The organism is Thermogemmatispora tikiterensis (assembly GCF_003268475.1).
Lineage (GTDB): Bacteria > Chloroflexota > Ktedonobacteria > Ktedonobacterales > Ktedonobacteraceae > Thermogemmatispora > Thermogemmatispora tikiterensis.
Genome location: NZ_MCIF01000002.1, coordinates 4,402,683 through 4,460,353, shown reverse-complemented (window position 1 = coordinate 4,460,353; position 57,671 = coordinate 4,402,683). Strand labels below are relative to the sequence as shown.

General features: G+C 61.6%; 47 protein-coding genes, 3 tRNA genes and 1 pseudogene (2 of these 51 cut by a window edge). 16 read left to right on the top strand and 35 right to left on the bottom strand.

The window, feature by feature from the left end:
* The 5 genes from A4R35_RS17910 to A4R35_RS17885 all read left to right on the top strand — a co-directional run.
* Positions 1–89 carry the end of a translation initiation factor gene (locus A4R35_RS17910; RefSeq protein ID WP_112431727.1) on the top strand. The gene continues 286 nt to the left of window position 1, outside the view, so 89 of the gene's 375 nt are visible here — the last part of the coding sequence; the start codon falls outside the window, past its left edge; it ends in the stop codon at positions 87–89.
* Positions 90–460: 371 nt separating this feature from the next.
* Positions 461–910, top strand: a complete 450-nt coding sequence (locus A4R35_RS17900; protein WP_112431723.1) for a hypothetical protein — start codon at positions 461–463, stop codon at positions 908–910.
* Between the two features lie 228 nt (positions 911–1,138).
* On the top strand, positions 1,139–1,792 hold the full coding sequence (locus tag A4R35_RS17895) for a translin family protein (protein ID WP_112431721.1): 654 nt from the start codon (positions 1,139–1,141) through the stop codon (positions 1,790–1,792).
* A gap of 224 nt (positions 1,793–2,016) precedes the next feature.
* Positions 2,017–3,276 carry a 1,4-dihydroxy-2-naphthoate octaprenyltransferase gene (gene menA, locus A4R35_RS17890; protein ID WP_112431719.1) on the top strand — a complete coding sequence of 420 codons (1,260 nt, stop codon included), beginning with the start codon at positions 2,017–2,019 and terminating at the stop codon, positions 3,274–3,276.
* A 355-nt stretch (positions 3,277–3,631) separates the two neighbouring features.
* Positions 3,632–4,090 carry a hypothetical protein gene (locus A4R35_RS17885; RefSeq protein WP_112431717.1) on the top strand — a complete coding sequence of 153 codons (459 nt, stop codon included), beginning with the start codon at positions 3,632–3,634 and terminating at the stop codon, positions 4,088–4,090.
* A 588-nt stretch (positions 4,091–4,678) separates the two neighbouring features.
* On the opposite strand, the gene A4R35_RS17880 is transcribed toward A4R35_RS17885, so the two are convergent.
* Positions 4,679–5,290, bottom strand: a complete 612-nt coding sequence (locus tag A4R35_RS17880; RefSeq protein ID WP_146747256.1) for a hypothetical protein — start codon at positions 5,288–5,290, stop codon at positions 4,679–4,681.
* A gap of 1,302 nt (positions 5,291–6,592) precedes the next feature.
* Between A4R35_RS17880 and A4R35_RS17870 the strand changes: the two genes are divergently transcribed.
* Both A4R35_RS17870 and lon read left to right on the top strand, forming a co-directional pair.
* The gene (locus A4R35_RS17870) at positions 6,593–7,075 is read left to right on the top strand and encodes an Hsp20/alpha crystallin family protein (RefSeq protein ID WP_112431713.1); all 483 of its coding nucleotides are present in this window, start codon (positions 6,593–6,595) and stop codon (positions 7,073–7,075) included.
* A gap of 74 nt (positions 7,076–7,149) precedes the next feature.
* Positions 7,150–9,963, top strand: a complete 2,814-nt coding sequence (lon, locus tag A4R35_RS17865; protein ID WP_223258387.1) for an endopeptidase La — start codon at positions 7,150–7,152, stop codon at positions 9,961–9,963.
* 265 nt (positions 9,964–10,228) lie between these two features.
* Here lon and radC read toward each other — a convergent pair whose 3' ends face one another.
* Positions 10,229–10,957 carry a RadC family protein gene (radC, locus tag A4R35_RS17860; protein ID WP_112431711.1) on the bottom strand — a complete coding sequence of 243 codons (729 nt, stop codon included), beginning with the start codon at positions 10,955–10,957 and terminating at the stop codon, positions 10,229–10,231.
* 73 nt (positions 10,958–11,030) lie between these two features.
* Here radC and A4R35_RS17855 point away from each other — a divergent pair, with 73 nt between their 5' ends.
* Positions 11,031–11,369 carry a hypothetical protein gene (locus A4R35_RS17855; RefSeq protein ID WP_146747255.1) on the top strand — a complete coding sequence of 113 codons (339 nt, stop codon included), beginning with the start codon at positions 11,031–11,033 and terminating at the stop codon, positions 11,367–11,369.
* A gap of 62 nt (positions 11,370–11,431) precedes the next feature.
* Here A4R35_RS17855 and A4R35_RS17850 read toward each other — a convergent pair whose 3' ends face one another.
* Complete coding sequence (locus tag A4R35_RS17850; RefSeq protein ID WP_189361991.1) at positions 11,432–13,795, bottom strand: ATP-dependent helicase; 2,364 nt, start codon at positions 13,793–13,795, stop codon at positions 11,432–11,434.
* Positions 13,796–14,253: 458 nt separating this feature from the next.
* The gene (locus A4R35_RS17845; RefSeq protein WP_112431707.1) at positions 14,254–14,745 is read right to left on the bottom strand and encodes a hypothetical protein; all 492 of its coding nucleotides are present in this window, start codon (positions 14,743–14,745) and stop codon (positions 14,254–14,256) included.
* A 378-nt stretch (positions 14,746–15,123) separates the two neighbouring features.
* On the opposite strand from A4R35_RS17845, the gene A4R35_RS17840 reads away from it, so the two are divergent.
* The 4 genes from A4R35_RS17840 to groES all read left to right on the top strand — a co-directional run bounded on the left by A4R35_RS17840 (position 15,124) and on the right by groES (position 17,820).
* Positions 15,124–15,702 (top strand): MarR family winged helix-turn-helix transcriptional regulator, encoded by a 579-nt coding sequence (locus A4R35_RS17840; protein ID WP_112431705.1) that lies wholly within the window; start codon positions 15,124–15,126, stop codon positions 15,700–15,702.
* Positions 15,699–16,499 (top strand): ABC transporter ATP-binding protein, encoded by an 801-nt coding sequence (locus tag A4R35_RS17835; RefSeq protein ID WP_112431702.1) that lies wholly within the window; start codon positions 15,699–15,701, stop codon positions 16,497–16,499. Before A4R35_RS17840 ends, A4R35_RS17835 begins: the two co-directional genes overlap by 4 nt.
* 58 nt (positions 16,500–16,557) lie before the next feature.
* On the top strand, positions 16,558–17,325 hold the full coding sequence (locus tag A4R35_RS17830) for an ABC transporter permease (protein ID WP_112434302.1): 768 nt from the start codon (positions 16,558–16,560) through the stop codon (positions 17,323–17,325).
* Between the two features lie 189 nt (positions 17,326–17,514).
* Entirely contained in the window at positions 17,515–17,820 is a 306-nt protein-coding gene (gene groES / locus A4R35_RS17825) for a co-chaperone GroES (RefSeq protein WP_112431700.1), read from the top strand.
* Positions 17,821–18,245: 425 nt separating this feature from the next.
* On the opposite strand, the gene A4R35_RS17815 is transcribed toward groES, so the two are convergent.
* The 16 genes and pseudogenes from A4R35_RS17815 to A4R35_RS17740 form a co-directional block, all read right to left on the bottom strand.
* Positions 18,246–20,009 (bottom strand): NADH-quinone oxidoreductase subunit N, encoded by a 1,764-nt coding sequence (locus A4R35_RS17815; RefSeq protein ID WP_112431696.1) that lies wholly within the window; start codon positions 20,007–20,009, stop codon positions 18,246–18,248.
* Positions 20,010–20,086: 77 nt separating this feature from the next.
* Complete coding sequence (locus tag A4R35_RS17810; protein WP_112431694.1) at positions 20,087–21,637, bottom strand: complex I subunit 4 family protein; 1,551 nt, start codon at positions 21,635–21,637, stop codon at positions 20,087–20,089.
* A 6-nt stretch (positions 21,638–21,643) separates the two neighbouring features.
* Positions 21,644–23,692, bottom strand: a complete 2,049-nt coding sequence (gene nuoL / locus A4R35_RS17805) for an NADH-quinone oxidoreductase subunit L (protein ID WP_112431692.1) — start codon at positions 23,690–23,692, stop codon at positions 21,644–21,646.
* Between the two features lie 4 nt (positions 23,693–23,696).
* Positions 23,697–24,005, bottom strand: coding sequence for an NADH-quinone oxidoreductase subunit NuoK (gene nuoK / locus A4R35_RS17800; RefSeq protein WP_262982341.1), 309 nt, complete (start codon positions 24,003–24,005; stop codon positions 23,697–23,699).
* 43 nt (positions 24,006–24,048) lie between these two features.
* Positions 24,049–24,585: an NADH-quinone oxidoreductase subunit J family protein gene (locus A4R35_RS17795; RefSeq protein ID WP_112431690.1), complete on the bottom strand. Its 537-nt coding sequence runs from the start codon at positions 24,583–24,585 to the stop codon at positions 24,049–24,051.
* A pseudogene (gene nuoI, locus A4R35_RS17790) lies at positions 24,582–25,232 on the bottom strand (NADH-quinone oxidoreductase subunit NuoI); the annotation flags it as partial. The pseudogene nuoI and the gene A4R35_RS17795, both read right to left, overlap by 4 nt.
* Positions 25,233–25,437: 205 nt before the next feature.
* Positions 25,438–26,709, bottom strand: coding sequence for an NADH-quinone oxidoreductase subunit NuoH (nuoH, locus tag A4R35_RS17785; protein ID WP_112431687.1), 1,272 nt, complete (start codon positions 26,707–26,709; stop codon positions 25,438–25,440).
* On the bottom strand, positions 26,702–28,870 hold the full coding sequence (gene nuoG, locus A4R35_RS17780; protein WP_112431685.1) for an NADH-quinone oxidoreductase subunit NuoG: 2,169 nt from the start codon (positions 28,868–28,870) through the stop codon (positions 26,702–26,704). Before nuoG ends, nuoH begins: the two co-directional genes overlap by 8 nt.
* A gap of 59 nt (positions 28,871–28,929) precedes the next feature.
* The gene (nuoF, locus tag A4R35_RS17775; RefSeq protein WP_112431683.1) at positions 28,930–30,228 is read right to left on the bottom strand and encodes an NADH-quinone oxidoreductase subunit NuoF; all 1,299 of its coding nucleotides are present in this window, start codon (positions 30,226–30,228) and stop codon (positions 28,930–28,932) included.
* Between the two features lie 44 nt (positions 30,229–30,272).
* A complete protein-coding gene (gene nuoE, locus A4R35_RS17770; protein ID WP_112431681.1) occupies positions 30,273–30,797 on the bottom strand; it encodes an NADH-quinone oxidoreductase subunit NuoE in 525 nt (174 codons plus the stop codon).
* Positions 30,794–31,954: an NADH dehydrogenase (quinone) subunit D gene (gene nuoD, locus A4R35_RS17765; RefSeq protein WP_399358749.1), complete on the bottom strand. Its 1,161-nt coding sequence runs from the start codon at positions 31,952–31,954 to the stop codon at positions 30,794–30,796. Before nuoD ends, nuoE begins: the two co-directional genes overlap by 4 nt.
* Positions 31,955–32,623: 669 nt before the next feature.
* On the bottom strand, positions 32,624–33,241 hold the full coding sequence (locus A4R35_RS17760; protein WP_112431679.1) for an NADH-quinone oxidoreductase subunit C: 618 nt from the start codon (positions 33,239–33,241) through the stop codon (positions 32,624–32,626).
* Positions 33,242–33,411: 170 nt separating this feature from the next.
* Positions 33,412–33,936: an NADH-quinone oxidoreductase subunit B gene (locus A4R35_RS17755; RefSeq protein ID WP_174844084.1), complete on the bottom strand. Its 525-nt coding sequence runs from the start codon at positions 33,934–33,936 to the stop codon at positions 33,412–33,414.
* A 68-nt stretch (positions 33,937–34,004) separates the two neighbouring features.
* Entirely contained in the window at positions 34,005–34,361 is a 357-nt protein-coding gene (locus A4R35_RS17750; protein WP_112431675.1) for an NADH-quinone oxidoreductase subunit A, read from the bottom strand.
* A 384-nt stretch (positions 34,362–34,745) separates the two neighbouring features.
* Entirely contained in the window at positions 34,746–35,597 is an 852-nt protein-coding gene (locus A4R35_RS17745; protein WP_112431673.1) for a sulfurtransferase, read from the bottom strand.
* Positions 35,598–35,892: 295 nt separating this feature from the next.
* On the bottom strand, positions 35,893–37,134 hold the full coding sequence (locus A4R35_RS17740) for a Gmad2 immunoglobulin-like domain-containing protein (protein WP_189361989.1): 1,242 nt from the start codon (positions 37,132–37,134) through the stop codon (positions 35,893–35,895).
* Positions 37,135–37,747: 613 nt separating this feature from the next.
* Here A4R35_RS17740 and A4R35_RS17735 point away from each other — a divergent pair.
* The 3 genes from A4R35_RS17735 (at position 37,748) to A4R35_RS17725 (ending at position 40,712) form a co-directional block, all read left to right on the top strand.
* Positions 37,748–38,023: a helix-turn-helix domain-containing protein gene (locus A4R35_RS17735; RefSeq protein ID WP_189361988.1), complete on the top strand. Its 276-nt coding sequence runs from the start codon at positions 37,748–37,750 to the stop codon at positions 38,021–38,023.
* Between the two features lie 419 nt (positions 38,024–38,442).
* Positions 38,443–39,612 (top strand): ABC transporter ATP-binding protein, encoded by a 1,170-nt coding sequence (locus A4R35_RS17730; protein WP_112431667.1) that lies wholly within the window; start codon positions 38,443–38,445, stop codon positions 39,610–39,612.
* 449 nt (positions 39,613–40,061) lie between these two features.
* Complete coding sequence (locus A4R35_RS17725; protein WP_112431665.1) at positions 40,062–40,712, top strand: LysM peptidoglycan-binding domain-containing protein; 651 nt, start codon at positions 40,062–40,064, stop codon at positions 40,710–40,712.
* A 557-nt stretch (positions 40,713–41,269) separates the two neighbouring features.
* On the opposite strand, the gene A4R35_RS17720 is transcribed toward A4R35_RS17725, so the two are convergent.
* From A4R35_RS17720 to A4R35_RS17665, 12 genes are all read right to left on the bottom strand, one after another.
* Complete coding sequence (locus tag A4R35_RS17720; protein ID WP_112431663.1) at positions 41,270–42,919, bottom strand: acetolactate synthase; 1,650 nt, start codon at positions 42,917–42,919, stop codon at positions 41,270–41,272.
* A gap of 550 nt (positions 42,920–43,469) precedes the next feature.
* Positions 43,470–43,543: transfer RNA gene (locus A4R35_RS17715), tRNA-Val, on the bottom strand.
* 89 nt (positions 43,544–43,632) lie between these two features.
* Positions 43,633–43,714, bottom strand: a tRNA-Leu gene (locus tag A4R35_RS17710).
* Between the two features lie 140 nt (positions 43,715–43,854).
* Positions 43,855–43,936, bottom strand: a tRNA-Leu gene (locus tag A4R35_RS17705).
* Between the two features lie 55 nt (positions 43,937–43,991).
* Positions 43,992–44,411 (bottom strand): FAS1-like dehydratase domain-containing protein, encoded by a 420-nt coding sequence (locus A4R35_RS17700; RefSeq protein ID WP_112431661.1) that lies wholly within the window; start codon positions 44,409–44,411, stop codon positions 43,992–43,994.
* A gap of 237 nt (positions 44,412–44,648) precedes the next feature.
* Complete coding sequence (locus tag A4R35_RS17695; protein WP_112431659.1) at positions 44,649–46,256, bottom strand: sensor histidine kinase; 1,608 nt, start codon at positions 46,254–46,256, stop codon at positions 44,649–44,651.
* Positions 46,253–47,008: a response regulator transcription factor gene (locus A4R35_RS17690; protein ID WP_112431657.1), complete on the bottom strand. Its 756-nt coding sequence runs from the start codon at positions 47,006–47,008 to the stop codon at positions 46,253–46,255. Before A4R35_RS17690 ends, A4R35_RS17695 begins: the two co-directional genes overlap by 4 nt.
* Before the next feature lie 222 nt (positions 47,009–47,230).
* A complete protein-coding gene (locus A4R35_RS17685) occupies positions 47,231–47,857 on the bottom strand; it encodes an NUDIX hydrolase (RefSeq protein ID WP_112431655.1) in 627 nt (208 codons plus the stop codon).
* A 6-nt stretch (positions 47,858–47,863) separates the two neighbouring features.
* Positions 47,864–48,700: a Clp protease/crotonase-like domain-containing protein gene (locus A4R35_RS17680; RefSeq protein ID WP_112431653.1), complete on the bottom strand. Its 837-nt coding sequence runs from the start codon at positions 48,698–48,700 to the stop codon at positions 47,864–47,866.
* Positions 48,701–48,834: 134 nt separating this feature from the next.
* Positions 48,835–50,451: a benzoate-CoA ligase family protein gene (locus tag A4R35_RS17675; RefSeq protein WP_112431651.1), complete on the bottom strand. Its 1,617-nt coding sequence runs from the start codon at positions 50,449–50,451 to the stop codon at positions 48,835–48,837.
* A 548-nt stretch (positions 50,452–50,999) separates the two neighbouring features.
* Positions 51,000–51,749: a TlyA family RNA methyltransferase gene (locus A4R35_RS17670; RefSeq protein ID WP_112431649.1), complete on the bottom strand. Its 750-nt coding sequence runs from the start codon at positions 51,747–51,749 to the stop codon at positions 51,000–51,002.
* Positions 51,750–51,834: 85 nt separating this feature from the next.
* Entirely contained in the window at positions 51,835–52,905 is a 1,071-nt protein-coding gene (locus tag A4R35_RS17665; protein ID WP_112431647.1) for an ROK family protein, read from the bottom strand.
* Positions 52,906–53,443: 538 nt separating this feature from the next.
* Here A4R35_RS17665 and A4R35_RS17660 point away from each other — a divergent pair.
* Positions 53,444–55,033, top strand: a complete 1,590-nt coding sequence (locus A4R35_RS17660; RefSeq protein ID WP_189361986.1) for a molybdopterin-dependent oxidoreductase — start codon at positions 53,444–53,446, stop codon at positions 55,031–55,033.
* A 2-nt stretch (positions 55,034–55,035) separates the two neighbouring features.
* On the opposite strand, the gene A4R35_RS17655 is transcribed toward A4R35_RS17660, so the two are convergent.
* The 3 genes from A4R35_RS17655 to sdhA all read right to left on the bottom strand — a co-directional run.
* Positions 55,036–55,953, bottom strand: a complete 918-nt coding sequence (locus A4R35_RS17655; RefSeq protein ID WP_223258384.1) for an alpha/beta fold hydrolase — start codon at positions 55,951–55,953, stop codon at positions 55,036–55,038.
* A gap of 292 nt (positions 55,954–56,245) precedes the next feature.
* Positions 56,246–56,953, bottom strand: coding sequence for a succinate dehydrogenase iron-sulfur subunit (locus A4R35_RS17650; protein WP_112431643.1), 708 nt, complete (start codon positions 56,951–56,953; stop codon positions 56,246–56,248).
* A 45-nt stretch (positions 56,954–56,998) separates the two neighbouring features.
* A protein-coding gene (gene sdhA / locus A4R35_RS17645) for a succinate dehydrogenase flavoprotein subunit (RefSeq protein ID WP_112431641.1) crosses the window boundary here: on the bottom strand, positions 56,999–57,671 show its final stretch. 1,064 nt of this gene lie beyond the right edge of the window; 673 of the gene's 1,737 nt are visible here — the last part of the coding sequence; its start codon lies beyond the right edge, outside the window — the gene reads right to left on this strand; it ends in the stop codon at positions 56,999–57,001.

Below are 57,671 nucleotides of genomic sequence, written 5' to 3'. Positions count from 1 at the left end.
GTACCATCGAAATTCAGGGCGACCACTGCGATAAGATCCTGGCACACCTGCAGCAGCTCGGCTACCGCGCCAAACGGGCCGGCGGCTAAGCTCCCCCTGCCCCGCACGGGGAGAGCCTCCCCATCTCACGGCCTCTCGCTCCCCCGCCCGTGTCGCCAGCCAGTCAGTCAGCCAGTCAGCCAGCCAGTCAGCCAGTCAGAACCTGCGTCAAAAGACCAGGCAAGCAGACAAGCAGGCAGACAGGCAGCGCTTCACCCTTCCAGAGAGCAGCGTCTCTCTCTGAGCGAGTTCCGTTTTTGGGTACCCCTGAGAGAAAAAGAGAGTAAGCAAGGCGGCCTGCGCCAGGAGAGAGAGCCAGAGAGAACAGCAGAGAGCAGACAGTCAGGCCGCTGCGCCCAAGGACGCCAGAGCGCGCCATTGGCGAACGAGTATGCTGCAAAGAGGAAGGGGAAGCGCAACCATGAACATTCACGAACAGCTGGAGAGTTTGCTGGCTAACCTAGGAGTGACTATGGAACAGCAGCAACCGGAGCCTTACGAAGAGCCCGAAGGGGCGGAGAACGAGGTGCCCGAAGTCTCCATCTTCCAGGCATCGCGCGAGCACTATGGCGTCTTCTATCGCCTGGACATCATCGAGCACGAGCCGCAGCTGCGCATCACCATCCCCGTCGAATACGGGGCCTTGAAGATGGAAGTCTACCTGGTGCGCCTGAGCGAGCGAACGGGCATCAACACCTGGTTCCGCAGCCTCGCCAGCTACCGTGGCAGCGCTCCCTTTGAGCGCAATCGCGAGGCCAGCCTGCAGCACCTCCTCTATGCCGTAGCCGAGATCATGAAGCAACTCTTCTGGGCCGGCGACCTGGACCAGATGCGATTTCCACCGGAGATCGAGGTAATGCGCCTGGTCTAGCCTGCCTGGCCGCTCCCTGAAGGCGGGCAGTTCGCGCCCTGGTCAGAGCAGCGTAGCGCAGCGAGAGAGCGAGAGCCGTAGCCTGAGAGAGCAAAAAATCCCACTCGCCTGGCAACAAAGGCGGGATGAGTGGGATTTTTTGCTGTCTGCAACCATAAGAAGATGCCAGGCATATTGATCTATGGTACACTGGCAATATTCGAAAAGAGGTCAGCAAAGGTACACGCCATGATCGAGAACCTTGAGAGCCTTGGTCAGGAAGCGCTCGACTATCTCAACCAGAAAAACACCGCGCGTGAGCAAGCGCTGCCGCGTGCACGCACCTTGATCCGCTACTGTGCCAACAGCATTCGTGCGGCCCACCGGCGGGACTTCGCCGCTGCCGAGGAGCTACTTGCCAGGGCGGCGGAGCTGCTTGCCCAGATCGGGGCAGACTTGCGTGAGCAGCCAGATGTCTTCTACGCCGGCTTCGTGCAGGACGCCCAGAAAGAATATGCTGAGGCAGCGGCCTTTCTGGCCCTGGTCCAGGGGAGAGCCTTGCCCCACCCCCAGAGCCTTCATATCGATTGGGCGCCCTATCTCAATGGCCTGGGGGAGGCCGTCGGCGAGCTGCGGCGCTACGTCCTCGACCGCCTGCGCCACGGCTGGCTCGCCGAATGCGAGCAGCTCCTGCAGCACATGGACGACATCTACGCCCTGCTCATCACCATTGACTTCCCCGATGCCATCACCGGTGGCCTGCGCCGTACCACCGACACAGCACGGGCAATCCTGGAGAAGACGCGCGGCGACCTCACCGTCGCAGTGCGACAGGCGCAGCTTGAGGGAAAGATCAGCGAGCTGCTGACCGCGCTCAACGAGAAAGGCGCGGCGCCTTCGTGATGTGCCGATTGGCCGGCAGGTTGTATACTAACAGTGACGAAGGCGTTACCAGCTCAGTTTACAGGCTGCGTTCCAGCCTGTAGCAAGCAAGCAGAGATACCAGGAGCAGTCATCTTCTATAGCATCTTTGATCGTCTACTGTCTCTCTATCTTCTCAACATTATGAAGGGACCCAATGGTGCGCCGCCGGAGCCAGCGGCAAGTGCGCAGCGAAAGGGGGGCATATGTCGCAGCAAGAGCTTACGAACAAAGAGCAGCCTGCCAAAGAGTTAGAGATTGCAGAGCATAGCGATACTATCAGCAATGGCAAAGGGAAGAAACAAGGCGAGAGCGAAATCAAAGCCAGTTCGCAGATCGTGACTGCCGAGTCGGTGCAGGCGGAGGAAGTTCCAACCATTCCCCTGGGGTCGCTCCAGACCCTCAGCACCCTGCAGCCCGAGGTCTCGGTGCACTCGGTCGAAGCCAGTGAAGCGGTTAGCACGCCGACCCCGCTGGTGGCCCAGCCGGCGGAGTATCGGCGCAGCGTGAGCGAGTGGTCGCGCATCTGGTGGGAAGGCATGCGGCCACGCTATCTCATCCTAAGCGCCATGCCGTTCCTGCTGGGGAGCGTTCTTGCTCTGGTGCATATCCTCAGCCTACGCGGGCCTCTGGGGCTGGGGCAGTGGCACCCTCAGCGTTTTCTGGTGGGGCTGCTGGCCGTCGTGCTCCTGCAGCTTGGGGCCAATCTCATCAATGACTACTACGACTACCTGCGCGGGATTGACACCAGCAACACCCTGGGGCCGGGCAAGCTCATTCAGCAGGGCCTGATCAAGCCCACGCATGTCCTGGCCTTTGGCCTGGTCCTGCTGGCCGGCGGCTCGCTGCTGGGCCTGCTGCTCGCCCTTGCTGCCGGCTGGCCGCTGCTCCTCTTTGGACTGCTGGGGCTGCTGGCTGCCTACTTCTACAGCGCCACGCGGCGAGCGCTCTCCTCACTCATGCTCGGCTTGCCGGTTGCTTTCTGCGTCTACGGGCCGCTCATCACTGTGGGGGCCTACTACCTGCAGCAGGCCCAGCTGAGCGGGCAGGTACTGCTCTACAGCCTCATGCCGGGCCTGCTGGCTACCGCTTTCGTGCACGTCAATGACATGCGCGACGTTGAGGACGATGCCCAGGCCGGCAAGCGCACGCTGGCCAACACCCTGGGGCTGGGCCTCAACCGGGTCCTTTTTCTGGCCCTGCTGGGAGGCGCCTACCTTGTCCTGCTCATCATCGGTCTACCGCACAATGCGCCTCATCTCGCGCTCATCGCCCTCTGGACCCTGCCCACGCTGGTCGTCGTCGTGAGCGGCATCGTTCGCACCGATCTCGCCTCCGGCCTCCATCTTGTGCTGCGCGAGACGCTCAAGTTAGAGGCCTGGTTTATCGCCCTGCTCGTCGTGGGCCTGCTGCTCTCGGCGATCCTCCCCATTCTCCCCCAGGTGCCTTCCCTGGCCTTGCCCTGAGCCGACCCGCGGCGCCGGGTTCTACCCCGGGGGAACCCGGCGCCGACCCGCTCCCCTCTCCTTCTGTAGAGAAGAGCAGGCAGCCGTCGTCTTCACCAGCCCAGCCGTCCCATCGGCAATTGCCCTGTTCTACCGTCCCAGCCAGCGCGTCGTCATAACAATGGCCGGGCAGGAGGAGGAGCATCCTGCCAGCCGGGCCGGCGCAGCCAGGTAACCAGCGCGAAGAAGCACGCTCCTCCCAGGCACGGCACGCGAGTGTCTCAGCCCATTCGACCCATTTACAGGGATGGTACACTGTGCTACACTTTGGATGTGTCAAGGACGTCCTGGCGGTTATTTCAGAAGGAGGTATCACATGGCTGGCTGGGAACAAGAACTAGCCGAGCTACTGCGTGAGCTGGGGGTCACACTCGAAGGCGCAGCAGCAGACTCCCCTACTCACCTCCAGGCCAAACAACGTGCGAGCTACAGCGATGCCAGACAGGACGAAGAGGAGAGCAAGACCCTGCCGGTCCCCCCATGGGGCGACGATGCTCCCCCACCCGCCGACGAGGATGCCTGGTTAACAGAACTCCGTCTGATGCGCCGTGAAGTCGACTCGATTGTGGCCCAGGTAATCCGCCTGATGCAGAGCGGGGATCTTGATGCCTCCTTGAAGGAAGACGTCATGGTTGTGCTCCGGGCCTTACGCCGACGCGCCTCACCTGGTCCTCACGCCGCTCCCAGCGATGAGACCTATCTGGAGTTCGCCGCGGCAATGCTCCATTTCTGCCGCCTGGTCCTGCGCCTCAGCGAGACAGCCATCGAAGACTGACGACCAGGCTCAGCCCAAGAAAGCACGCGACCGCTTTGCCAGGCCGCCAACCCAGGCAGGGAACGAGGCCCACCCTCGAATGCAGACCTCCTCTCTCCGAGAGCTGACAAAGCGATCGCCACACCATCCTGTTTACTCGTTCACGGCCCGTCTCGCTGGCTGAAGAGGCTCAGCGCAGGCACCCGCTCGCCGATCGTTGCCATCCATCGGCGTTGGCAGCCCTCCGCTTCCCCCTGGCATCAGCGAGCACCGAGCAGGCAGCAGCCTGTCGCTGACTGCCCTGGAGTCCTGAATGCGGATGTGGATGGAACCAGAGTGATCGATAGCGCCACCCACCGCCACCAGCGCTGGAGGGAAAGAGAAGCCTCCTCCTCTACCCTTTGACCTGATGTAGAGCCGCCTTCCCCCCCTCCTGACCACCGGCTTTCTCCGCCGCCCCTATCGACCAGGCGCAAGCAGGCAGGTGGACAGACAGGCTGCACCCTGGCCGAGCCGAGCCGAGCCGAGTCGAGCCAGGGCGGGAGAGCCAGGCCGCCGCCTCCTGTCATCGCGCTACCCCTGGCGCAGAGAGGTGGGAGCAGATCCGGCTCAGGGAAGACGACGATACTGCTCTGGGAGATCCTCCTGCTCGAAGCCCTCATTAACCAGGCCGCGCCTGACCAGATAGCGCAGGAACTCCAGACGGCGCTGCTGGAGGAGGGTCGCCGGCGAAGAGTCGCTCGCCTCACTGGCCGCCGCGCTCTCCCCTGCCTCCGCTTGCGCGGCGGCCTCGCCAGACGAGAGGAGATCATTGTCCCGCATCCAGCGGATACGCTCGCTCAGAGAGCGGTTGGGATCAGCCAGAGAACCGGGGAAGCCTTGCGGGCTGCGATCGAGGAACGGCAACCCACCGGGGGCACCAGGCGGAGCTGTCAGCTTCGGCGGCAAGAAGAGATCGTGGCTTTCCAGAAGGAACGAGTAGCGAGAAGCAGGGCCGGCTTGCGAAGCCAGACCACTGGCCGGCGTCGCGGGAGAAGTGGAGGTGGGCGTCGCCGGAGAAGTAGACGGGGGCAGGCCCGGCAGAGGAGGTTGACGTGGCGCCAGTGCATGAGCGCCGGAGGCCCCACTCGCTTCCGCCTCCACCGACTGGGAGCGCCGCTTTCTTCCGGGCCACCATGCAAACAATCGAGCCAGCCATTGAGAGAGTGTTCGCGCGATCATGGGAGTGCCCTCTATTCATATCAGGGCGCTGGCCGCGCCCGGCTAACCAACCAGGAAAGACGCGCCTGATAGCTGCTGAGTTGCCCGCTAACCTTTTGAAAACGCACGAAAAATAAATGAAGCCCAAGAGACATAGTAGCATATCGCCATGAAGACGTCAAACCACCTTGCAATTTTCGCGCCCGCATGCCATAATCAAAAAGGCCAGGCGGCCAACAGGGCGGCCCTGGCCTGCAGATGGGAAGGCACGCCTGCCCATACGCAACGCACACACTCCGCTCCCGTGAGAGGGTCAGGCCAAGAGCGCAGAGCCAAGCCGACAGCTATGCGCCACATAGCCCTGGCCCACGCTGCTACCGGGTGATTGTGACCTTTGAAGCAGAAAGAAAGGCATGTGTCGGTCATGCAGGAAGACATCCTTGGGACCAGAAGGACTGCAATATCGGATACATATGTCAACTGCTCCAGGTGCAATAAGGCAACACGTCTGCGCTACGCGCGCATCATCCAGAGCGACGTCCTCTCAGAGAGCCATTCAGAATACGAATACCTCTGCCCGGAGTGTCAGAAGGCGCTGGCCAGCGGCGAAAAAGATCTTCCTCTGCTGTAGTCAGCCCGTGTAGCATCCACGGGGCTGGACGGAACGTCTTCGCTCCCCCAACTCCATCTACCTCGCCTGAGAGAGCGCCGCAGAGCAGATTGCAGGAAAGAAAAAAAGAAGAAGCAGAGGCCGGGCGGAAGGAAGACCCGGCCAGCAGCGCCCTACACCAGGGGAGGAGAGAAGGCAAGGGGAAGCGAGCGGGCAGGGCAGGGCAGGACAGGGTCTGAGCGGGAAGCCAGATCTTCCGGCTCTGGAACGAGGGCAGGCCAGTAAGACAAAGCAACAGGCCGGAGGGCAGGCGAGACTGAGCCAGACCCGTCAGGGTCCAGTCCAGTCCAGTCCGGTCCAGCCCAGCCGGAGCGGTGTGGTTTTGTCTGTCTGTTTGCCTGGCTTGCCTGTTGTGCCTGTCTGCCGGCCTGTGGCCGACCGTTCGTTCGTGTGGCTCGCTTTATCCTTCTAGCAGACCAGTTATCGACTCGTCAGCGACTCGCAAGCTCAGGGAGAGAGCACTCAAGCAAACCGGGAGTCAGCCAGGTATGGAGGGAGCCAGACCAGGGCAGGCGGCCAGATCGATCGACCAGATCGATCGACAGCCCGACAGCGTTCAGCAGGCCAGCGGTCATCAACGAAACGAGCAGGGAAGCTGCATGTAGGTCACGCCTCACGATCCGTTTGAGGAGAGTGAAACGAGGTAAGCCAGTATGCGGATGCGCTACCGCTCTGTGACCTATCGCTATATCGATGGGTCGGGGCAACAACTGCAACGCCACTATCGTCAGTTGTTGCAGGAAGTTCTCTGGCAGAGTCAGCAGGCGCTCCTCCAACACTCGGAGGTCTGGCGTCCTCCCGCCGATATACGCGAATCGGCGGAGCAGGTCGTCGTGAAGATAGAGCTTGCAGGCATGTCAGAGGATGAGATCAATGTCACACTCTACGAAGACGCGCTGGTAGTCAGCGGCGAGCGGCGAGATGACAATGAGGACCGCGAGAACCTCTACTATCAGGAGGCGCAGATCCGCTATGGACCTTTTCGCGTTGAGGTCTTCATTCCCTCGCCCATCGATCGCGAGGCAGTGACGGCACGCTACGAAAACGGCTTTCTCTGGGTCACGTTGCCCAAGCTGCCCGCGACCCGCAGCGAGCCTCAGCGCGTCCAGGTTCGGCAGAGTGCCACGGAGAAGTAGCTATTAGCGAATGAACCGAACGAACTACTGACTGAGAAAGGTTTATGGAAAAGGATCAGAAGAAGCGCGGGCTTATGCCTGAGCAGGCGGTCGGAGAAGAAGAAGAGGAAGAACAGGTTCAGGGGAAACGAGATGAAGAGGAGACTCAGGCGAAAAGTGCTCCTGCGCGGCGGCGCCCGGCGCGTGGCGGGCGAGCGGCCACCGCTAGCTCACCCTCAACACGTCAGAAGCCGCGGCGGCGTCAGCGGCGCGCGGTCGATGAGGATCCCGAACCGTCCCGAGAAGAACGCTCCCACCATCACCATCATCACTACTCCGAGGAGCGGGAGGAAGACGACGAGGAACGGTTCTCGATCCCCGAAATCCTGCCGGTCCTTCCCCTCAAAGATGTCGTGGTCTATCCTTTCGCCATGCAGCCGCTGGCGGTTGGTCAGGAGCGCTCGATTCGCCTGATCAATGATATCATGCCAGGCAATCGCCTGGTCGTGCTGGTAGCCCAGCGCTCGGCGGAGATCGAGCAGGCCGGGCCGGACGACATCTTTAAGATCGGTACGGTCTCGCGCGTGGAACGCATGATTCGCATGCCCGATGGCACGATCCATATCATTGTCAAAGGGCTGGAGCGTGTGACCATCGGCGAGTTCGTTCAGGAAAAGCCCTACCTGAAGGCGCGCGTGACCCTGCGACCTGACATCCAGGAGAGCGACACCGAGACCGAAGCCATCAAGCGCAACGTGGTGAGCTATTTCCAGCGCATGGTCGCTCTGGTCCAGAATGTGCCAGAGGCCGCAGCTGCCGCTAACCTCAACCTGGAGGAGCCGCGCCAGGTAGTCTACCTGATCGCGACCTTCGTCCAGATGGACCTGCAGCTGCGCCAGAAGCTGCTGGAGCTTGACTCGGTGCGCGCAAAGCTCAAGGAACTCAGCAGCTTCCTGGCCCACGAGCTGGAGATCTTCGAACTGGGCCGCAAGATCCAGAGCCGCGCCCAGGAAGAAATGAACAAGATGCAGCGCGAGTACCTCCTGCGTGAGCAGCTGAAGGCTATCCAGCGTGAACTGGGCGAGGAGAGCGAAGAGCAGGCTACGATCAACGAGCTGCGCGCCAAAATCGAAGAGGCCAGGATGCCCGAGGAGGTCCTCAAGGAGGCCAACCGCGAGCTGTCGCGCCTGGAGAAGCTGCCCACGGTCTCGCCTGAGTACAGCATTATCCGTACCTACCTTGAGCTACTGGTCAGCCTCCCCTGGAGCAAGAGCACCGGTCAAACGATCGATGTCCAGAAGGCGCGTCAGGTTCTCGATGAGGACCACTACGACCTGGAGAAGATCAAGGAGCGCATTCTGGAATACCTGGCTGTGCGCCGCCTGAAGGAGGAGCGCATGGCCGAGCGGGCCAGGCGCGAGGAGGAGGCCGCCGAGGCCGCGGCAGAGGGAGAGGCCGATAAGCGCCGCCCGACGCAGCCGTTGCACTCGGACGAGGCCAATCGCCAGCTCAACCGCGAGCCGATCCTCTGCTTCGTTGGCCCACCGGGCGTCGGTAAGACCTCGCTGGGCCAGTCGATCGCTCGGGCTCTGGGGCGTAAGTTCGCGCGCATGTCCCTGGGCGGCATCCGTGACGAGGCCGAGATCCGCGGCCATCGCCGCACCTATATCGGGGCCATGCCCGGGCGCATCATCCAGACCCTGCGGCGCGTCGAAACCAACGATCCTGTGATTATGCTCGACGAGGTCGATAAGGTCGGGGCCGACTGGCGCGGCGACCCTTCTTCCGCTCTGTTGGAGGTGCTTGACCCGGAGCAGAACTACAACTTCCGCGATAACTACCTGGACCTGCCTTTCGATCTGTCGAAGGTCTTCTTCATCGCGACAGCGAACTCTCTGGAGCCAATCCCGGCGCCGCTGCGGGACCGCATGGAGATTCTGGAGCTTTCGGGCTACACCGAGGAACAGAAGATGCACATCGCCCGCAACTATCTGCTGCCGAAGCAGATCGCGGCCAACGGGCTGCGCCCGGATGAGCTGATCGTCGACGATGAGGTGATCCGTCACATTATTCGTGGCTACACGCGCGAGGCGGGCGTGCGCAATCTGGAGCGCGAGATCGGTACGCTTTGCCGCAAGGCAGCGCGCCAGATTGCCGAGGGGCGCCAGGCGCCGATCCATATCACAACGGAGCAGCTGACCGAGTACCTGGGGCGCTGGCGCTTCTTCGAGGAGGCCGCCGAGCGCATCGATCGCCCCGGCATCGCCACTGGCCTGAGCTGGACCCCCGTCGGCGGCGAGATCATCTTTGTTGAGGCGGCGGTCATGCCCAGCAAGGAGAGTCAGCTGATCCTGACGGGACAGCTGGGCGACGTGATGAAGGAGTCGGCTATGGCGGCTCTCAGTTACGTGCGCTCGAACGCCGCCGCCCTGGGTCTCCCGCCGAATGTTTTCGAAAACCAGACCGTGCACATTCACGTTCCCGCGGGAGCTATCCCCAAGGATGGACCGTCGGCGGGCGTGACGATGGTGACCGTGCTGGTCTCCCTGGCCAGCGGGCGTAAGGTGCGCTCCGATGTGGCCATGACGGGCGAGATTACCCTGCGCGGGCGCGTCATGCCCATCGGCGGCGTCAAGGAGAAGGTGCTGGCCGCCTACCGCTCCGGCATCCATACGGTGATTCTGCCGCGCAAGAACGAGCAGGACCTGCTGGAGGACCTGCCGCGCGAGCTGCGCGAGCAGATGGAGTTCGTCTTCGTCGATGATATCAAGCAGGTGCTGGATACAGCCCTGGAGGGCGGCCTGCCCTCCCCCCGCTCTGAGAGTGCCGCCGGCGAGGGAGATCAGGACCGCAGCCAGGACCAGACTGGCCCACAAGCGGCGGCGGAGGCGGTCGTCCGCGCCAGCTGAGTGTTTTCGCTGTCAAATGGAGCCAGGGACGGCTGCGATGGGACTGGGGGAGGAAGGTCTTCCTTCCCTGGCTCCTTCTGGACACTCCCCATCGCAGCCGCTCTGTCTTCTCCTTCCTTCTTGCCTCGCCTCGCCTTGCCTCGCCTCGCCTCACCCCAATCCCGGCCTGGGCTTCTCTCCTCTGCCAGGTCGCTCGCTTCCCTCCCTCTTCCCAGGGGCGTCGGCCTGGCCGGCAGGCCGCCCGCCCGCACCTGGCTGGTCAGCGCTACCAACGGAGCTGCTCCTTCAGGCTCACATAGCGCTGCTTGCCAATCACCAGATGATCGATTAGCTCGGTATCAAGGAGGTGCCCGGCGGCCACCAGCTGCTCGGTAACGGCGATGTCCTCCGGCGAAGGCGTCGGGTCTCCACTCGGGTGATTGTGGCAAATGAGAATACTCGGACAATTGCGCAGGATGGCAGGCCGAAAAACTTCGGCTGCACGCAGAACCGAGCTGTTGACCGTCCCTTTGTAACGCTTCTCGATGGCCACCACCTGATTCTTGGTATCCAGCAGCAGAATCCACATTTCCTCATGCTCCAGATAGGCCATCTCCATCATGACCAGGCGCGCCGCATCAGCCGGCGAGGTGATGCGATAGCGAGCCTCCGGCTGCTCTAGCTGCAAACGTCGACCCAGCTCCAGCGCCGCCTTGAGCTGGGCCGCCTTAGCAGCGCCCAGCCTATGCTCACGGCAGAGCTTGGCCAGATCTGCCCCCATGAGGCCGCCAAGCCCACCGTACAGCACCAGGAGTTTCGCCGCCAGCTCCACAACATTGTTGCGCCTCGTCCCAGTGCGCAGCACGATGGCTAACAGCTCGGCAGTCGAGAGAGCCTGCGGCCCGTAGGACAGCAGACGCTCGCGCGGGCGTTCGCTGCTGGGCATATCATGAATAGTAATATGGTACGCTATTCGCTCGCCACTTTTCTCCTCTTTGAAGCGCCTTTTCTCCATCAGTTTTTGCGACCAGGGTCCTTTCTCAATCTGTTGACAAAGCTATAAGAATAAAAAGGCTTATCTATGATAGATGATTCTATTTACCCAGACAATAGCCATATTTGGAAGCAGGCGGTATTTGAGATGCAACATCTGGCTGCTTGCTTACTACGAATGGAAAGGCGACAACTGGCATGCTGACTGGGATGATGTTCCCCCTCCTGATCTGGAGAGTGACGATGATGGGCGATCGACGAAAGGATCACTGTTTTTCTTGAGCCTGTTGATTGAGCTGCTCGGCCTTGCAGGAGTAGCCTATCTGGGTGGTTATTCCTTCCCTGGCTCCGATCCTTCTTGCTTCTGGGGGTTCATTCTTTTGCTGCTTTGCGGCTCCCTGGGAGCGGTAGTGATAGATAGAGCAGCGGAATGAATAGGGGCCGCTAAGACCAGTGCCGCTCTGTTCCCCGACTGGCGCGGAGCGAGCGGAGCGGCTCAGGGGAGGCGCTCCAGGCGTGCATAATCCAGGCTCAGACGCTTCTTGCCATGCTTCCCCTGAAACTGCACCTCGACAAACTCAGAGCCGCTTTCCAGCTCACTCTTGAGCACAATGCCCTGACCAAAGAGATGGTGCAGCACGCGATCGCCGGGCTGGAAGCGCGGGGCTGCTGGTGTCGACGAGACGTCGGCGGATGACGGGGCGAAGGTCGTGTCGGCAGGCACGGAGCGGCGCGGGCGGGAAGCAGCGCCGCCATAGACCCGGCGAGAGCCATAGTCTTCGTGGTCGTGATCATAGCTCTCGTAGCGGCCTCCCCGCTCCCAGGTTGAAGACTGGCGCAGCGACCCAGAGCCGGGACTGGAGGCAAAGAGATCGGGAGGGATATCCGCCAGAAAGCGCGACGGCTCCGTATAGACCACATCGCCGAAATACGAGCGGCGGCGGGCGCGCACCAGATAGAGACGACGCATAGCGCGCGTGAAACCGACATAGGCCAGGCGACGCTCTTCCTCCAGCTGCTCGGGCGCATCGATGGAGCGCCCATGTGGGAGAATGCCCTCGTCGAGACCTACAATGAAGACCACCGGAAACTCCAGACCCTTGGCCGCATGCAAGGTAATCAGCGTCACGGCATCCTGATCCTCTTCGTGGAGGAGGGTGCCCTCTTCGCCTGTCTGAGCCACGTCGGCCCCGCCGACCAGAGCCACATTCTCTAGAAACAGCTCCAGGGCCAGCGAAGTTTCAATCTCAGCGTAATCCTCAGCCACGCGACGCAGTTCCAGGATGTTACTCCAGCGCTCCTCCCCCTCGGGAGAGGCACGCAGCTCGGGACCATAGCCCGTGCGCTCCGCTACACGGTCCAGCAGCTCTGGCAGGCGCAGCTCGGCCACCGAGGCGCGTAGCTCTTCCAGGAGCTGAGCAAACTGCTGGAGGGCGTTTTTGGCGGCGCGCCCCAGAGTGGGATGCTCCTCGCTGCGCTGCAGGGCATCGTAGAGCGAATGCTGCTCCTCGCGCGCCCAGCGCTGCAGCTCGCCCAGCGACTTCGGACCGATCTTCCGGTTGGGGACATTGATGATGCGCTGCAGGCTCAGGTCGTCGTGGGGATTGAGCAGCAGGCGCAGGTAGGCCAGCATGTCCTTGACTTCTTTGCGCTCGTAGAACTTGCGGCTACCGATGACTTTATAAGGAATATTGGCCCGCAAGAATTGCTCTTCGAGAGCACGTGACTGGGCATTGGTACGATACATCACGGCAATCTCGCCGCGATGAGCCACCTCGCCGCGCGCCAGCAGCTTCAGAATCTCATCGGCCACGTATAGCCCCTCGGCCTCGTCGTTATAAGCCTCATGGTAGATCAACTTCTCACCCTGGCCGAGAGCGGTCCACAGGCGCTTCTCCTTGCGGGCCGTGTTGCGCCGGACGACGCACTGAGCGGCATCGAGAATGTGCTGCGTCGAGCGATAGTTTTGCTCAAGCAGGATGATACGGGCCTCGGGGAAATCGCGCTCGAAGGCCTGGACGTTTTCGGCACTGGCGCCGCGCCAGCTATAGATCATCTGGTCGTCATCGCCAACCACGCAGACATTGCCGCTGCCGCCGGGCCGCTCGTAGCTGCCCCGCCCCAGCAGGCGGATCAGCTTATACTGCGGCACATTGCAGTCCTGGAACTCGTCGACATGGATATACTGCCAGCGCTGTTGGTAACGCTCCAGGACCTCGGATTCTGTACGCCAGAGCTGCTCGGTGAGCATCAGCAGATCATCGAAATCGACGCTATTGTTGGCGCGCAGCAGCTGCTGATAGCGACGATAGACCCGCGCAGCGACCTCTTCGGTATAGCGGCGAGCCTGCTCGGCCATCTGGTACGGGGAGAGCATAGCGTTCTTGGCGCGCGAGATCAAGGCATGGATCAGCGAGACGCGATACTGCTTCTCATCGAGATCGAGGTCGCGCAGGGCCTGCTTGATGAGGGCGGCCTGGTCATCAGTATCGAGGATGACAAAGGAGCGCGTCAGGCCGAGCGGGGCCAGTAGATCCGCCTCGGCGCGCAGCACACGGGCGCAGATAGCGTGGAAGGTGCCAATATACATCTCGCGGGCCTCGTTCAGACCCACCAGCTTTTCCAGACGCTCCTGCATCTCGCGCGCGGCCTTATTGGTAAAGGTCACGGCCAGAATATGCCAGGGCCGCACGCCACGGCAGCGCACCAGATAGGCGATGCGATGGGTGATGACGCGCGTCTTGCCGCTGCCGGGACCCGCCAGGATCAGCAGCGGCCCCTCGGTAGTAGTGACGGCCTCCCGCTGCGGTCCGTTGAGGCCGGCCAATAGCTCCTGTTCCAGGTCTGTATGCTCAGGCATCAGTATGGTCCAGCTCTGTCGTGCAGATGAGTTTGCCGTGATCGACGGGCACGGATTGTGAGCGCCTTGGCCACACTTCACGAGCGCCACGACTGGCACCCGCCCGGCCCAGTGAATATCAGCGCATCGGGCTTTTATTGTAGCGCATTCTGCCCGGCGGTACAAGCATAGCCAGAACCCCTGTGACTTCTGGCCCTGGCCTCCGCCTCACCCCTTGCTCCCCTGGCTGCAAGCCGGTGCTTGATCCTGGCCCTGACCACCATGCAAGCCACTATCAATATACTCGCGAGAGCCTGAGACCGTAGCGTGAGCCATCAGATCAGGTCAGGGCCGGCCCCTCTCAGAGGAGGCGCAACGCCTCTGGACAGAGACCGACTCCTCGCTCCTCCTCGCGGCAAGACCACAACGGGCCAGGTGACTGGTTGACAGAGGAAGCCCTGCCTTGAGGGCGGGAAACGTCATTGAATAGTGGCGTCCAGGATCAAGGAGAAGGTACCGTCAACCCCACAGGAAACCAGGCGCAAGGCCCCACGTAGACCTTCCACCCTGTCACAGAGAGAGGTCGTGGAGCTGGAGACCTTCTGAAGAGTCTCTGAGACCCGGCAGCTGGCAGCCTCAACGGTCAGGGTCCGCATGGTCCGCTGCTGATCCTGCCGGAGCAGTCTATCCTGGTCGACGTAGACCAGGGTCGCCGCCTGGCATTGCTGGTAGGCATGCAGGAAACAGCTCCCGGCACGCATGGCCTGCCCGGTTTCTGAGGCGTTCTTGCTCAAGGCCTGCGTACTCGTGACAGTACCACAAGCAAGCGACGATGTTGGACTCCGCGGCGGCTGCCCACATGCCGAGATCAAGATGCAGATAAGCGCTAACGCAAGTAAGAGCGTGAAGGGGCCAAACGCCGGGCTGTCGGCGACCCCTGTCGCCGGGAATGGGCGATCTTGCTGCTGCATAAAAGCACCTCCTTTCGTGCTGGTGCCTCGTAGCTGCACGAGCCACGAGAGCATCATGGACCAGGCTTGTTCCAGCTTCCTCGACCTCAACATTTTTACCAGCCTGGAGGCGCGACGGGGAAGGCTCTAAGCCGGAAACAGCCTCATCGCTCCTCCGCGTTAGCCCACTGGTGAGCCCTTGTCGGTCGTTAGCTGGCGGCCTTCGTTATATAGAGACCGATCTAGCTCGCGATGAGTTCCCCAATGATCCTTCCAGCTGCGTCCGCAGGGGTGCACGCTCCTCACACTTTGCCCCTTGACAGCTTCCAGAAACTGTATTATCAATATATTTGATAGTAAAAATATTAGTCAGTAAAAAGGAAGGGAGCGAGTCGAGTCATGGCCAGCGAACGCCTGGTAGAAGATCTGCTGGCCTTGTGGCGGCTGCTGAGGCGCAGCACTCACCCGGTCAGGCGGGCAGAGATGACGCCGGAGCAGTACTGGCTGCTCAAAAACCTGAGCCGGCGGGGGAGCTGTAGCGTCGGCGAGCTGGCGACCGCCCTCGGACTGAGCGGTAGCTCTGTGACCAGCGCCTGTAAGCGGCTGGAGAAGGCGGGCCTTGTGCGGCGGGTGCGTCAGGGCGATGGCGGCGACGAGCGAGTGGTGCTGGTTGAGCTGACGGCGCGCGGTATTGAGCAGGTAGCGGCCTGGCAACGAGAACGGCGCGCGGTGCTCTCGCGTATGCTGGAGCCGTTAACCCCTGCAGAGCAGGATGAGCTACAGCGACTCATTGAGCGTGTGCTGGAGGCAGCCGAGGCCGCAGGGGACGGGGCCGAAGGCAGGCACGACGAAGAACCCGGGCAAGAACAAGACAACCCTGGTCAAGCTCAGGTTCCCAACGAGCAGGAGAGCGGGGGCCGCGGCTCCAGTCCGCTGGCCACTGCCACCCCTGCAGGAGAGGGAGGTCAGGCCGAATGAGGCCAATGATTGAAGTCGAAGATCTTGTCAAGCGTTTCGGCGATAAAGTCGCCGTTGATCACATCACGTTCTCTATTCAGGAGGGCGAAGCCTTTGGCCTGCTTGGCCCCAATGGGGCCGGCAAGACTACAACTATTCGCATGCTCATCACATTGATTCCGCCGACCAGCGGCCAGATGCGCATCGCGGGACTGGACGTCCAACGCCATAAGATGGTCATTCGGCGGCTGCTGGGGTATGTCTCGCAGTCGCTGTCGGCGGACAGCACGCTGACCGGCTATGAGAATTTGCTGGTGGTGGCCAAGTTACTGGGTTTTCCACGCCAGGAGCGTGAGCGGCGCATCTGGGAGGTGCTGGAGCTGCTCAATCTGCGCGACGCGGCCCACAGCCTGGTGCGCACCTACTCGGGCGGCATGGTCCGGCGCCTGGAGATCGGTCAGGCCATTCTCCATCGCCCACGTATTCTGATCCTGGACGAGCCGACCATCGGTCTTGATCCGACGGCGCGACGCTCGGTCTGGGAGGCATTGGAGCTGCTGCGCAATCAGGAGCAGATCACCCTGCTGGTGACTACCCACTATATGGAGGAGGCGGATGCCTACTGCCAGCGCGTGGCCATTATGGATCAGGGGCGCATTGCGGCGATCGGTGAGCCGGCGGCTTTGAAGGCCAGCCTGAATCGGCCCGGTGCTACGCTTGAGGACGTGTTTACGTCAGTGACAGGCAATACTCTGGAATCGGGAGGCAGTTATCGTGAAGTCAGACAGTTACGTCGGCGCGCTCAGCGTTTCGGATAAACCCCAGCGAGAAGGAGCCGCCCTGGAGGCATTGCTGCGCCCGCCCTCGCCCTGGGAGATGGTCGTCACCTATATACGGTGCGTGCTGGTTGTGGCAGAGATCGAGCTGCGCAAGCTGCGTCACGATCCGACGGAATTGCTGACGCGCGCCGTGCAGCCAGCCCTGTGGCTGGTGATCTTCGGAGAAGCCTTCTCGCGCTTGCGCGCTATCCCTACTGGCTCGGTGAGCTACTTGACCTTTATGACACCGGGCATTCTGGCACAGTCGTTGATGTTCGTCTCGATCTTTTACGGGCTGAGCATCATCTGGGAGCGCGATGCGGGTATCCTGCAAAAGTTTCTGGTCTTGCCGGTGCCGCGCGCTAGCTTTGTGACCGGCAAGGGACTGGGAGCCGCTGTGCGCTCGCTCAGCCAGGCAGTCATCATCTTCCTGCTGGCTCTGTTGCTGGGCGTCCACCTGCAGTGGAGCCTGATCGGCGTCATCGGCAGCCTGTTGGCGGTCCTGATCGCCGCCAGCTTCTTTTCGACGCTGTCGATGTTGATCGCCATTCTGGTGAAGACGCGCGAGCGCTTCATGGGCATCGGCCAGGTTTTGACAATGCCGCTCTTTTTCGCCAGCAATGCCATTTATCCGTTGGCCATCATGCCCGACTGGCTGCGGGTTCTGGCGCAGATTAATCCTCTGAGCTATACTGTGGACTTGTTGCGCGGCTTCTTGGTGGTGGGCGCGGTTCCCGATGCCCTGCTGGATTGGGGCGTGTTGCTGTTGGCGGTGATTGTGGCACAGGCGCTGGCAGCTTCAACCTATCAATCGATTGTGCTCTAAGGGCGCCTTTTCCCTCTTGCGATGTGGCCCACTCTGGTGTATGATAGTAGCCGGTTCGCACTCTCTTCGTGAGAGTGCTAATCGGCTGGGCGCCACGCTGCCAGGTCGAGACGAGGCAGGGGCAGACGTGGCGGCTCTGTTTGTTGTTGCCGTCTCATGTTATCTGTCTGTGCAAGGGAGGTAGAGTCTATGTCCACCGCAGGTGAGAAGGTTCGCCCACTAGCTGATCGTGTGCTGGTAAAGCCTGTCACGCGCGAGTCGGTGACGAAGACCGGTATCGTGCTCCCCGATACGGCCAAGGAGAAGCCGCAGCAGGGCCTGGTCCTGGCCGTTGGCCCGGGCAAGCTGCTCGATAACGGCCAGCGCGTGAAGCCCGAGGTGAATGTCGGCGATCATGTGCTCTTCTCAAAGTATTCTGGCACTGAGATCAAGGTCGACGATGAGGAGCTGCTGATCCTGCGTGAAAGCGATGTGATGGGCGTGGTCGAGGAGTAGGTGACTGGCGGTCTCTCTCGCTCTACTCCTCTTTATTACTTCCTCTCCCGCTGCTTTCTTTCTTTCTTTCTTTTATTCTACCTCGATATGCCGATCATAGACGACGATTCCAGTGCCTATGAGCGCGTATGGCACTGGAATTTTTTCATTCCCGCTGGCTTGTGCCAGGTGACAGGGCAGCCCAGGCCAGTCAGCCTGGCTCACGCACGAGACGGCGAGATGAGTCGTCTGGCCCCCCTTCAGGCTATCAAGCTCACAGCCGCAGGCACCACAAGCAAAAAGCTGGTGGACCGTGTTCTCTGTCTTGCGATCCACCAGCTGGTTGCTTCGCCATATATATCAGGAGGGCCAGAGCCACCACCCCCAAAACGGACCGTGCCGCCCTGGCGCAGTAGCCCCATTCCCTTGTTGCACCGTCATCAGTGCTACAGCGTCCCAGCGGCCTTCAGCGCCAGATCGACCAGCCAGAAAGGCAGCACCGTTCCAAGCGCCAGCGCCCCCAGCGCCGCCAGCCCCAGGCCCAGCCAGGTTGTCCAGCTCAGTGAGCTACCTGCCAGCGCTCCCTCCTCAGTGGCCTGCTCACGCGTCTCAGGGGCCTGTTGGGCTGCCGGAGCACGCTTCGTCGTCGCCTGGGCCGCCGTCTTCACCGCCACCGCCGCGCCAGCCGTGCCAGTACCGGCCCCACCAGTGCGCGTCGACGCCGCCCGCCCCAAAGGTCCAGAGACCCGCGGGGCCACGCCTGCGCTCGCTCCCGCGCCCGCCACCGCCAGCGCCAGGCTCACCTCTAGCGCCTCCTCCTGCGCCTCACGTGCTGGCTCCATGAACATCGCCGCAATCAGGCGCAGGTAATAATACATTCCCAGCACACTGGTCAACACACCGATCAGCAACAGCTCAGGATGGCCGCCCTGCAGCGCCGCAAAGAATAGATAGTACTTGGCCGCGAACCCGGCCATCGGCGGGAAGCCCGCCAGCCCCAGCAGGAAGAAGGCCAGAAAACCCGCCAGCCAGGGCCGTCGGAACCACAGCCCGCGCAGATCCTCTCTATCACAGCCACTGTTATCGAGCCTCTCCAGAGCGCTCAGCGCCCCAAAGGCCCCCGCATTCAGGAAAGCATAGCAGAGCAGATAGAAGAGGATAGCAGCTAGACCGGTCGCGCCCCCTACCACCACACCGATCAGCAGATAGCCGGCATGAGCCACACTTGAGTAAGCCAGCAAGCGCTTGGCATTGCGCTGCACCAGGGCCAGCAGATTGCCGCCAACCATTGTCAGCACCGCCAGCACCCAGACCACCGCCTGCCAGTCCGCCGCCACCGGCGCCAGTACCACCGCGAAGACCCGTGCAAAGGCGACCAGCGCCGCCGCCTTTGTCCCCACGGACATAAAGGCCGTCACCGGCGCCGGCGCTCCCTCATAGACATCCGGTGTCCACATCTGGAACGGAATGGCCGACACCTTAAAGGCAAAACCCACCGTCAGCAGCCCGATCCCGATGAGCAACAGCGTGGTACTCTGCGGATGGACCTGCAAAAACTGCAGTACACCAGGAAAAGCGCTCGTTCCCCGCGCACCGAAGCGCGTCGTCCCCGTGGCCCCATAGATCAGCGCCACCCCATAAAGCAGGAAGGCCGAGGCGAAGGAACTCAGCAAAAAGTACTTCATCCCAGCTTCCTGTGAGCTTTGCCGGCGCGTCACAAAGCCACAGAGGATATAGAGCGCCAGCGACAGCGTCTCCAGCCCCAGGAACAGGGTCATGAAGCTGGTCGCCGCCGCCAGCAGCATCATCCCAAGCGTCGCTGCCAGGAAGAGCGCATAGTACTCGCCCTGATGCACCAGCTTCAGACGCTTCAGGTAGGCGGGAGAGAAGATAATACCTAAACCGGCAGCGCTCAAGATCGCCAGATAGGCGTAGAGCGATCCCCAATCAGAGCCGACCAGGCCAAAGAACGCTCGCTGGCCATCGCCAACCACGAAGAGCACGATCGTGGCCGCCAGTGCGCCGAGCACCCCAAGCAAGGCCAGCAGGGGCAGCACAAAGAAGTTGGCCGCTCCTCGCTCGCGGGGCACAGCCCCCGTCTGCGGCAAGAGCAGATCAACCAACAGGATCAGCAGCGCTACCCCAGCCAGCACCAGCTCAGGCGCAATGCGTGCCCAGTCGGCAGCCGATGCGATGTACGTAAACGACATAGCAGAACCTCGCGACAAAACCTGTTCCCGCTCCCTTCCGCCGCCGCCCTTCCTGGCTCCCTCACTCCTCAGCTACACTAATGCTCCACGAAGAACGTCAGCGGCAGCGGATGCACACCGATATAGAAGATCAACACCAGCAACGGCAGCAGTACCAGGAATTCACCAATATCCAGATCAGGCAGACCTCCCTTGCGCTCAGCCGCCACCACAGGGCCGCCAGCCGGACGCACACCCATCATTGCATTCTGCACCAGCCGGATCATATACCAGGCCGCCGGCACTACCACCAGCGTTCCCAGTACCCCGAAGATCGCATTATTGCGGAAGACCCCCAACAGGGCCAGGAACTCACCGGCGAAACTATTCAGGCCGGGCAGACCCAGCGAAGAGAGGCAGGCGATCATCAAGACACTGGCCATAATCGGCAGGCGACGCGCCATCCCGCCGTAGTCCTCCAGGCGACGCGTCCCCGTGCGCGCCTCCAGGAAGCCCACGATCAGGAAGAGCGCCGTGATCGTAATACCATGATTGACCATCTGCAACACAGCGCCGTCAATACCCTGCTGACTGGCCAACCCCTGCGCACTGAGGGCAAAGATCCCCAGCGTGATCACTCCCAGATGGCTGATGCTCGAATAGGCCAGCAGCCGCTTCATGTCGCTCTGCACCAGGGCCATCAGGGCACAATAGAGAATACCGATCACCGCCAGCGTGCTGATCAGCGGCGCCAGCCGATGGGCCGCATCGGGGAAGAGGGTCAGGCAGTAGCGCAGGAAGCCATAGGCTCCAGCCTTGGCCATCGCCCCAGCCAGCATAGCCGTCACCGGCGCCGGCGCCTCGCTATAGGCATCCGGCAGCCAGCTATGGAAGGGGACCAGCGGCACCTTGACAGCAAAGGCTGCAGCAAAGGCCAGGAAGAGCCAGAGTTGAACCGTGCTGTTCAGATGCGTCGAGCTATTCAAAATGGTCGTCAGATCGAGTGTATAGTGCCCGCCCGTGCGATAATAGTAGCCCAGGGCAATGATCCCGGCCAGCATCAGAAAGCTGCCCACCGCCGTATAGAGCACAAACTTAATAGCCGCATAGACGCGCCGTGGACCACCCCAGCCGCCAACCAGGAAGTAGGCCGGGATCAGCATCAGCTCCCAGAAGACATAGAACAGGAAGAGATTGGTCGCCAGAAAGACCCCCAGCAGACCACTCTCTAACAGGAGCATGAAGGCCAGGTAGGTACGTAGCTTCTGCTCCACGCGGAACGAGGCCGCAATACAGACCACCGTCAGCAGCGTGGTCAGGGTCATCAGCAGTACACTGACGCCGTCCACTCCCAGGCTATAATTGATGCCCAGGGCCGGCAGCCAGCTCAGATGCTCCTGCAAGAGGAAGGTGACGCTGGCCACTGTCGGCGAGGCTTCCCCCACAACCAGCGGGACTGTGCCGACAGTGATGGCAGTCGGATGCGGCTGGGCATAGGCCAGCATCACGCCAAGCGCCAGGAGCAGATCCAGCCAGGCCACCCCCAGCGCCGTCCAGCGAATCACATTGACGCGCTCGCGGGGGAGCAGCAGCACGACAATGCCGCCCAGCAGCGGGAGAAAGATAATCGTTGATAACATCGGGAACATGCCGGCTTACCCCCTCACGACATAGTAGAGAATTATCAGTACCACGCCGATCAAGATCGCCAGCGCATAGTTACGCACATAGCCAGTCTGCAGGCGGCGTCCACCTGCACTCACCAGGCTGAAAGCTCTTCCCACCAGCCGGCTGCCCCCATCCAGCAGCCCACCCTCCAACAGGGCCGAAGCCTGACGCCCCAGCCACAGCAAGGGATTGATCAGAAGCGCAATGCCGATCTCGTCAACATAGTACTTGTTGTAGGCCAGGCGATAGAAAGGATTGCGGCTCTCCTTGTAGACAAAGCCCTGACCGTAGCGTCGCCAGGCGATCAGCAGCCCAAGCAGAGCAAAGATCAGGCTGGCCCCAGTCGAGAGCCAGAGCAAAGGTAGATTGCCTTCCGGAGCGCTACCGAGCACCGGCGCTAAAAAGGCGTTCAGCGGCTGCCAGCGGCTGTAATCGAAGAGCGCAAAGGAACCGACCAGGCCACCGATCGTCGACAGAATCGCCAGAATGATCAGAGGCACGGTCATCACCGCTGGCACCTCATAGATCTCATAGAGGGCTGACTCTCCGCGGCGGCGCCGTCCTACTGTTGTGAGCGCCTCTTCCTCCTCCTCTTCCTCAGAGCCAGCATGCCCGTGCTTCAACGGGCCCGCCCCGCGGTAGCTCCCCATGAAGATCCCATAGAAGAGGCGGAACATATAGAGAGCCGTCAGGCCAGCGGTCAGTACGCCCAGGCCCCACAGGCCGTAGTACAGGTAGCGCGCAGCCCCGCCCACGCTGGTCGCCTGGGTCAAGAGGGCACCTAGAATATCATCTTTGCTCCAGAAGCCGGCAAAGGGTGGAATCCCACTGATCGCCAGCACGGCAATCAGGAAGGTCCAGAAGGTAATGCGCATGCGGTAGCGCAGGCCCCCCATCTCGCGCATATCCTGCTCGCCGCCCAGCGCATGAATCACGGCCCCCGCTCCCAGGAAGAGCAGGGCCTTGAAATAGGCATGGGTCGTCAAGTGGAATATGCCCGCGCTATAGCTTCCCGCACTCTCACCCATGAACATATAGCCGAGCTGGCTGATCGTTGAATAGGCCAGCACCCGCTTGATATCGAGCTGCGTCAGGGCAATGGTCGCCGCAAAGAGGGCCGTCAGGCCTCCGATCGCGCCCACAATCGGCAGGGCATAAGGAGAGAGCGTAAAGAGCACATGCGTGCGCGCCACCAGATAGACGCCGGCGGTCACCATCGTCGCCGCATGGATCAAGGCGCTGACCGGCGTTGGGCCTTCCATCGCATCCGGCAGCCACATATAGAGCGGCAACTGGGCTGACTTCGCCGCGCAGGCCACAAAGAGCAGCAGAGGAATCGCCAGCGAGACCAGCGAGCCAAGCTGCTGGCAGGAGGCCGCCGTCAGCACCCCGTAGCCGCTGGTGCCCGGAATGCAGTTCGGGCCGCCGTAGCCATAGTCGACCGTATTGAGGTGCTTGAACAGCAAGAAGATGGCCAGCATCAGGCCGAAGTCGCCGATCACATTGATCACCAGCGCCTTGCGCGCGGCAGCCGTTGCCGCCGGACGCTGGTACCAGAAGCCGATTAACAGGAAGGAAGCCAGGCCCACCAGGCCCCAACCCACCAGCAGGAAAAGCAGATTATCCGCGCTCACCAGCAACGTCATCGCAAAGATGAAGAAGTTCATATAAGAGAAGAAGCGCCAGAAGCCCGGATCATCCGCCATATAACCCGCCGAATAAATATGGATCAAGAGGCCGACCCCGGTGATCACCAGCAGCATCGTTGCCGAGAGCGGATCAAGCAAGAGGCCAAAGTGGACCTGCAGGTCGCCGGCGATTGCCCAGGTATAGACCGATACATCGCTCACGCGCTGGCTATCCGGGTGGACACCCAGCAGCGACAGAAAGGCGCTCAAAGCGAACAGGAAAGAGAGGGCGACCGTGCCCCAGGCCACGGTCAGAATCGCCGAGCGCGGCAAGGTCCTGCCAAGTAGCCCCAGGATGATGAAGCCCAGCAGCGGCGGGATCAGCACCCAGAGAAGAAGACTTGCCATCGCGTTACCCTCGCAGCAGGTTCATCTCGTCCACGTCGATATTACGCCGTGTTCGGAAGATCGAGACGATGATCGCCAGCCCGACCACCACCTCAGCGGCGGCCACCGTGAGCACGATAAAGACAAAAACCTGGCCATCCGCCGAATCCAGATAGCTTGAGAGCGTGACAAAGGCCAGATTGACCGCGTTAAGCATGAGTTCTATCGACATAAAGATAATGAGCGGATTGCGCCGCACCAGAACGCCAATGGTGCCAATGGTGAAGAGCAATGCGCTCACAATCAGATACCAGGATACCGGTATCGTTGTCATCGTTGTCAGCCTCCTCGCCGCGCCGCGCCTTCTTCTCTTCTCATCAGGCCTTCCGACCAAGGACCAGAGCCCCCAGGATCGCCACGACGATGACCAGGCTGGTCACCTCGAAGGCGAAGGAGAAGCCGTGGAAGAGCGCCTGGCCGAAGGCTTGAATATTGCCCTGCTGAGCCACAACCTGCGAGAGCGCCTCGGAGCCATGCGCGCGCGCCGCCTCATTGAGCGGCGTTCCGCTGAGCAGCAGATAGCTCAGCGCCCCCACCAGGACCAGGCCCAGCACCGCCGCCACTCCCCGCTGCCAGGGCAGCCGGTCCTGGAGATCGGGGTCACGCGGGTCAGCGGCCAGCATCGTCACCACGAAGAGGAAGAGCACCATAATGGCGCCGGCATAAATCAAGATCTGCACAATAGCGATAAACATGGCCCCGAGCTGCAGATAGAACATGGCCAGAAAGAGCAGAGTTAAAATCAGGCTCAGGGCACTGTAGACCGCGTTGCGGAAGAGAATCACGCCCAGGGCCGAGGCCACGCTCGCCACGGCCAGCACAAAAAAGGAGATGATCAGCGCCGGTCCGCTCATGCTCGCCTCTCCTCCTCGTGCAAGAACTTGCGCCGATCTTCGTCCTGCTCCTCATTGCGCAGCAAAACCTCCGGGTCCGTCTGGCTATCGCCCAGGCCCACTGCCGCCGCGCTGGCCTGCAATCCATCAAAGACGTGGGTTTGCTGCGGCACCGGCTGTGGGGCCTCTTCCGCAGGCGGTGGCGGATCAAACCAGTAGGCTGCTGAACCCACTGTTGCCTGCCCAGGCGGCTCCAGTAGCTGCTCCTTGTGGTAGACCATATCCTCGGGATAGTAGGCCGCCAGCTTGTACTGGCGCTCCAGTGTGATGGCTCCCGTCGGACAGGCAGCCTCGCAGTAGCCACAGAAGATACAGCGCAGCAGGTTAACGTCAAACACCTTAGCATAGCGCTCGCCTGGTGAGACGCGATGCTCTTCGGTGTTCTCTTCAGCCTCGATGTAGATGGCATCGGCGGGACAGGCGCCCGCGCAGAGGAAGCAGCCGACACAACGCTCCAGCCCGTTCGGATAGCGGTGCAAAACATGGCGCCCGCGAAAGCGCGGCGGTAGCTCGCGCTCTTGCTCCGGGAAGGAGACCGTAGTCGGCTTACGCCCCATATTTTTCAGGGTGGTGGCTAACCCTTTGAGAATATCTAGCGACATGATTTCTCTCGCTGCCTCCGTGAGACGTCTTTGCCTCGTCTCTTCACTCTCTCACTCTCTCACTCTCGCTCGCAGGCCTCGAAGGAGCTGCCAGACTCCCCTATCGCCTGCCTCTTTCAGCTCGTCTCCTCAACACCCTCCCCCCTTCACGCCTGGCAGCTCCCGAACTCCTCTCTGCTCTTCTTAGCGGGTCGGCCTGCTGCCCGCCGCTTCAGACCTGGACGCGGCCATCCTGCAGCAGGGCCTGTTGTCTCTCAACGCCCGCCACCGCCGCCTCGCCGCCATTGACCAGTCCCAGTTCAGGCTCGATCGACTTCACCAGGCGCACCGAAGGAGGCAACAGCTCAGCCCCGGTTTTGCTAATGGCAAAGCGCGTCTGGCGACTGCGCTGCCAGGTAATAGCCAGCACAGCCACAATGATCGCCAGGCCGATCAGGCCATTGACCCACCACGGCAGACCCAGAGCCACGCAGGCTGCGGTCACCACCGCGTTCAGGACCGCCAGCGGTAGCAGAAACTGCCAGCCCAGGCGCATCAAGCGGTCGTAGCGAATGCGCGGCAGCGTGGCGCGCAACCAGATAAAGAGGAAGAGGAAAAAGGCCACCTTGACCGCGAAGATCACGATCGAAAGTCCCGGAATGCGCTCCAGTCCGAAGAAGCTCCAGCCACCAAAGAAGAGGGTTGTCGCCACCGAGCTGACCGTGATCATATTGATATACTCGGCCATCTGATAGAGGCTCCAGCGCAGGCCGCTGTACTCTGTCAGGTAGCCGGCGGTCAGCTCCTGCTCGGCCTCTGGCAGATCGAACGGGGCCCGGTTGACCTCAGCTACGGCGGCAATGATGTAGATCAGGAAGCCAAGGGGCTGAGCCACAATGAACCAGATCCCCTGACCCTGCAGCGTCTGCTGCCGGACAATACTGACCATGCTCAGGGTGCCGGCCCACATCAGTGTACCACTGAGAGCAAGCCCCAGGCTGGTCTCATAGGAAATCATCTGAGCAGCGCTGCGCAGCGAGCCGAGCAGCGAATAGCGGTTGCCCGAGGACCAGCCGCCGAGCACGATGCCGTAGACTGCCAGCGAGGAGATCGAGAGAATCCAGAGCAGGCCCACGTTGATATCGCCAACCCACGGGTCCCAGACACTTGGGTGGCCTGGCGTCCAGCTATTGCCGATCGGCACCACGGCGAAAGCGCTGAGGGCCACCACGACCGAGATCACCGGTGCGATCAAGTAGATGGCCTTGTATGCCTGGGCCGGAATGATCTGCTCCTTGAAGGCCATCTTGATAGCGTCGGCCAGCGGCTGCAAGGCCCCAAAGGGGCCGGCGCGATTCGGCCCCAGGCGTCCCTGAATACGCGCTACGACCCGTCGCTCGATCCACGTCATGTAGGCGAAGATCGTCAACAGGATGACAATTAGAATGGCACTCTTGACAAGCGAGGCGACAACGAGCAGCCAGGTAGGGGTAGTATCAGGCATGGGCCACCTCCACTTCGCCCGTGCGCACACCCTGCAGGCCCAGACTCTCCCAGGTCAGGCCCTGGTAGAGCGGATGCTGGGCCGCAATCTCCAGGAGCACATCCTCTGGCCCCTCATAGCTCCAGGGGTGACCAAGCAGAGCCGCCAGATCCATCAGGATCTCCCAGTCGGCCCGTGCTCCCGGCAGAGGTCGCAAAGCCCGGCGAATGGCCTGCACATGGTGGTCAACGTTGGTCATGCTGCCGTCCTTCTCGGCGTAGGTCAGGGCCGGCAGGACCACATCGGCCTGCTGAGCCGTCTCGGTCAGCAGGATCTCCTGGACGACGATGAACTCCTTACCCCGGCGCAGATTGCCATCGGCCAGATGGCGGGCCGGATTGGCTCCCATGATGTAGAGAGCTTTGACCGCATCGCTGGTGAGCATCTCCTGATAGCTCAAACCCGCCGGCGAGGCCGGGCGATAGCCAGGCAGACTATCGGGTAGCAGACCCATGTCGCGCGCCCCCAGCGAATTGGCATCTTCGAAGAGCGGTCCCACACCGGCGCCAGGCCGGTCGATATTGCCAGTCACCACCGCCAGGGCCTGCAGGTCGGGGGCCAGATTGGCGCAGCCAGGAGCCAGCGTAGCCATCTCATCGTAGAGGATGAGAGCTGCCGGCGCCGCCGCGATCTCGCGCGCCAGCTCGCGCAGGGCAGCGGTCGTCTCGGCGCCACAAAGCGCCTCGGCCTGTCGCGTCTCCTGGAACGTGCCCAGAACGCGGGCCCGCACTTCCTCGCGCGGGTTGCGCAGATTCTCCTGGCGCAGAGCGGCCTCCAGCAGCAGGCGCGCCGCCGCTCCCGCTCCGTGCTGCGGCAGACGAATGACTCGCGTCGCCAGGCGATCCAGCTCGGTCGAGCTTTCGTTGACAACGTAAATTCTGGCTCCGGCCTTGAGGGCCTTCTTGATGCGCAGGTTCAGAATGGGCTGGCGCTCGTAGGGATCGGAGGCCACGAGCACGATATGTGAGGCCCGTTCAAAGTCGGCGATGGCCGTCGTCAGCATCCAGGGGCGCCCGGTGAGCGGATCGCGCAGACCTGGGAAGAAGCCATGATGATGATCGACGTTGGGCGTGCCCAGAGCCTCGCGCAGCAGCTTCTGGAAGAGATAGGCCTCCTCGTTAGTGGTGCGCGTCGAGCCGATGCCGCCGATCGCAGCCGCTCCATAGCGCTCCTTGACGGCGCGCAGTCGCTCGGCGATCAGTCCCAGGGCCTCACCCCAGCCCGCCGGCTCCAGGGCACCACCCGGCTGCCGCCGCACCAGCGGCGTGCGCAGACGCTGCACATCGTTGACATAATCGAAGTCCCAGCGCCCGCGGTCGCACAACCAGCCATCGTCAATGTCATCGTTGCAGCGCGACATCTGGCGCATGATCTTGTCAACGCGCACATCGATGCGCACGTTGCAGCCCACGCTGCAGTTATTGCAGATACTGGGGATGCGCTTCAGCTCCCAGGGGCGGGCCTTAAAGCGATACTTTGCCGAGGTCAGGGCGCCGACCGGACAGATCTCCACAGTGTTGCCCGAGAAGATCGAATCGAAGGCCTCACCCGGGGCCGTACCGACCTCCATGCGATAGCCGCGGTTGATCATGACCAGTCCGTTATCCATCGAGATCTCGGAGCAGAAGCGCGTACAGCGCTGGCAGAGAATACAGCGCTCGCGATCGAGCAGCATGCGATCGCTGACTGGAATCGGCTTCGGATAATGACGCTTGCGTAGATCGAAGCGCGTCGCCCCCGGACCGTGGCGCAGGGTGAAATCCTGCAGATCGCACTCGCCGCCCTTATCGCAGATCGGGCAGTCCAGCGGGTGGTTGATCAGCAGAAACTCCAGCGTACCACGACGCGCCTTGAGCACTTTCTCCGTCTTCGTATGGACGACCATGCCCTCGCTGACCGGCGTCGTGCAGGCCGTCTGCGGGGGCTTGGGCATCTTCTCGATCTCGACAAAGCACATGCGACAGGCACCGAGCGGGGGCATCTTGGGATGATAACAATAGATAGGAATTTCGATGCCCGCCTGCTTGGCCGCCGCCCAGACCAGCGTCCCGGGGGGGACGGCCACCGGGATACCATCGATGGTCAGATGGACAAGTCCGTCGTTTTTTGCCTCTTCAGCCATAGCTTTTTCTATCCTTCACGCAGGAACGCCGCCTACAAGCCACTGCCAGCCACGCCAGCCTAGAGCGCGGCAGCAGCCGGCTTGCGCGCCTTCGGTCCTACCATGCAGCATCCCTCGCGCACGTGATATTCGTACTCCTCGCGGAACAGCTTGATACTGCTCGTGATCGAAGAGGTCGCCGCATCGCCCAGCGGGCAGAACGACTTGCCGCTGATGTTATCACAAATATCCAGCAAGAGATCGATATCGCTCATTTTACCATGACCGTGCTCGATGCGTTCCAGCAACTGCACCAGCCAATAGGTGCCCTCGCGGCAGGGTGTGCACTTCCCGCAGGACTCATCACGATAGAACTCGGTCATGCGCAGGACGGCATCGACGATGCAGGTATCCTCATGCATCACAATGACGCCGCCGGAGCCGAGCATGGAGCCAGCTGCAGCCACCGACTCGAAGTCCAGGGGGGTATCGACCTTATCGGCTCCCAGGATGAAGGTTGAGGAGCCGCCGGGGATGACCGCCTTGAGCTTCTTGTCACCGAGGATGCCCCCGCCGTATTGCTCGTCGTAGATCAGGGTGCGTAGCGGCGTCCCCAGGGGCAGCTCATAGTTGCCCGGCTTCTTGACATGGCCGCTCAGGCAGAAGATGCGCGTCCCCTTGCTCTTCTCCGTACCGAAGGAGGCGTACCAGTCGGCTCCGTTGCGCACGATGGCGGGCACCGTCGAGAGTGTCTCACAGTTATTGATAACCGTTGGCCCGCCGTAGAGGCCGACCGCCGCCGGGAAGGGCGGCTTGAGACGAGGATAGCCGCGGCGCCCCTCCAGCGACTCCATCAGTGCGCTCTCCTCTCCGCAGATATAGGCCCCTGCTCCGCGGTGGACAATCACGTCCAGGCTATAGCCGCTGCCCAGGATATTCTTGCCGATGTAGCCGGCGGCATAAGCTTCATCGACCGCCCGCTGCACCTGGCGGGCAGCGTAGGCCAGCTCGCCGCGCACATAGATAAAGGCCGTCGAGACGCGGCAGGCGTAGCTGGTAATAATGACTCCCTCGACCAGCTGATGGGGATTCTTCTCCATCAGCATGCGATCCTTGAAGGTGCCTGGCTCGCTCTCATCGCAGTTGCAGCAGAGATAGCGCGGCTCGTTCTTGGCCAGAAAGCCCCACTTCATGCCGGTTGGGAAACCAGCTCCGCCGCGTCCACGCAGACCGGATTTCTTGACCAGCTCAACGATCTCCTCGGGCTGGTACTCGCGCAGCGCCTTTTCCAGGGCTTCATAGCCACCGTACTGGCGGTAGACGCTGAGGCGATCGATACCGGGTACATCGATATGTTTCGTGATAATCAGCTCTGGCATAGCACGCTTCCTTCACTCCAGCACGACATAGGCCAGCACGTCCGTCAGCAGCCGCCGGCGCCTGCCGGGCTCCGACCCTGGCTCTGGCCCTCAGCCTGAAACTCAGCTTCCCACTGATCCACGAGGCGATCGACCAGCTCGGGCGTTAGATTCTCAACGAACTCATCGTTGACCTGGAGCACCGGGGCCGTGCCACAGGAGGCCAGGCACTCCGTCGTCAACAGGGTATAGCGGCCATCTGGACTGGTCTCACCTCGTTTGATACGCAGGCGGCGCTCGAGCTGCTCGATCAGCGCGTCGCAGCCACGCAGGTAGCAGGAAATGCTATTGCAGACCTTGATGACCTTCTTGCCGGGCGGACGCTGATAGTACATTGTATAGAAGGTCGCGACGCTCTCGACATCGTCGACCGTCATATTCAAGACTTCCGCCACCGCCTCCAGGGCCGCGCGGGAGACGTAGCCTTCCTCGGCCTGGGCAATGTAGAGCGCTGGCATCACGGCGGAGCGGGCCACCGGATAGCGAGCTGCCAGCTCGCGCATGCGCTGCTTCGCCTGTTCTGAAATCATCGATCAACCTCACCGAGCACAATATCGATGCTCCCGATGGCAGCCACCACGTCCGAGAGCAGGTTTCCCTGAATCATCTTTGGCAGCGCCTGCAGATTCGCAAAGGAAGGTGCGCGCACATGCATGCGGTAGGGTCGGGCCGAACCATCGCTGACGATAAAGAAACCCAGCTCGCCCTTGGGCGACTCTGTGCGCACATAGACCTCGCCGGCGGGCGGACGATAGCCCTCGGTGTAAAGTTTGAAGTGATGGATCAGCGCCTCCATGCTGCCGGTGATCTGCCACTTGGGCGGCGGCGCCACCTTCGGATTGGCCACGCGATAGCGACCGGGCGGCATGCCCTCCAGAGCCTGATTGACAATGCGCAGGCTCTGCTCCATCTCCAGCATACGCACCATGTAGCGGTCGTAAACGTCGCCGTTGCTGCCGACCGGGATCTCAAAGTCGAACTGGTCGTAGCCGCTGTAGGGAAAGGCTTTGCGGATGTCCCAGGCGATGCCGCTGCCGCGCAGGGTTGGGCCGCTAGTGGCATAGGCGATGGCATCCTCCTTGCTCAAGACTGCCACCCCTTTGGTACGCTCCAGCCAGAGCGGGTTATTGGTCAGCAGGTCGTGATACTCGGCCAGACGATCGGGGAAGACGCGCGTGAAGGCACGGACCTTCTCGTCGAAGCCACGCGGCAAATCGGCCTGCAGGCCGCCAGGGCAGATATAGCTGGTCATCATGCGTACGCCCGAGACATACTCAAAGACATCCAGGATCAGCTCGCGCTCGCGGAAGCAGTAGAGGAAGACGCTCATCGCTCCCAGGTCGAGCGCACTCGTGCCCAGCCAGACCAGGTGGCTGGCGATGCGCTGCAGCTCGGCCAGCAGTACGCGTGCATATTTAATTTTATCGGTGATTTCGTCCTCGATCCCCAGCAACTTCTCCACCGCCAGCGAATAGCCCAGGTTATTGCACAGCGGGGCCAGATAGTCCATGCGATCTGTCAGCACCAGGGCCTGATGGTAGGACTTCGACTCGGCGGTCTTCTCGATGCCGGTATGCAAATAACCAATATCCGGCTCGGCCTTGACCACCGTTTCGCCCTCGATGGTCAGCAGCAGGCGGAGCACACCGTGCGTACTCGGGTGCTGCGGCCCCATATTGATGGTCATGGTATCCTGGCGCTGACCGCTCTCGGTTACCTGGCCTTCTTCGATGGTATAGCGCGTTTCTAGCTCCTGTTGCATAAGCAAGCCCTCATCGCTGCATGTCAGCCGTTGCACTTCTGAAGCGAGCGGATCAACCAGCAAAAGCGCGCCCAGATCCTGCCCTGCTTGCACTGCACCAACCAGCTCAGGCCCTGCCTGAAACCGGGGCAGCGCTCGCTCTCTGCCGCTCTCGTCGCTTGCGCGGCTCTGACCGACCAGAGCCGTCGCTATCCTGCTTCATCGTTCCGTATTGGCCGTCCCCCTTCCGCCTGTGCGCTCGCTCAGGCAGAGGCCCCGACGCTGCACTGCACAGCACAGCAGCTCGCCCTGCGATCGTCCCTGCGCCTGGTAAGCAGCGCCCAGCGATCAAACTGACAGAAGAGAAGGCGAGCCGAAGCAGGTCAGGCCCGTCCCAGTGCGCATTCAGCAGGCAAGAAGGCAAGCAGACTACAGCTTCCCCGCCCATACGGTTCCCGTGGCTGAGGGGCGGGAAGCCAGCGTTGTTGCTCCCTCTTCTCTCTTCTATCCATCCATCCATCCACCCACTCCCACGTCCGGCGGACGGAGGAAGAGCGGACCAGCCAGGCAGGCAGAGCAGCAGAGCAGATCAGGCAAAAGCAGCCGCTAAAGTGCTCACGCTCGCGGGGTACCCGGCTCTGGGTTCGTAGTAAAGGCGCTGCGACTCTCGTTCAGCTCGCGGCCCTGGGGGGTACGGAGGGTCTGGCGGCCAACGCCGGGGTCCACGTCGTAGGGAACCTGACCGCCCCAGTGTGGTTCAGGCAGATCGAAGCCGGTCAGCGGATAATCCTTGCGCAACGGGTGAGTGGTCCAGTTGCTCGGCATCAGAATGCGGCGCAGGTCGGGATGATGAGTAAAGATGATGCCAAACAGATCATAGACCTCGCGCTCATACCAGTTCGCCGCCGGCCAGACGCCGGTCACCGATGGCACCTGGGGATGCTCCTCGCGCTTGCCACCCACGCGCACCTTGAGCGCGAGCGTACTGCGCCGCGGCAGCGAGAGCAACTGATACACCACATCGTAGCGGGGCACGCGCTCCAGCCAGTCGACAGCGGTGATTGTTGAGAGAAAGGTATACTGATGGTGCCGCTTAAGATAGTCACAGACAGCGACCAGGTGCTCGGTGGTCAGGACGACCGTCAGCTCACCACGGTGCTCGACGGTTTCCACCACCGCCTGGGGGAAACGCTCGCGTAGGGCTGCTACGGCAGCCTCGGCAAATGTATCCATGATCGTTCTTTCTTTCGCCTCGCTTTCCCCGCGCTGCTCCCATTCTCCCGCTCCCCCCCTCTACCTGCGCGCCTTGCTCTCTTCCTCGCCCTCGCGGCGCTCCCGCCGGCTCCGAGCTGGCGGGCAAGTAGCGAGCGAGCAGCGAACCAGGGAGGAGCGGTCTCCCTCTCTCAGCCTGGCCGCTCCTCGGTGGGGCCAAGCAGTTTCAGGCCGCTCTCCTTGAGCGGGTCGGGAGGATTCGGGATGCCTTCGCGAATCTTACGCTGCAGCTCGTTAAAGCCATAGAGCAGCATATCGGGCGTGGGCGGGCAGCCCGGGATGTAGACATCGACCGGGACAATCTTATCCACACCCTGGACAATAGCATAGTTGTTGAAGACGCCGCCGCAGGAAGCACAGGCCCCCATCGCAATCACCCACTTGGGTTCGGGCATCTGATCGTAGATCTGGCGCAGCACAGGGGCCATCTTGATCGAGCAGCGGCCCGCCACAATCATCAGGTCGGCCTGGCGCGGCGAGGCTCGATAGACCTCGGCCCCAAAGCGCGCAATGTCAAAGCGGTCGGCGCTGGTGGCCATCATCTCGATGGCGCAGCAGGCCAGCCCGAAAAGCGCCGGCCACAGCGATGAGCTTCGCCCCCACTCGATTAGTTTGCTGACCTGCGTCGTCAGAATGCCAAATTCGCCAGTGCGCATCGGCAACTGGCGCGGACGACGCGGCGTCTGCGTGTTGGAAAAGGTCTGTACCGGTTCCCAGGGATTGGTTATTCCCATGTGAATGCCCCTTTTCGCCAGACGTAAATGTAGCCGATCATCAGGATCACGAAGAAGATGAGCAGCTCGATCAGGCCCAGCGTCTTCAGCTGATCCTTTAAGAGGACGGCCAGGGGATACAATGAGACAATTTCAATATCAAAGGCAATAAAAAGCATCCCTGTCAGGAGATATTTGACAGGAAAGCGCCGCTTCGGCGCCTGAATCTCCTGTATGCCGCATTCATAGGGCGCCAGCTTCTCCGGTGTCGGCTTCTTCGGCCCCAGAATCGCTGTAGCCGCCATAACCAGCAGGCCAAAGAGGAGCGCCAGCGCCACCATGAGAAAAATGGGGAGAGGATCGCCCATCGTGGATATCCTTTATTTTCGGTAAATACTCTGCGCGTTGTCACGGGTACCGGCGCTGGTACCTGGTGTCATTTATACACTACTTCAGTTTGTATGGTAGCACAGCATGTCCAGGCTGTCAAACACTTAGACCGGTGCTGGCCGGCTCGCTGCGCCGCGCTCGCTCCCGCTGCCACTTCTCCCCATTGCTATGATGACAGAAGGAACAATAAGTGGATGGAAAGACTTTTCCTCTCTCAATCGAGGGCCAAGGGAGACGAGGAGAGGCAACGGAGAAGAGCAAAAGGGGGGCCGCGGTGAGACCGCCGCCTGGCGGAGACGGACGAACCCCCACGGCCCCGGCTCTGGATACAGGAGGGACGTGTGTTAGCTGTTTGTCTGGCCTTATTTTTCGATGGGCACGCCGATCAGGCTCCCCCACTCGGTCCAGGAACCATCATAGTTGCGCACGTTGGGATAGCCCAGCAGGTAACGTAGAGCAAACCAGGTGTGGCTGCTGCGCTCACCAATGCGGCAATAAGCAATAACTTCTTTGTCCCCAGTGATGCCCTGACTTTCGTAGATGGCGCGCAGTTCGTCGGCAGACTTAAAGGTACCGTCCTCGCGCACCGCGCTGGCCCAGGGGATGTTTTTGGCGCCCGGAATATGTCCACCGCGCTGGGCCCCCTCCTGGGGCAGGTTGGGCGGCGCCAGCAGCTCACCCTTGTATTCGCCAGGGGAACGCACATCAACCAGGGCCACGTGGCTGTTCCCCAGTTTGCTAAGGACCTCATCGCGCAAGGCCCGGACCTCGCGATGCGGCTCCTCGGCCCGATACTCAGTACGCGGATAGCTCGGCACTTCGGTGGTCAGGGGCCGCCTGTCGGCTACCCACTTGGCTCGCCCTCCGTCCAGCAGGCGCACATCTTTGTGCCCGTAGTATGTGAGCAGCCAGAAGGCCCAGGCCGCAAACCAGTTGTTGTTATCTCCGTAAAGCACAATCGTGGTGTCGTTACTGACGCCCGCCCGGCTGAGCAGCTCCTCCAGCTGCTCCTTATTAATGGGCGCACGAATGACCTGGTCCTGCAGCTCCTTCTGCCAGTTGAAGCCAACGGCGCCGGGAATGTGACCCTGCTCATAAGCGCTGGTGTCAACATCCACTTCAATGAGGCGTACTTTGGGATCGTTGAGATGCGCCTCAACCCAGTCAGCATCTACCAGCACTTCTGGATGGGCATAGCCTTTGTTTTCTGCCATCAATCTCCTCCATGTTGCTGCCTGAAATATTTTTGATTTTGTTGAGCGACATACTCAACAAAGTCTCTTCTCTTATTAGTAACGGTCGAGGTGGCCTGTTTTATTCCAACCAATAGGGCAATCTGGTGCTACTCGGGGAGGAAGAGCTGACGGCTAGCGACTACAAGCAGCTGAGCAGGCAGGAGAGTAATGGACAGACAGGGTAGGGCCTGCCGGCCAGGCCGGGAGAGGAGTAAGGCCGCTGGCGCCGCTCCTCTCCTCTCCTCGTGGATCAGTCGAGAGGGTCCCTTACTTGTCAGGTGAGCAGCACTTTGACGAGAGTGCCTGTGGCGATCGAGCCATCGGCCTGGCTCGGCGTGGAGAGCATGAGCAAGCCCTCCTGGGCCCCAGCACTGAAGTCAGTCGTGTAGGTGAGGCTGGTCGAGAAGGTCGTGGAGCCATTACCACTGGCGCCACGCACCTGGGCCTGACCCACCTGGTTGTAGAGATGATCCAGCAGGCGTAAGCTACCAATGACGCCCTCAAAGGCGTCGCCTCTCCCCGTAACAGTCGTGGGACTATGCAGCCGGGCCAGGGCGGCAGGGGCGCTGATAGAGAGCGTGGGGCTGCTGACCTCGGTCACTTCCCAGATGCCCCCGTTGGTGTTGGACTCCAGCCGGCTCATGCTGACGCGGATGGTGCCTCCACCAGGATGGGGACTCTTGACCTCGACGACGGCGTTGAGATCGTGCTGGCCACCGCCACTAATGAGGCGGGCCGGGGCATCCGCTCCCCAGTTGAAGAAGGCGGATGAGGCAGCCAGAGCCTGAGCTACTTTGACGGCGTCAAGCTTCCAGGGATCATGCCCCTGATTGACTGCAGCCTGATCGGCTTCAGCCTGATAGCGCGTCAGATCGGGGAAGAAGCCCGGAAAGGCGATTTGGACCAGGGTTTGCTGAGCATCAGACCATTTGAATTCTCGGAAGAGGTCACGCTGGTAGTTGCCCGGGCTGCGCCCCCGGTTGAGAGCCGAGTTCTGGTCGACTTCGGCGGTGAGCACAGTATTGTAGCCGCTGATGACCGCATCGCCGTCATAGAGGTTGAGCAGTTCAAAGATCTGCTGTGGGTTGGGGTTGGCAATGTCGGTGTAGACGTGGACGTCAACAGCGTGCCCTCCCTGATGGGCAACGGTGACCAGGGCCTGCAGCTGCGGCGTGCCCATGAGGTTGCCACATTGGACGCGCGCGACGCTGGTAACGCCAGCAACGGCGTGGACGATGCCGCTCCAGTAAGCGGGCGACTGCACTGCTGTGGGACAGGGACGGGGACCAAGGAGGACCACCGGCGAGGCAGTGGGGGTCACATCCCCGGCTGCCGGGGTCCCGGCTCCAGCGGTCGGCCTGGTCTGGCTCCCTCCACCAAAAGGCGAGGCACAAGCCGCCAGACTGAGACAGAACAACAGCAGAACGATGCTAAAGGCCCTGCTTCGATGGCAATGAGGCCTGGGTGATTGCTTCAGATCTCTGGGCCGCTTGGGCAGATGAAAGCGCTTCAGCATGGGCTTTCTCCTCGTGTAAGGGACTGCGCTCGTCCCCACTGCAGGATTAGCATAACATGGCTCGACAAGAACAGCTGTGAGATAGCTCATATGAGCCATGTGAAGCTCTGGGAAGTGAAGCTCTGGGCAATCGAAACCACCGCCGGCCTCCGCTGGCCAGCTGCCCCACTGGCTGCTCCCCCTCACTCCCCCCTCTTTCTTTTGTCCCTCTTACCCGGTACCTTTCTCCCAATACCAGCCCCCCTGCTGAATTACAGCCAAAATAGCCCTCCATAATAAGTTGAGAAACACTTGCTCAGCGAGCCACTGAAGCCAGAACAGTAGAGCCGTGACTCTACTAATAAAAAGATCGCTGCTCGCCCTTTTGTTCATCATCGAACTGCCGCGCTAAAACGCACTGTAAAAAACCCTCCGTCTGCTATAGGATTCCCCCATCAAGATACCAAGTTGTCGTTTTCATGTGACAATTTGGTATCCACAATGTGAACAGTTTTGTCATCAGGATGGTAAACATAATGTTGGGCTGAAACATATGTTTTGGCCATCCCCCACTCTGTATTCATTTTATTTCAACATTGGTATTTGTAATTTTTACCTCCATAAGGAGGGAAACATGACGAATACAAAAGACATACTGAAGCGCTTTGGCCAACGACTGCGGCAAAAGCGCCAGGAGCGTGGTTTCACCCGCGAGGCATTGGTCGATCAGATGGACAAGTTTGCCAGTGAAAGTGGCCAGAGTCGGAAGGCACCGGATGTCAGCACCGTCGCTCGCTGGGAGCGGGGAGAGCAATGCCCGCGAGAATCCCACCTGCAGTTGGTCTGCGGGGTGCTCCAGGTGACGCCGGAAGAGCTTGGCTATCCCAAACCCATCAGGCATCGGCCCTAGGGTCTCTCTCTTTCGGTGGCCATAACAAAGCGGGAAGGGGCTGTTTGGCCCCTTCCCGCGAAGAGCGAGGGGAGCGTCCTGGGGGATCGGATCGGGCTGGTCGAGAGACGCGGGAGGCACAGGTTCAGGAGAGGAGAGAAGTGGCAGCGGCACACCGGACACTTCGGACGCTCCCCCTCTCTACTTTTCATTATCGGCTCATCTTCTCATTACAATAGGGCCATTCTTATCGATTTTCTTCGTTGAACCAGGAGAAAGTCAGTATTGTGTCTCACACTACATTCATCTCCTGAAACCTTCCCTGCCAGAGGGTCTGGCCTCCCACTCCGCCCAACCCGCGTTCTCCGCTCTGCCCGCCGAGAACAAGGGGGCTGAAGGCTTGCAGAACAGCAGACCCTGGCCTATACTTACCTACAGGTATGTTGACCGCTACGTTCGAGGCTGATCTCGCGGGCCAGCCAGGCCGGCGCTCATCATCAGAGCAGGCCAGCCACTTTCACCTGCAGCTCACCTTGCACGCGGAGGCTGGCCGCACCACTGTCTTACTCGGCGAGAGCGGGGCCGGCAAATCGACGGTTCTGCGCCTGCTGGCCGGCCTGCTGCGTCCTGCACGTGGGCAGATGATCCTTGACGGCGTCTGCTACTTCGACGGCGAGCGCGATATTTTTGTCCCTCCCCAGGAGCGGCCTATTGGCTATGTCTTCCAGGACTACCTGCTCTTTCCGCACCTGACGGTCTTTGAAAACATCGCCTTCGGCCTGCGAGCCCAGGGCCTGCGCGGTCAGGAAGTGCGTCGGCGCACGGAAGCCGCCATCGAGCAGATGCGCCTCAGCGGCCTGGCTGCGCGCCGTCCAGCCCAGCTCTCGGGCGGACAACAACAGCGGGTTGCCCTGGCTCGCGCCCTCGTGCTGCAGCCACGCCTGCTCTTGCTCGACGAACCACTGGCCGCCCTCGATGTACAGACTCAGCGCGAGGTGCGCCAGGAGTTGCGCCGTCTGCTGGGCGAGATCGGCATTACGACTATCTTTGTGACCCATAACCACCTGGAGGCCCTGCTCTTCGGCGACCAGATTCTGGTCCTTGACAACGGCCAGGTCATCCAGCAAGGTAGTCGACGCGAGCTGTTGGAGCGTCCGCGCTCGGCCTACATCGCTGAGCTGGTGGGACTGAATTTCTTGCGCGGGCACCTGGTGGCCCGGGAGGCCAGCTCCCTCTGTACACTGGCCATCAACAGCGGCAGCCACCCCCTGCTGGTGAGCGCCGTTCTGGACGAGGGTGAGGTAGCACGCGCCAGCGATGCTCAGGAGGTGTGCGTGGTCATCGACCCCCGCAGTATTACGCTCTATCGCACGCCACCCGAAGGCTCAGCCCGCAACATCTTCTCCGGCGCAATTGTGCAGATCTTGCCTCTGAGCACCGGCCTTGGCCCGACTCACGATGGACGCGTGCGCGTGAGCATCGAGATCGATCCCACTCTCCCCCCTCTCACTGCAGAGATCACAGAAGAGTCGCTCCAGCGCCTGGAGCTGCACGAGGGGAGCCAGATCTACGCCGGCTTCAAAGCGACCGAGGCCCGCGCGTATTTGTGATCTGGGTGGGCCGCCTCGGCAGCGCCAGGCCAGGACCCGCGAGCCTGAAACGCTCCCCCCTCCCCGTTCGTTGATAATCCAGGTTTTTCCTGCCCCTTAGCTTCTGCATAAATAGTCGGCCCATCATCTATAGTCTCCCCATCATTCTTCCGCATGCTTGCTTTAGCACTACAATAGCCAGTTTTGGCTATGTTTCAAATTGTATTTGCATGTTCCAATTTAGCTCATGCTATCATATGCGTGTTCCCGCGTCGGTCGGCTGCTTCCCACAGGGAGCATCTTTGTGACTTGCGGGAACGCCAGAGCTTCCGGCGGGTTGCCGAGCTGGCCTGCTTCGTCTGCTCGCCCTGATGGAGAGCAAGACACGAGTCTGGTCGGTCATAGTGGCTATCTAGCCTGTCGGAGGCCGCTGTTTGGGGAGACTTGTAGGTTTAGTCAGAAGGGGTTACATGCAGTTACTACATACGGACATTCGTAAGTGCGAACAGCAGAACAACGGAGGTCGTCTCTTCAAGAAGTTTGCCGCCAGCCTTATGCTGGCCCTGGCGCTGGCTGGTGCCCTGTTCACCCTGAGCAGCCAGGGGGCGCATGCCCAGGCAGCCAGCGGCTGCTACACTGTTGTCTCAGGCGACACTTTGAGTGGGATCGCCCTGCGTTACGGAACCAGCTGGCAGACGCTTGCTTCCTATAACCACATTCCCAACCCGAACCTGATCTTCCCGGGGCAGCAAGTATGCATTCCCGGACAGGGGAGCAGCAACGCGACCGCGGTGAGCGTCCAGAGCCAGGCCTCTCAGAGCAACCAGGCCTCGACCGCCTCGCAGAGTGTCAGCGGCTCGATCCCGCAGATGATCTATCAGGTCTTCGGTTCCTATGGGGCGCAGGCTCTGAGCGTCGCCCAGTGTGAGTCGAGCTTGAACCCGTATGCCACCAACAGCTCATCTGGAGCGGCGGGTCTCTTCCAGTTCCTGCCGAGCACCTGGGCCACCACCTCGCAGGCGGCCTATTCGCCCTACAACGCGGCGGCTAACATCCGCGCTGCTTACGAGGTCTTCGCGCGTGACGGGTTCACCTGGCGTGAATGGTCTTGCCAGCCCTAATCGGGTCCAGGCCGACGCCTAACTCAGCTCGACAGGCAGCACAGAGATAGGCTGCATAGAGATAGGCATAAGAGAGGACCTGGAGGCCCTACCGCCGGCCCGCTGAGCTAGCCGCCCGCGTTGCAGCGCAAGGCGGTCTGATCAGCCGGAGAGCAAAAGGAAAAAGAGGTAGAGGCCAGGCCGAGAGAAGCAAGGATTAGGATTCGTCCGTCTCCCAAACAGAGCGCTCACAACAAGAGGAGTATCTTTGACAGGCGAGGCGTGCTCGCCTGGCAGGCTGGCCCTTCCCCGACCTGAAAGGGGGAGCAAAGGGATGCCGTGCCCCCCAGCCCCGCCACGGCCTGAGCTGCGCCCGCCTCCTCAACATGCACGAGGCAGAGCGACGGAGACACGCCAGTTCAGTGAGAGTCTGAGAGAGTCTGACTGGCATTGTCTCCGTCGCTGCTTTCTTTTACTGATCTTGTTTTGTCGCCAGCCTTTTTTATTAGCCAGGGTCAGCGCTTCCGCCACTGGCCGGCGCCACCAGCGCAGCGTAGGCCAGAGAGAGGCAAGGCTGGCTAGACCGCGACATTGGTTGAACGGCTGTAGGGCTTATCGGGGTCAATCAGCACATTGATGCAGGCCGGCAAGCCCGAGGCGAAAGCCCGCTCTAAGGCCGGGCGGATCTCCTCGGGGCGCTCCACCAGCTCGCCGTAGCCGCCCAACGCCTCCACCATCCTATCGTAGCGGATACCCGGTGCCAGCTCCGCCGCTGTGGCGTGGCCAATCAGCGCCTTCTGGGGATGTTTGATCTGGCCCCAGGCCCCATCGTTGCCAATCACCGAGACCACAGGCAGCTTGTGGCGCACCATGCTCTCGAACTCCATGCCATTCAAGCCGAAAGCCCCGTCTCCATGCAGGATCAGCACGCGCTTGCCTGGGCGCGCCAGCTGAGCCGCTATAGCGAAGCCGGTGCCGGTGCCGAGCGTGCCCATGGGGCCGGCATCCAGCCAATAGCCAGGGCGATAGACGTTGATCACCCGTCCGCCATAGCTGACGATGTCGCCTCCATCGCCGATGACCGTGGTCTCCTCGTCGATGAAGTCACGGATCTCCTTACAGAGGCGCATCGGATGAATGGGCACCGCGTCGGAGTTGAGGGCCGCCGCGTCGCGCTCCCAGGCTCGGGCTTCCTCTTCGCGAATGAAGCGCAGCCAGGCGCGCTCACCATTGTACGGCTTGCTGGCCGCCGCCACCTGACGCATGGCTATGCCGACATCGCCCACCAGCCCCACTTCGGCCCCGCGATTGACCCCGATATCCTCGCCCGCGAGGTCGAACCAGATCAAACGTGCCTCGGCGGGGATGAGCGGCGGTCGTCCATGATTGAGGCGGAAGTCCATACGCGTCCCAATGGCGAGAATCGTGTCGGCGCCCTCCAGAGCCTTGCGTCGCGAGGCGCTGAAGAAGAGCGGATGAGTGGGCGGCAGGCATCCCCGTCCGGCCCCATTGAGATAGACCGGGGCCTGAATGCGTTCGGCCAGCTCACGCAAGGCTTCGGCGCCATCGCACCACCAGACGGCGCTCCCTGCCATGATGACCGGGCGCTCAGCCTGCTCCAGGAGAGCAGCAGCTCTCTCCACCTGGTCCGGTGTAGGCTGCACGGGACCAGCCGGGCGGTAACTGCCTGGCTCGCCGGGATCGGTCACATTGTCGGTGTCGGCCAGGTTGTTGAGCACATCCATTGGGATCTCTAGAAAGACCGGGCCAGGCTTGCCGTTAAGCATCTGGCGAAAGGCGGCGGCCACATACTCCGCAATGCGACCGGTTTCATGGACGGTGCGCGCCCATTTGGTAATGGGGCGTAGCAGGTCAATCTGGTTCATCTCTTGCAGGGCACCGCGATCCCACAGGCCCAGCGGCGCCGCTCCGCCGATAACCAGCACAGGGCTGCCCGCCAGATAGGCATTGGCCACACCAGTCACTCCATCGGTGACCCCAGGACCGGCAGTTAATAAGGCTACTCCTGGCCGACGCGTGCACTTGGCCCAGCCCTCGGCAGCATGGACTGCCGCTTGCTCGTGACGGGTATCGACGACGCGAATGCCTTCACGGACACAGCCATCGTAGATGGCCGCGATATGCCCCCCACTCAGCGTGAAGACTACTTCAACGCCCTCGCGCTTGAGGATTCTGGCAACCAGCCAGCCACCATGCGTGATACTCACGTTTCGCCTCCTTTGTCTTGAGCAACCTTGCTCAGTTGCTTCTCTCCGTCAGCGGAAGCTATCAGCCAGCCCCCGACTTGCCTGAGTCCGATCTCGCCGCCCCGCTGGATAGCTGTATAGACAGAAAAGCAAGAAAGAACGCCAGATCCCCGGCGAGCGGAAGGGAAAAGCCTCCCCTACACGAGACGAAAGTGCACGACACTGGACGGAAAGACCGACTGACACCCCATACTGCTGACAGAACAGTCACGGACGCGGCTTCGCTCGCTTGCGCTGCTATGATGAATGATAGCGCCCGCTTACTCACCTGACAATGTAGCACGCTAACAGCTCCTCGCGCCCGAAGAGCGGTGCCCGATCTGGAGAGCAGCAGGCTGAGCAGTCCAGGCCGCTTGTTCGCCGAAGCGGGCAGAGACCGACCAACCGACCACTGGGATCAGGAGCAGGAAGCAAGAGGCGCGTCAGGCCCAGATGCCAGCTTAAGGCAAGAGGCAGGGCCAGCCAGACGATAGCAACCTGAAGGGGAAAACTGTAAGGAGAACAAGGAGAGTGGGCGACAAGGGACTCGAACCCCTGACCTACTGCGTGTAAAGCAGCCGCTCTACCCAACTGAGCTAGTCGCCCATGAGGCTCGTCTCTACCGAGCTGAGCCGACAAGGAAGGCGGAAGAGGCGGACCAGTCTCGTCGCCTCTTCCGACCACCATCATTGCGGTGCCCTCGAGTGGACTCGAACCACCACGCCCTTACGGGCACAGGCCCTCAACCTGCTGCGTATACCATTCCGCCACGAGGGCATCGTTGTGCCTGCTTTTTCAGCAGTCAAGCAAGTAAGAAAGAAGAGAAAAAGAGAGAAGGAAGCTCAGCATCCGCCGGCGAGCGGCGCCGCTCAATCTTGTGCCGCTCGCCAGGCGGATATGAGCAGCGCTCATGAGGGTGCCCTCGAGTGGACTCGAACCACCACGCCCTTACGGGCACAGGCCCTCAACCTGCTGCGTATACCATTCCGCCACGAGGGCATCTCTCATAGATTCCGCATTGTATTGTATACTGACCCCTGAGATTTGTCAACGGTCAGTCGTGCTTTTTCGTACGCACAATCAAGGTACCTTGTGCCGTAAAGAGCAGCTGGCCGTTAGCATCGCGCCCTTCGGTCTCCAGAATCACAAAGGTCATGGGGCCGGAGCGCCCACTACGCTCGCGCACATCGGCCACGCGGGCCACGCAGGTCACCTGCTCCCCAATGCGCAGACGTCGCTGATAGCTATAGCTCTGCTCGCCATGCAGCAACTGCATCTGCGAGGGATCGATCTGCAGCTCTGGCGGGCGGACCCGGAACGTTGTCGGGAAGGTTGGAGGGGCATAGACGAGCGGCGTCTGGCGCTCCAACGCTGGATCGCCGGTCGCTTCCATAAAGCGTCGCACCGCTTCCTCGGTCACTGCGAAGGTCTGGGGAGCCGAGGCTTTGCCGATCAGGCTCGGATCGATCGCCATGAGTGAAGCGCTCCTTTCTGCTCTCTCTGCTTGTAAGTGTTGCTTCCTGCTTGAGTCTGGTCCCGGCAGTTGACGAGGCCCCCCGGCCTCCGGCACGGCATGGCCGGCTTAGGCAGTTTCGGCACGTCCTGGAACGCCAGGCCTGGCCCAGCGCTGCGATTGCTGCCGGGCAGGTCCGCGTCAGCAGGTGTACTGCTTCTGTCCGTCGTCAGACCGTGCCGGACCCTGGTGGCTCTTCTATGTATTATATCCCCAGGTTGGAGGCAAGAGCTTCCCACTTTTATCTCGGCGTTCGCGCCCCGGCCTTGACTTCACAGGACTCCCCTGCTCCTCCTGGTTAGGAGCCAACGGCAGGGTAAAGCGAATGCATGTTCCCTTACCCGGCGTGCTCTCGGCGGCCACCGTTCCACCGTGGGCCGTCACAATGGCCTTCACAATGGTCAAGCCCAGGCCACTCCCCCCACGTCCTCCGCTGCGTGCCCGATCGGCGCGATAGAAGCGCTCAAAAATGTGAGGCAGGTCGATCGGATCGATGCCCACGCCCGTATCACGTATCCAGACCTCCAGCATGCGCCCCAGGCGCCTGGCTCCCACTGTGATCGTTCCTCCAGCAGGCGTATGGCGACGCGCATTATCGATGAGATTGAGCAGTACCTGGGTAATGCGGTCGCTATCGGCCAGGACCGGCGGCGTCCGCGGGTCAATCGTGTTCTGCAGCGTAATGCCAGCCTGGGTGCACTCAGGCTCGATAACTGCCAGCGTCTCATCGACAAGCACCGCCAGGTCGAGCGGCGCCAGATCGAGACGCGCCCGCCCCGATTCCAGCAAGGTCATATGCTGAATATCGGCCACCAGGCGACGCAAGCGCTGAACCTCGCGCGCGATCAGCTGCGCTGTATCCTTGCGTGCGCTTGGCTCCTGAATGACCTCATCGGCCAGGGCCTCGCTGAAGCCCTGAATGGCCGTCAGCGGCGTAGCCAGATCATGAGCGATATTGGCAATCATATCGCGCCGGATCTGGTCCTGACGGCGTAGCTCTGCCACATCGGCCTCAATACGATCGGCCATCGCATTGAAGGTCTGAGCCAGACGTCCCAGCTCATCTTGAGCCGGGGGCGGATCAACGCGCTGCGAGTAGTCGCCCTCCTTCATGCGCTCTACCGCGGCAGTCAACGACTCCAGCGGACGGGTCAAGCGGCGCGCCAGCAGCAGGCTGAAGAGGACGACGGCGACCCCAATGAGCAGGCCAGCCAGCAGGATGGCCTGCGTCACATTGCTGAGAAAGCGCTGCGGCGAGGCTTCCGGCTGGGCAATCAGCAAGGCTCCAATGAGCTGATGATTGCCGTTCACGTCGTAGAGCGGGACACTGACATACAATCCCTTGAAACCGCTGCTCTCCAGATGCCCGTCGACCTCGTTGCCCTGCAGAGCCTGGGCCGCCGACTGAGCGATGGCCGTCTCAGAGCAGAACTGGCTATTAAAGCCGGCAGGCGGATTACAGAGGAGCTGATGGCCATTCTGGTCAACAATGACCAGGAGCGCTGGTACGGGGAAACGCAGCGAAAAGGGACCCCAGTGCCCACCGAGCTGGTAGGTGTAGAAGTCCTCAATGCCGCGGGCATAGGTCTGAGCAGCATCCTGCAACTGCCGAATCTGGGACGTGTAGTAGTAGTTATAAACAGCCGCAATAACGGCAATGGCGAGCACGACGATCGCCCCCAGAGCGACCGCCAGGTAGCTGAGCACCAGCTTGCTGCGCAGACTCAAGGGGGGTAGCACGCTGGCCGCTCGCTCCGGCTGAGCCGCAGGAGGTAGCTGAGCAGGGCTGGTCGCCGGTTCATTCATGCGGGCGCCTCTGGTTCGAACTTGTAGCCAACTCCCCAAACAGTTTTGATGTTGCGCGGTGCCCCGGGTACCGCCTCGATCTTCTTGCGCAGCGTGCCAATATGGACATCGACCGTGCGCCCATCGCCCAGGTAGTCATAGCCCCAGACTTTGTTGAGCAAGACCTCACGCGTGAAGACGCGCTCCGGCGAGGAGGCGAGAACGACCAACAGGTCAAACTCTTTGACCGTCAGGGCGACACGCTGTCCGTTGACCTCGACACGCCGCGCCGGGATGTTGATGACCAGCCCCGGGAAGCGCAGCTCTTCTCGCTCGCTGCCCTGCCGGGGGTGTTCATTGACACTCCCTTCGCTGCTGTTCCCTCCTGCAACCCCAGCTCGATGGGCCCCAGCCAGGGCAGTGCGTCGCAAGATGGCTCGCACCCGGCTGACGACCTCGCGCGGGCTGAACGGTTTGACCAGGTAGTCATCGGCTCCCAGCTCCAGCCCGGCAATGCGATCCTCTTCTCCCTGCCGTGCCGTCAGCATCAGGATAGGTGTGTCCGCCCAGGCCCGGATGCGCCGACAGACCTCCATCCCGTCAAGGGCCGGCAGCATCAGGTCCAGGATCACCAGATCGGGCTTCTCGCGCGCGTGCAGTTCCAACCCCGCCGCCCCATCTCCGGCGATGACTACCTCATAGCCGGCCTGCTCCAGATAAAGGCGGATGAGTTGTGCAATATTATTTTCGTCTTCTATAATCAGGATCTTCATGACCCACCTGTCCTGTCCTGTCCTTCTATTAACAGGTAGGAAGTATCCACCTAGTTATAGCATATAGAGCATAGCGCCAGACGGTGAGAAAAGCTGCAATCTTTTGTAAAGATTTTGTAAGGCGAGGCGTCAGGCGGAGCCAGCCCATAAGACAGGCCAGGGCCATGCTGAGAGTCTGGCCTGTCTGGCCAGGCTCTCGTGGCGGCGTGGTTAGTTAGTTAGTTAGAAGGAGGCGCGTAGATAGCCCAGGCGTTCCAGAGCCATGTAGGCGGCGGCAATCTGGCCCTGGACGGCAAACTGTCCGCTATGGATGAGAGCGAGCAGCTCGCGCGGGGTAACGAGCAAGTTCTCTATGATCTCGCGGGGGTCCACCTTCTGCTCGCCAGTCTTTGCGACATCGCGCGCCAGATACCACCAGATGCGTGTCCGAGCCCCGGTGGGATTGGCATACATATGCGCCAGCAGTTCGATCTTCTCAGCGGCTACACTATAGCCCGTCTCCTCCATCAGCTCGCGATGGGCCGTGAGCAAAGGGTCCTCTTCGTGAGGATCAATGGCGCCCGCGGGAAACTCCAGCACCTCCAGCCCTATGCCATGTTTGTACTGTCGATTGAGCAAGAAGCGCCCATCGGCGGTCAGGGGCACAATACCCACCCAGCCCCGATTCTCGATAATGTAGTAGTCGGGTATCAGGGTGCCATCCGGCAGCAGCACCTCCTCGCGCCGCACTTTGAGATAGGGAGTGTCTAATACACGCTCGGCGGCCCGCGTCACCCAGGGTCGCAGCCCTGATGAACTCTGCTGCCGGGCAGCGTGGTGATCTGTGGTTATGCTCTCTCGCTCTCCCATCAGTTGTTACTCCTGGTCGTGTTGCCACCGCGGCGCCCGTTTCTCCAGGAAGGCGCGCAGACCCTCTTGAGCATCCGTCGAGCGCGACACCTCGCTGAGATAGAAGCTGTTGACGCGGCGGAGCGCCTCCAGGCGCGCGCGGCTCTCGCGCAGACAGCGGGCCTCTTCATCTTCATCCTCAGTGGGCAGTGGCAGGGAGAAGCTACCCGGCTCTAACCAGGGCGAGGAAGGCAGGCCCTCGACAGGCGGGAGAGAGCGCAGCGCCAGACGCACCGCGGTCTTGGCCTGGCGCAGGGCAGTGGCACTGTTCCGACGCAGCAGGGCCAGCACCCCCTCCAGCTGCCTGTCAAGCTGACGAGCTGGCGTACACCAGGTGACCTGGCCCAGGCGCAGAGCCTGTTCACCAGACAGGCGCTCGGGAGTACGCACACCGCCGACCTGGACCGGGGCCACAAAGCTGGCCTCTCGCGCGATCAGAACCAGGTCGGCAGCCCGCGCCAGCACCGAGGCCGCCTCCGATAGCGACTCACGTACCACAGCCAGGACCGGCTGCGGCACCGCTCGTACAAGCGCAGCCGCACGCTCAGCTTCATTGCGCAGCTTCGCCGCCTCTCCTCCACCCGGGCGGCAGCCCGCCCCACTGAGAGCTATCCCAGCCTCGGTCTGCCGCGGAGAGACCCCAAAATCGAGAATCACGCAGGTCAGGCCAGCGCTCCCGCTCTGCAGAGCCGTACAGGCACTCGCCAGCTCGTCCAGCAGCAGCGCACAAGGCTCGGGCGTCACCATCAGGCGCACCGTTTGCGCCTCGGCCAGAATACGTAGCGCACGATAAGCCTGTTGCACTCTTCCCTCCGTGGTAGGTACGGTAGATAGGCCGTCGGCCCAGGCCAGCCCAGCCCACTGCCGACGGCCTCGACCTCAATGCCTCAACTCGGACGAACGGCGCTGCCCCTGCTCTCCCCGCCACTCAGGATAACTCACGAGAGAGGAGCGGTCTCCCCCGTCTCCCGCAGCTTGAAGCGCTGGATCTTGCCGGTCGCTGTCTTGGGCAGCTCCGAGACAAAAACCACCCAGCGGGGATACTTGAACGGCGCCAGCCGGCCCTTGACAAAGTTTTGTAGCTCGCTGACTAGCGACTCGGAAGCCTCCTGGCCGGGCTTGAGCACGACAAAGGCTTTGGGCTTAACCAGACGATCGCTATCGTAGGCCCCAACGACCGCCGCCTCCAGGACAGCGGGATGCTCGATCAGCACGTTCTCAACTTCCACGGGCGAGACCCACTGACCACTGACCTTGAGCATGTCGTCCGCACGTCCGCAGTACCAATAGTAGCCCTCGTTATCTACATAATACTTGTCGCCGGTATGAATCCAGTGACCGGTGATGGTGTCCTTGGTCTTCTCGTGCTTGTTCCAATAGTAGGCAGCAATACTGTCTCCCCGAATGAGCAGGTTGCCGATCTCGCCTGGACTCACCGGCTGACCATCTTCATCGACAATCTTCGCTTCATAGCCCGGCACAAGCTTGCCCGAGCTACCCGGCTTGATGTCGCCGAGACGGTTGCTGATAAAGATGTGCAGGATCTCGGTGCTCCCAATCCCATCCAGAATAGGGACCTTAAATTTCTCTTCCCAGCGACGCAAAATATCCGCCGGCAGAGACTCACCCGCCGATACGCAGACGCGCACCGATGAGAAGTCGAAGCGCTTCTCAGCTTCGGGAACGCTGAGCATGTTGGCATAGAGCGTAGGAACACCGTAGAAGATGGTGGGCCGGTAGCGCTCTACAACCTTGAACATGTCTTCAGCCAGGGGACGCCCGGGATAGAGCACGGTGCTGGCGCCGACACCGAAGGGGAAATAGAGAGCATTGCCCAGTCCGTAGGCGAAGAAGAGCTTCGCCGCAGAAAAGGTGATGTCGTCCTTAGTGATACCTAAAACTGGTCTGGCGTAACACTCCAGACAGAACGTCATATCGTGCTGGAGATGCACGCAGCCCTTGGGGAAACCTGTGCTGCCCGAGCTGTAGAGCCAGAAGGCGCTGTCATCTTTGCTGGTAGGAGCAGGACTGAGCGAGGGCGAGGCGTGGGCAATCCAGCTTTCGAAATCGTGCAGGGTCACGCGCTGACGGCCCGCCAGCAGCGTCGTCCCGGCAGCTTCTGCTTCCAGACCGACTACAACGACATGCCGCAAAAAGCGCAGCTGGGGTAATACCTGACGCAGCGGTGGCCAGAGGGCAGCATGGATCAGCAGAACCTTGGCCCGGCTGTCGTTGAGCATGTAGACGTAGTCTTCAGGGCGCAGCATGGTGTTCATCGGAATGGGAACTGCGCCTATCTTGATGGCTCCGAAGAAAGAGGCCGCAAACTGCGGGGAATCGAGCAGTAAGAGGGCTACGCGCTGCTCCATCTCGACGCCGAGTTCCAGCAATCCGTTGCCAACACGGTTGGCCATCTCGGCCACCTGGGCATAGGTAAAGGTCTGATCTTCATAATAGATGGCCACTTTGCCACCGCGCCCTTGTGCGAGATTCGCGTCGAGAAAGGCGCTGGCTGCATTGAACTGGTCGGGCACGCTGACCGTTGGAATCTCCATGATCTTCCCTCTTTTCTCGCCTGTAGACGGCGCCTGGCTGACCCCGGCTGACGCACCCCGTCCGTGTCTCGTCTCTTCTGGCCTCTTCGTCTGATCTCTCCTCCCGCCTCCCCCCGGCTCGCTTTCTCCCACCTTTTGTCTGTTGGCCTGCCTTGCTCTGGCACGCTCCTTTGCGCGCGCGAGCACGATCGTGTTCAGCCACGTGACCGAGACGATGAAGGCCCGCCAAGAGGAGCAGGCTGGCGCGTCACCCCAGGGACGGTCTACCTCTACCTTGCTGTTATTGTACCAGACTGCGGCCCGACCTTCCCAGTCTGTTGGCTTCGCCTCCGGGCAAGCAGCCCCAGTTGACGGCGTTCCCTCGCCATGCAAGCCAGCTCGCTTCCCCTCCGCCTTCCTGCTGCTCACCTGGCACCACCCGCTAACGCTCTCCCTCCACCTCTACAAGCAGAGGGCGGGTCATCGGAAGAGCACGGCTCTCGGCGGGCCTTCCTTTGCCTCGCCAGTGGGAGTGTCCACAGAACTTCGCTGTCTGTGCCCTCCTTTGCTTATGGAAGAGCAAGATACATCAGAAATTCTTTGTTGCCTTCTCTACCGGCAATGGGAGACTCGATCACCCCGCGCAGCTGCAGCGGCGTGTACTCGGGAATCCAGGCCGACAGCTCGCGTAAGACACGCTCGTGGACCCGCGGGTCGCGGATAACGCCCTCGCCACGATCAGCCTCCTCTTTGCCGGCCTCAAACTGCGGCTTGACCAGGGCCACCACCCAGGCGCCAGGAGCCAGCAAGCGCGCCACCGACGGGAGAACCAGACGCAGCGAGATAAAGGAGACATCGATGGTCGCGCACTGCGGCCTCTCCGGCAGCGTCTCCAGGTAACGGATGTTGACCCCCTCCATGACGACGACGCGCGCATCGCTGCGCAGCTTCCAGGCGAGCTGTCCATGCCCAACGTCGACAGCATAGACGCGAGCAGCTCCCCGCTGCAGCAGGCAATCGGTAAAGCCGCCAGTCGAGGCGCCAACATCCAGGGCGACCAACCCTCGCGGATCAAGTTCGAAGACCGCAAGGGCCTTTTCGAGCTTCAAGCCGCCACGGCTGACGTAGCGCAGTTCGGGCGCGGCCAGGTCAAGGCGGATCTCGGCATCATCGGGCACCTGGGCGCCGGGCTTCTCCAGGCGTCGCTCACCTACATAGACGCGCCCCGCCATGATCAGAGCCTGTGCTCGCTCCCGGCTGGCTACCAGGCCGCGACGTACCATTGCGACGTCGAGACGTTCCTTTTTCTTTGTCACCATGTTCCGTCTGTTTGTTTCGTTCCTGCCTGGCCTTTCCTCCACTCACCGGCTCGCTGGCAGCGACCAGCCCAGACCGGCAGAGGGATCAGCCATGATAGTAGATCAGGGTACCGGCCCCGATCAGCCCGACATTGGGGCCAAGTTGCGCCAGCTCAATGCTCACGATCGAGCGTGGGGCCTTCATGGCGCGCTGCTCGACAATGTCGAGGGCCGGCCCAAGAATCAGGTCGCCAAGCTGCATGACGCCGCCCCCCAGAATAATTTTACGCGGATTAAAGATATGGATCACGTTGACGAGGCCCACGCCCAGCCCCCGCGCCGCTTCACCGAGGATCTGCCGCGCCAGGGCGATACCGGCCCGTGCCGCTTCGCCGACAGTGCGGGCATTGACACGCTCGATGCTCTCCTTCTCCGTGCCAGCAGGCAGATGCAGCTGGCGCGCCGTCTGCTCGTCGAGCGAGCGCGCGAAGGCGAGCAACTCCGCCCCCTGGCCGGCAGCAATAGCTTCATTGGCTCGCCGCGCAATGGCTGTCCCCGAGGCAATGGCCTCTAAACAGCCGATGTTGCCACAGTTACAGCGGGGACCGTGAAGATCGATGGTCATATGCCCCAGTTCGCCAGCGGTCCCCCCTGCTCCTTCTAGCAGGCGGCCCTTGCAGATGATGCCGCCGCCGATCCCTGTGCTAACGGTCATGTAGACCATGTCTTCGCTGCCACGCCCGGCCCCAAACATGTATTCGCCCAGAGCCGCGCAATGGGCATCGTTCTCGATGTAGATCGGCACCGGGAACTCTTTCTGCAGGATGTCGCGAATGGGGACGTTTTCCCATCCCGGTAAGTTGGGCGGCGAGTAGATGATACCGCTCTGGCTGTTGAGCGGGCCAGGGGCTCCTAAACCAATACCGGCCACCTGCCCTAGCTCAACCCGCGCCTCCGCGAGCGCCTGACGAATTGCGTCGCAAATGCGCGGGATCAGACGCTCAGGCGTCGCATCTTCGCCGGTCAGCAGGCCCACGCGCGAAAGCAGGGTGGCCCCGCGCAGCACCGCTACCCGTAGCTGCGTTCCTCCCAGATCAACGCCGACGGCCAGGGGGAGATGCGCAGTGTCTATCGTCGCTGCTGTCGTCGTAGCTGTGATCACTTGGTCTTCTGGCATAAGTCTCGGCTTCCTCGCAGATGGTCTTTTACTAATGGCGTCCCTTCCTCCGGGACGCAAGAGAGGGGCGACTGCCGATTGTGTGCGCTCCGGCGCCTCCAATCAGCCAGCGAGCGGGACGCACGCTACACTTCGAAAGCGGCCTCAGAAGGCAAGGGGAGCGCTATTCGGCATAGATGATACTCCATTTGCAGGCAAGCAACAAGTGACCGTTCTCCTGAGCTTGCTTTCCCTCTGTACCCCATCGTTTGAGCCTCTAGCCCTTCTCAGCGGATAGACCGGCCATACGCCTGTCAATGGGGCCTTGCTCGCACGTGTAGCATTGATGATGTGGCCTGACGTACAATAAAAGGCAGGGTCCATGAAGATGACGCGGAGATGATCGAGCGGGGCAAGCTCAGCTCACTCTCTTCTTTTTCTCTTGCCGTTGCTTGCTGTGTGCGCCCCTCCTTCCACGCCCGCGCTAGAAAGGGCTGTTTCGTCAACAATGGCTTCGCCTGAGACCTCTTCGCCTCCGAAACCTTCTGCCCAGGAGTCTTTGGTTGCCGGCGGCGGTGCCGGTCTGCTGGCCGGACTCGCCTCCTCGGGCTGCATGCTTTTGCTGAATGCCTTTGCCCACGGTGTGTCTCTGCCGGAGCAGGTCGGAGCGACCATCACGGCACTGATGCCCCTGTCGCTTTTTCAATTTCTCCAGCAATTGATCGGCGACGAAGCGAAGCGCTATTTACTGGTTTGTGTGATCCTGGGCCAGTGCCTGGTTTTTGCCGCCAGCGGCAGCCTGTATATGCTGGCACGTCGGCGCTTCTTGTTCAAGCCTGGTCTCGGGCCACGGCTCGGGGACGGTTTCGTGCTGGCGGCCCTGCTCTGGCTCTTTGCCGGTCTGGTGGTGCTGCCGCTGACTGGGGCCGGCCTCTTCGGCGCCACACTGAGCATTGGCTGGTTCAATAGCATGTGGAGCCTGGCCGTCAGCGGCCTGGTCTTCGCCTTGCTCTTCCCGCTCGCCTACCACTGGCTGACAGCCAGTCGCATCCGTGAGGAGCAGCGCCGAGCCGAGGTGCGCGAGCGGCGCCAGACCTTGCTGCGCCGTGGCCTGATCCTGGGCGGCGTGGGCCTCCTGGCCGCCTTCGCCTTCCGCTTTATTACTCAGGGCGCCCACGCCCCGACAGTCACCCTGCGCGGTTTCAAGAGCCGCATCGTGCCGCCGCCCCAGCCCAACTACGGCCCCATCGTGCCCGTCCCTCATCTTTCATCAGAAATCACGCCTAACGATCAATACTACGTGGTCTCAAAGAATCTGCTGGCCGACCCTGTGGTCAACGGCCAGAGCTGGAGCCTCACGATCGGCGGCCAGGTTGAGCAGCCCTACACGCTGACCTATGCGGAGCTGCTGACGCTGCCAAGGCGTCGCCAGTATGAGTCGATGATGTGCATCAGCAATGAGGTCGGCGGCCCCTACATGAGCAACGCCCTCTGGGAAGGGATACCGCTGAACGTTCTCCTGCAGCGCGCGCGTCCCAAGCCGGGGGCCACGAAGGTGGTCTTCTCTTGCGCCGATGACTACAGCGACAGTATTCATCTCACTAAGGCCCTGGAGCCGACAACCTTGCTCGCCGTGCGCATGAACGGCCAGACCTTGCCGGAGCGCCACGGCTATCCGCTGCGCCTGCTGGTTCCTGGCATTTATGGCATGAAGCACGCCAAGTGGATCACACGCATCCAGGTCGTAAACTACGATTACCAGGGCTACTGGCAGCAGCGCGGCTGGAGCGACGAGGCCCAGATCCGCATGACGACGCGCATCGATACCCCTCTTGATGGGAGCCGTCTGCAGGCCGGCAGCCTGACCTATATTGCAGGCGTGGCCTTTTCGGGGGAGCGCGGCATCAGCGAGGTCGATGTGAGTTTCGACCTGGGGCAGAGCTGGCAACGCGCTACCCTCAAGCGCCCTCTGTCAGCGCTCACCTGGGTGCTGTGGGAACTCCCCTGGCGTGTGCCGTCCCAGGCCGGCAGCTACACCATCACGGCGCGCGCCATCGATCTGCAGGGAAATGTCCAGGACCCCCGTCCGGCTCCGCCGCTGCCCGATGGCGCCTCGGGCTACCATACGATTACCATTGTCGTTGCCTGATCTCAGGCGCCTGGAGCGCTCGCCTCCCGCTCTTGCAGGAAGTTGAGCAGCAGGCGATTGACTTGCTCGGGCTGCTCCTGCTGGACCCAGTGACCGCTTTCGGGCAGGTAGACAACACGCAGCTGCTTGACGTATGGCTCCAGGTCGTAGGTTAGCTCGACGCTGAGGGCGATATCCTGCAGGCCCCAGAGCAGCAGAGTCGGGGCCAGAATACGGGGCCAGGCCCGCAGCTGACGACGCCAGAGGGAGCGCGGCAGGTCGCGCACAAACTGCCGATAGTAGGCGAGAGCCGCCGGCAAGGCTCCAGGCTTGCTCATGGCAGCCTGATAATGGGCGGTGACGGAGCGCGGGAAAGCATCCTTCTGGACGGCGCTGCCGCGCAGCATCCTGCCGATCTCGTTCGCCCCGTTGCGCCCCAGCATGTACTCCGGCAGCCAGGGCAGCTGGAAGGCGAAAATATACCAGCTCATGCGGAGCTGCTTCAGGGAACGCAACTCGCGCAGCATGGCCGCCGGATGGGGGGCATTCATAATCACCAGGCGCTCAACCAGCTCGGGATAGCGCATTGCCACCTGCCAGGCAATGACGCCACCCCAGTCGTGACCCATGACGATCGCCCGCTCGTACCCCAGCGCCACAATCAGGGCCGCCACATCGCGCGCCAGGGTGCGCAGATCATAGCCCCAACGCGGCTTCTCGCTCTCGTTGTAGCCGCGCAGGTCGGGAGCGACAACGCAATAACCGGCTCCGGCCAGAACAGGAATCTGATGGCGCCAGGAATACCAGAACTCGGGGAAGCCGTGGAGTAAGAGCACCAGCGGTCCCTCTCCCTGGGTCACATAGTGGAGCCGAATACCGTTGGCTGTGATAAAGCGATGCTCCCAGGAGCTTCGTTCTTCTCCAGTCATCGCAGGGGGCATAGCGTCAGCACTCCTCGCTAGCTCGGCGCTAGCGCCTTTATACCAGACAGGCACCCCGGCCTCCAGCCCGGCAGGCCGAGAAGCAGAGGGGGTAGCAGAGCCTCCCTTCACCATAAAGCGGCCCAGCTCGGACGGCCCGAGGGCGGCTGGCCCCGGTACCTGCCGGGCTGGGCGCCTGGCGCTGGCCCTCTTTCGTCCCTCGCCCTCAGCCCCAGCGCCCTCCGCCGGAGAGCACGACGAAGTGAAGCGAAGTGAAGCGAAGCGATTTCGCACCCAGCGCTACCGTAGTTGCTCAGTCAATATTGCGATCGCCGTAGACAATGGCGCGCTTCACCTGCTCGATCAGATCGGTGACCGGAATGCCACGCGGACAGGCATCGGAGCAATTAAAGATCGTACGGCAACGCCAGACACCGTTACGCTGCCCGAGGATCGCCAGCCGCTCCGCCGTGCCCTGATCGCGGCTATCGAAGATGAAGCGGTGCGCGTTGACGATGGCCGCTGGCCCAACCCAGTCGGGATTGCCCCAGATCGAGGGGCACGAGCCAGTACAGGCCCCACAGAGAATGCACTTCGTCCCCTCATCGTAGCGCGCCCGCTCTTCGGGACTCTGCAGCCGCTCGGTCCCCGGCTCATTATCGTAGGTGATCAGATAGGGCTTGACCGATTCGTACTTGCGGAAGAAGGGGTCCATATCGACCACCAGATCTTTGATCACCGGGAAGCCGAGCATCGGCTCAACTGTCACCTTCTCGCCCACATCGCGGATCAGCACCTTGCAGGCCAGGCGATTGCGCCCGTTGATGCGCATGGCATCCGAGCCGCAGACACCATGCGCGCAGGAGCGTCGGAAGGTCAGGGTGCCGTCGATCGTCCACTTAATGGTATTGAGCGCGTCCAGCAAGCGGTCGACGGGGCTGGCCTCAACCGTATACTCGGCCCAGTAGGGCTTCGCATCCTTATCGGGGTCGAAGCGCTTAATGCGCAGGGTAACTTTCATAGCACCTCACCTGTCTTAGAGCGTCTCCCTGAAGCTGGGACGCGCCTAGTACTTGCGTTCCTTGGGCTTAAAGATCGGGTCATCGATCAGGATGACATCCTTATAGTCGAGACGGGCTTCACAGGCCCCATCACCTTTATAGATCAACGTATGCTTGAGCCAGTTGACATCGTCACGCTCGGGATAATCGAGGCGATAGTGAGCGCCACGACTCTCCTTGCGAGCGAGAGCACCATGAACGGTGGCCGCCGCGCAGTCCAGCAGGAAGCCCAGTTCGATGGCCTCGACCAGCTCCGTGTTGAAGGTCTTGCCTTTATCTTGAAGCTGGACCTTCTTATACGCCTCCTGGAGGCCAGCGATGGTGTCCATAGCATGCTGCAGGCCCTTCTCCTGGCGCTCGACAAAGACATTCTCCAGCATCTCGCCCTGCAGCTCATTGCGAATGCGCGCCGCTGACTCGCCCCCTTTCGAGGTCAGGAGATGGTCGACCATCTCACGAGCAAAGTCTTCGTGATGCGACGGCAGAGGAACGTGATCGTTCTCCGCAATGAACCTGGCCATGTGCTTACCGGCGCGGCGCCCGAAGACGATCAGATCGACCAGCGAATTCGTGCCCAGGCGATTGGCTCCGTGCACCGAGACGCAGGCCACCTCCCCAGCGGCATAGAAGCCCGGCAGTGGCGTCCACTTCGAATCGATGACCACGCGCCCATCGTTG

Coding starts and splice junctions, on each gene's coding strand:
- A4R35_RS17850 (WP_189361991.1), bottom strand. CDS start 13,795: ATGCCTGAGCATACAGACCTGGAACAGGAGCTATTGGCCGGCCTCAAC.
- nuoH (WP_112431687.1), bottom strand. CDS start 26,709: ATGCCTGATACTACCCCTACCTGGCTGCTCGTTGTCGCCTCGCTTGTC.
- A4R35_RS17650 (WP_112431643.1), bottom strand. CDS start 56,953: ATGAAAGTTACCCTGCGCATTAAGCGCTTCGACCCCGATAAGGATGCG.
- A4R35_RS17855 (WP_146747255.1), top strand. CDS start 11,031: ATGATTCTATTTACCCAGACAATAGCCATATTTGGAAGCAGGCGGTAT.
- nuoF (WP_112431683.1), bottom strand. CDS start 30,228: ATGCCAGAGCTGATTATCACGAAACATATCGATGTACCCGGTATCGAT.
- nuoE (WP_112431681.1), bottom strand. CDS start 30,797: ATGATTTCAGAACAGGCGAAGCAGCGCATGCGCGAGCTGGCAGCTCGC.
- A4R35_RS17795 (WP_112431690.1), bottom strand. CDS start 24,585: ATGAGCGGACCGGCGCTGATCATCTCCTTTTTTGTGCTGGCCGTGGCG.
- lon (WP_223258387.1), top strand. CDS start 7,150: ATGCCTGAGCAGGCGGTCGGAGAAGAAGAAGAGGAAGAACAGGTTCAG.
- A4R35_RS17870 (WP_112431713.1), top strand. CDS start 6,593: ATGCGGATGCGCTACCGCTCTGTGACCTATCGCTATATCGATGGGTCG.
- nuoK (WP_262982341.1), bottom strand. CDS start 24,005: ATGACAACGATACCGGTATCCTGGTATCTGATTGTGAGCGCATTGCTC.
- A4R35_RS17745 (WP_112431673.1), bottom strand. CDS start 35,597: ATGGCAGAAAACAAAGGCTATGCCCATCCAGAAGTGCTGGTAGATGCT.
- A4R35_RS17665 (WP_112431647.1), bottom strand. CDS start 52,905: ATGCCAGAAGACCAAGTGATCACAGCTACGACGACAGCAGCGACGATA.
- A4R35_RS17735 (WP_189361988.1), top strand. CDS start 37,748: ATGACGAATACAAAAGACATACTGAAGCGCTTTGGCCAACGACTGCGG.
- A4R35_RS17895 (WP_112431721.1), top strand. CDS start 1,139: ATGATCGAGAACCTTGAGAGCCTTGGTCAGGAAGCGCTCGACTATCTC.
- A4R35_RS17690 (WP_112431657.1), bottom strand. CDS start 47,008: ATGAAGATCCTGATTATAGAAGACGAAAATAATATTGCACAACTCATC.
- A4R35_RS17830 (WP_112434302.1), top strand. CDS start 16,558: ATGGTCGTCACCTATATACGGTGCGTGCTGGTTGTGGCAGAGATCGAG.
- A4R35_RS17675 (WP_112431651.1), bottom strand. CDS start 50,451: ATGGAGATTCCAACGGTCAGCGTGCCCGACCAGTTCAATGCAGCCAGC.
- nuoL (WP_112431692.1), bottom strand. CDS start 23,692: ATGGCAAGTCTTCTTCTCTGGGTGCTGATCCCGCCGCTGCTGGGCTTC.
- groES (WP_112431700.1), top strand. CDS start 17,515: ATGTCCACCGCAGGTGAGAAGGTTCGCCCACTAGCTGATCGTGTGCTG.
- A4R35_RS17670 (WP_112431649.1), bottom strand. CDS start 51,749: ATGGTGACAAAGAAAAAGGAACGTCTCGACGTCGCAATGGTACGTCGC.
- nuoD (WP_399358749.1), bottom strand. CDS start 31,954: ATGACCATCAATATGGGGCCGCAGCACCCGAGTACGCACGGTGTGCTC.
- A4R35_RS17730 (WP_112431667.1), top strand. CDS start 38,443: ATGTTGACCGCTACGTTCGAGGCTGATCTCGCGGGCCAGCCAGGCCGG.
- A4R35_RS17760 (WP_112431679.1), bottom strand. CDS start 33,241: ATGGATACATTTGCCGAGGCTGCCGTAGCAGCCCTACGCGAGCGTTTC.
- A4R35_RS17655 (WP_223258384.1), bottom strand. CDS start 55,953: ATGCCCCCTGCGATGACTGGAGAAGAACGAAGCTCCTGGGAGCATCGC.
- A4R35_RS17725 (WP_112431665.1), top strand. CDS start 40,062: ATGCAGTTACTACATACGGACATTCGTAAGTGCGAACAGCAGAACAAC.
- nuoG (WP_112431685.1), bottom strand. CDS start 28,870: ATGGCTGAAGAGGCAAAAAACGACGGACTTGTCCATCTGACCATCGAT.
- A4R35_RS17810 (WP_112431694.1), bottom strand. CDS start 21,637: ATGTTCCCGATGTTATCAACGATTATCTTTCTCCCGCTGCTGGGCGGC.
- A4R35_RS17695 (WP_112431659.1), bottom strand. CDS start 46,256: ATGAATGAACCGGCGACCAGCCCTGCTCAGCTACCTCCTGCGGCTCAG.
- A4R35_RS17755 (WP_174844084.1), bottom strand. CDS start 33,936: ATGCGCACTGGCGAATTTGGCATTCTGACGACGCAGGTCAGCAAACTA.
- A4R35_RS17740 (WP_189361989.1), bottom strand. CDS start 37,134: ATGCTGAAGCGCTTTCATCTGCCCAAGCGGCCCAGAGATCTGAAGCAA.
- A4R35_RS17700 (WP_112431661.1), bottom strand. CDS start 44,411: ATGGCGATCGATCCGAGCCTGATCGGCAAAGCCTCGGCTCCCCAGACC.
- A4R35_RS17815 (WP_112431696.1), bottom strand. CDS start 20,009: ATGTCGTTTACGTACATCGCATCGGCTGCCGACTGGGCACGCATTGCG.
- A4R35_RS17845 (WP_112431707.1), bottom strand. CDS start 14,745: ATGCAGCAGCAAGATCGCCCATTCCCGGCGACAGGGGTCGCCGACAGC.
- A4R35_RS17840 (WP_112431705.1), top strand. CDS start 15,124: ATGGCCAGCGAACGCCTGGTAGAAGATCTGCTGGCCTTGTGGCGGCTG.
- A4R35_RS17885 (WP_112431717.1), top strand. CDS start 3,632: ATGGCTGGCTGGGAACAAGAACTAGCCGAGCTACTGCGTGAGCTGGGG.
- A4R35_RS17880 (WP_146747256.1), bottom strand. CDS start 5,290: ATGATCGCGCGAACACTCTCTCAATGGCTGGCTCGATTGTTTGCATGG.
- radC (WP_112431711.1), bottom strand. CDS start 10,957: ATGGAGAAAAGGCGCTTCAAAGAGGAGAAAAGTGGCGAGCGAATAGCG.
- A4R35_RS17900 (WP_112431723.1), top strand. CDS start 461: ATGAACATTCACGAACAGCTGGAGAGTTTGCTGGCTAACCTAGGAGTG.
- A4R35_RS17750 (WP_112431675.1), bottom strand. CDS start 34,361: ATGGGCGATCCTCTCCCCATTTTTCTCATGGTGGCGCTGGCGCTCCTC.
- A4R35_RS17835 (WP_112431702.1), top strand. CDS start 15,699: ATGAGGCCAATGATTGAAGTCGAAGATCTTGTCAAGCGTTTCGGCGAT.
- A4R35_RS17685 (WP_112431655.1), bottom strand. CDS start 47,857: ATGGGAGAGCGAGAGAGCATAACCACAGATCACCACGCTGCCCGGCAG.
- menA (WP_112431719.1), top strand. CDS start 2,017: ATGTCGCAGCAAGAGCTTACGAACAAAGAGCAGCCTGCCAAAGAGTTA.